The organism is Chelatococcus reniformis (assembly GCF_014640075.1).
GTDB lineage: Bacteria > Pseudomonadota > Alphaproteobacteria > Rhizobiales > Beijerinckiaceae > Camelimonas > Camelimonas reniformis.
The window spans coordinates 276,943-334,613 of record NZ_BMGG01000008.1; the positions used below are offsets into that span (position 1 = coordinate 276,943).

Below are 57,671 nucleotides of genomic sequence, written 5' to 3' on the forward strand. Positions count from 1 at the left end.
GCTGCGTTCCCGCATCGACGAACACCGGGCAGCTCAGCGCCGCGCCCAGCACCGTGCCCGAGCTGGCGAGCAAGCTGGTCGCCTGCGCATGCGCCGCCTCCGGCGACAGCGAGCGCAGCGCCGAGATGTAGGAGCTGCCGCTGCCGCTACCCATCTGCGAGAGATAGCCGAAGAAGGGCGCGAAGAACGCGTCGGAGTTGCCCCAGGCCGTGTTCAGGTGGCCGGCGAGGGAGGCCTCGCTGCTCGCCAGTGCCACGCCGGCCGGCGCGAAGCGCGCGTTGGGCGTCAGCGAGAGCGTCCGGCCGTCGTTGCTCGTCTTCCAGTCGAACAGCAGCGATGACGGCGCGCTCGCCCCCGCGTTGAGCGAGCCGGCGCTCAGCACCGGATAGGTGCCCGGGAGTAGCCGGGTGGCGGTGGGGACGATCGCGCCCGCGACGTCGGCGTTGCCCGTGATGGTCAGCAGGTCCGCCCGGCGCGCCGACAGGGCGTCGATATCCACGCCCAGGATGCCAGAGGACAGCTGCCGATAGTTGCCGGTGAGGGTCGTCGCCCCGACTGCGCCGGCGCCGCCGATGTTGACGAGACCGCGGTTCTCGACGAGCCCCGCCACGACCGCCGGTCCCGCATTGAAGGTCGCCGACGATCCCACGCGCACTTGACCCGGCTGGTTGGCGTAGACGCTTCCAGTAACGCTGGCCTGCTCGTCGATTTGCACCAGTACGGAACCTCCGCCGGTCGCCACGATGGCCGTACCATTGGCGCCCAGCCCCGATGTGATCCGGCCGTACGACGCGACGATGCTGCTGCCGCCGGGACCGTCGATCTGAATGGCGCTCGCGCCCGGTTGATCAGGTGTCGCCTGCGTACCGACACCGCCCGTCACGAGGCTATAGGTGGGATTGGGGTCAAGGCCGCTCTGGATCGTCACCGTGCTGCCCGCGCCGCCACCGGGGCCGGTGCTCTGCGCGAAGATGCCGATGCCCTGGGGACCGCTGGCCGTAACCGTCGAGCCGACCAGGAGACTGACGGCAACAGGGCCGCCGGCGCCACCGGAACCCGTGGACGAGCTGCCGGCGAAGAGCCCGTTGCCGTCGAGCGTCAGCCCGCCGCCGCCGCCGACGCTCTGCGCGAGGATGCCCACGGCGCCTGCGCCGCTGACGTTCACCGCGTCGCTGGAGGCGAGGGAGACGGTCACGGCGCCGCCGTTGCCGGAGCCGGCCTGCGACGGCGTGCCGGTCCAGGTGGTGGAAAGCGAGGGCGAGCCAGTGGTGGGATAGGCCTCGCGAATGACGCCGCCGCCGCCGCCGATCGACTGGGCCACGATGCCGTGCGCCAGGACGCCTGTCGTCGCGACGTTGAGGTTGTAGGCGTTGATGGTGACCGCGCCGCCGGCGCCGCCCGAGGCATCTCCGCCGATTGTCACCACGCGTGTCTCAGCGCTCGGTTGCGCGGTGATGAGGCCGCCGCCGCCGCCGATCGATTGGGCCAGCACGCCAAAGGCGTAGTCGCCCGCCGTCGAGATGTGGAGCTGATTGCCGGTGTCGAGCGGCAGCAGCGTGACCGCCCCGCCGTCGCCGCTGGCATACCGGCCGCCGCCGGCCGAGAGCGTCAGCGTCTGGCCGGGAAACGCGAACTTGCGGGCGAAGAGGCTGCTGCCGGCGCCACCGATGCCGCCGCCGCCGCCGACCGACTGGAGCACGACACCGTCCGCGGCCGTGCCCGTGGTCGCGATGATGTTGTTGGGGCCCCAAGTGCCGTACTGGAACTGCACGGGGCCGCCGTTGCCGCCGACGCCGCCGGCGCCGCCGGTGGACGCGCCGAGCGAGATCGTCCCGGTGGCGCTGTCGGAGCCGTCGGCGCCGATGCCGCCGCCCGCGCCGACGCTCTGAGCGATGACGCCGGCCGCCGCGTAGCCGGCGGTGCTGATTGCCGTGTTGCCCACGAGCACGCTGACATTGACGGCGCCGCCGTTGCCGCCCTGCCCGCCCTGGCCACCTAGGGCGTAATCGAGGTTGACGGTGGTTTCCGGCTCTCCACCCGTGCCGCTCGCCGCAGCGGTGCCCCCCTTACCGCCGCCGCCGCCGATCGAGTGCGCGATGACGCCGTTCGCCCAATCGCCCGACGTCGTAATGCCCTCGGAGAGGTTCACGTTCACGGTGCCGCCCTGGCCGCCGCCGCCGCCGGTGCCCCCCATCGCCAGCGAGAGCGTGGTCTCGAGGGCCACCTTGCCCTTCTCGAGGGTGCTCTTGACGTTGCTGATGCCTTGGCGCGCTTCCAGCGCCTGGATGATCGGATTGTCGGCCGAGGCATCCGCGCCGGACGAGCCGCCGATGCCGCCGCCGCCGCCGATCGATTGCGCCACCACGCCGGTGGCGTCGCCGCCGTGGGTGACGATCGGGGCCGAGACGTTGACATTCACCGTGCCGCCGGCACCGCCGCCGGCGCTCGTGGTGCCGAAACCGATCTTGAGGTCGGGCTCGTAGTTGACGTTGCCGACCGAGAAGGTCTTGCCGACATTCACCGACCCACCCTGCGAGATGCCGCCGCCGCCGCCGATCGACTGGGCCGCGATGCCGATCGAGCCGGAGCCGAAGGTGGTGATGCCGTTCCCAGCGAACATGGAGACCGTCACGTCGCCGCCGGCGCCGCTGCCGCCGCCCGTGGAGCCCAGGCCAATGTTGGCCGAGACGGTGGAGCCGGTGCCGACGGACTGTGTATTGCCGCTGCCGGTGCCGGCGTTGCCGCCGCCGCCGCCGATGGAATGGGCGGTGATGCCGTTCGAGAAATCGCCGTAGGTGAAGATCGAAGTCGCGGCACTGCCGGCTGCATCCTGCTGCGGAGCTCCGTTCACGATGGTGCCGCCGACTGCCACCAGCACCTGACCGCCGTTGTTGCCGCCGCCGCCCGAACCGCCCATCGTGAAGTTGCCGGTGACCCCCATCGACCCGGCCCCGTCCGGCACCGTCTGCCCGTAGCCGACGACCACGGCCGAAGCCGACGAATCGCCGCCGGCGCCGCCGCCGCCGCCGATCGATTGCACCAGCACGCCCGTGGAGCCCTGGCCGCTGGTGGTGATGGAGCCGCCGCTCGACAGGCCGAACTGCGCCGTGCCGCCGACGCCGCCACTGCCGCCCTTGCCGCCGAGGCCGACCGACGCCGCCAAACCGAACTGGTTCCCGTCCGGGTCGTACGGGACGGCGACGGCCACGGACTGCGCCAGGGCCGTGCCGCCGACGCCGCCACCGCCGCCGATCGACTGCACCACGACGCCGAAGCTGTCGACCGGCAGCGCATTGCACTGCACCGTTCCGCAGATGCCGTTGGTCACGGTGCCGCCGTGGACGAGGAAATCATTCTGACCGGTCGAAATCTGCCCGCCGACCACGGTGGCCGAGGCCGTCCCGCCGCTGTTGCCGCTGCCGGCGGAACCGCCGGCGCCCACCGACACCGAGAAGCCCGCCCCCACCGATCCGGCGAGCGCGTTGCCACCGGTGCCGCCCCCGCCGCCGATCGACTGCACCAAGAGGCCCGGCGATTTCGACCCCGCCGTCGTGATCCCCCCTCCGCTGGTCGTGATGGTCGCCGCGCCGCCGCCGCCGCCGCCGCCGCCGGTGCCGCCGAGGGCGACCGAGGCGAAGAGCCCGGTGCTGCTGGCATTGCCGGCATTGCCGCCGCCGCCGCCGATCGACTGCATCGCCACGCCGGTTGCGTAGTTGCCCGTCGTCGACACCGATGACGAGCCGGCGAGCGTCGCCAGGACAGTGCCGCCGCCGCCGCCGGCGCCGCCGCTGCCGCCAACCGAACCGCCGAGCCCGGCGGCGCTGCCGCCGTCGCCGCCGCCGCCGCCGATCGACTGACCCAGGATACCGAAGGCGGAGGCCCCGCTCGTGGTGACGCTGGCAGAGCCGGACAGGTCGATGGTGATGTTGCCCCCCGCGATCTGGAAGGGATCATTGGTGGCACTGCCGCCGACCGTATAGATGCCGCCGCTGGCCACGCCGCCGATACCGCCGCTGCCGCCGATCGATTGCGCCAGGATGCCCTTCGCGCCCACGCCGCTGGTCGCGATGGCGCCTGTCTGCGACACGGAGATCGAGCCGACGCTGCCACCCGAGGCGCCGGTTCCGCCGCTGCTGTGGAAGACGTTGCCCGTATCGCCGCCGCTGCCGCCGGCGCCGGCCAGGGTCTGTGCCAGGATGCCACTCGACTGCGCACCGGCCGTGGTGATCTTGCCGGCGTTGGTCACCGTCAGATTGCCGGTCGTGCCGCCGCTGCCGCCGTTGCCGCCGCTGCCCGAATCCCCGGCGTTGCCGTTGCCGTCGCCGCCGGCGCCGCTCAGGCTCTGCAAGACGATGCCGAACGAGTTGGCACCTTGCGTCGCGATGCTCGAGGCATTGTCCAGCGAAACCGACAGGTTCCCGGCGTTACCGCCATTGCCGCCCGTCCCGCCGCCGGATGCACCAATGCCCACGTCGCCAAAGCCGCCGTTGCCAGCGATCCCGCCCTCCGACCGCGCTAGGATGCCGGCGGAATTCGCGCCCGCAGTTGAGATGGCCGTGGCAAGCAGCTCCAAGCTCACGTCGCCGCCGGCTCCGCCCGTGCCGCCGTTGCCGCCGTAAGCACTGCCGGTCGTGGTTTTGGCGCCGCCGGCATTGCCGCCGTTGCCGCCCTGGCTGGCTATGATGATGCCCGGCGAGTCGCTGCCGGTCGTGTTCACTGTGGCATTCTGGACGACGACGCCTGTCACCTCGACGTAGCCGCCGTTGCCGCCGCCACCTCCGTCCGCCTGGGTGAAGCTCGTCTGAGAGCCACCGGCACCGCCGCCGCCGCCTTGCAGCAGGACGGCCACGCCCGGTGATTCCGTGCCGGCCGTCGATATCGCGGTCTGGCCCCAGGGCATGCCCACCAACGCCCAGGCCGCGGTGGCCGACGTGAGAATACTCCCGCCGTTGCCGCCCGTGTTGTGAGCCGAGGACTGATCCGGGTTGCAATCCTGGCCGTACTGACAGCCGCTGAGCCAGCCGGCGCCGCCCACGCCAGCAATCAAGATGCCGGGCAACTGGTCGCCGACGGTCTTGACGTTGCCACCCTGCATTTGAAGACTGAAACCCTGGACATTGCCGCCGTTGCCGCCGTTCGCATTGTCGCTGCTCGCCGACCCCTGACCGCCGGAGCCGCCGTACCCCGCCATCAGAATGCCGGCGGAGGGAGAGGTGGGCAGGGAGGACGGCGGCGTGCCCGTTACCGTCAGTTCAATACTGCCATCGTAGACCAGGATGACTGCTCCGGCGTCGCCACCATTCCCGCCGCTGGAATTCGTGTTCCAGTGACCTTCCCCGCCCTGGGACTGGGCCTGGATTCCGTACACCCCGAAATTGGTGCTTCCGACATTCTGCCAGGTCCAGTCGACATTGACCGCCTTGTCGTTCGTCACCTGGACCGAGCCACCGAAACCGCCGGAGCCGCCGGGGCCCATGGGGCCGCCATTGGGCCCGGTGGGGTAGCCGCCGTTGCCGGGGCCGCCCGTGCTGCCGGCGCCACCGAGGGACAGAGCCTGGATACCGGCGAAGCCGAGAGGACCGGTCGCCGTCACGTAGATCGCGGCGTTGGTTTGGACGAACAAGCCAGGGCCCAATCCCTGCGACGACCCGGCGCCGCCACCAGCGCCCCCCGATGTTCCGGCTCCGCCTTGATTGCTCGCCCAGATGCCGGCGCCGTTGGTCAACCCTGTTGGATTGAGAGTGATGGTGTTGGAATTGGTAACGGTGAGCGGCGCGCTGTCGGCGCCGGGATTGCCGCTGGCACCGATCGTCTGTTGCCAGATGCCGAAGGTGTAGGGCACCGACTGCGCCGCCGCATGGCCGGGCACGATCAGCCAGGCCGCAGTGCCGAGCAGCAGTGTGCGTAAGGCGGTCGGCCGACCTACCAAGCGAGAATCGAAAACTGGAATCATGGCGAGTCCCCCCGGTCGCATTGCTGCATCATCAAGCACTGACTAGGCAACGGCGAGGTGACGTTTCCCCAATGCGAAACGTTTCGGAAGGCCGCTCATAACGGTCGGGTTGCAGGTTCGAGTCGCGCCGACCACCATGTTGTCAGTTGTCGTGCAGGGCGACCGCGAGCGTCTGTGCACACACTGCCCGGCTGAATTGGGCAGCGAGGGAGGAGCGCGTGAATCGCTACTGGTCAGAGCTTGCTCGGCGCCTGTCGCCCTATGTGCCGGGCGAGCAGCCGCAGATTCCGGGCCTGGTGAAGCTGAACACGAACGAATCCCCATTCGGGCCATCCCCGATGGCGATCGAGGCCGTACGATCGGCTGCCACCGAGACGCTCCGCCTCTATCCGGACCCGCAATCCACGCGCCTGCGAGAGGTGCTCGCCGAGTATCATGGCGTCGCGCTCGAGCAGATCTTCGTCGGCAACGGCTCGGACGAGGTGCTCGCCCACGCCTTCGTAGCGCTGCTGAGGCAGGCCGAGCCCCTCCTCTTTCCGGACGTCACCTACAGCTTCTATCCCGTCTATTGCCAGTTGTTCGGCGTCGAGCACGAGACCGTGCCGCTCGACGACGGGATGCGCGTTCGCATCGACGATTATTTCGACCGAGGCGGCTCCATCATCATCGCCAATCCGAACGCACCGACAGGGATCGCCCTGTCGCGCGCCGACATCGAGCGCCTCGTCGGCGCGCGCGCCGATGCACCGGTCGTGATCGACGAGGCCTATGTCGACTTCGGCGCGGAAACGGCAGTGGGCCTGATCCGCGACCATCCAAATCTTCTGGTGGTCCAGACCATGTCCAAGTCACGCGCCCTCGCGGGTCTTCGCGTCGGCTACGCGATCGGGCATGCAGGGCTCATCCAGGCCCTGACGCGGGTCAAGGACAGCTTCAATTCCTATCCGCTGGGGCGGCCGGCGCAAGCGGGGGCCACCGCCGCCCTCCAGGACGAAACCCATTTCCAGACGACGCGATCGGCCATCATCCACAATCGGGCAGGCCTGACTGCGGCTCTGACCGGGCTTGGCTTCGAGGTCCTGCCGTCCAGCGCCAATTTCGTCTTCGCCCGTCACCCGAACCACACCGGTCACGCTCTGGCGACGGCGCTGCGGCAGCGGGCCGTGCTCGTCCGGCATTTGTCCGGCCCGCGCGTGTCCGACTTCATCCGGATCACCGTGGGCTCGGTACCGGACCTTGACCGTCTGACAGACGCGCTGGCAGCGCTTCTTGCGACGCCCTCCACGCCGTGAGATCTGCCAGGCGGCTGTTCGCAAACGGCCGCCCAAAAAAATTGCGCGCGATTGTCGCCATCGCCCCTCGGCGAACGTCTTGGACGGAGATGCTGGACCGGAGCGGAGGCAGGGCCGTGACACATTCGTACCGCTGGGTGATCGTCGCCGTCGGCGCGCTCATGACCTGCGTCGCCATCGGCGCCATGTTCTCGCTGGCGGTGCACCTGGAGCCGATGGCGGCGGCGACCGGCTGGTCGCGGGCCGGCATATCGAGCGCCATGACGCTCGACTTCCTCATCATGGGGGCGGCCGGATTCGGCTGGGGCATGGCGAGTGATCGCTTCGGCCCGCGGCCGGTGGTGCTGGCCGGTGCGGTCCTGCTCGGCCTCGCCCTCGTCCTCGCCAGCCGGGCGACCTCGCTGATCCAGTTCCAGCTCACCTACGGCATCCTCGTCGGGCTCGCGGCGGGAGCCTTCTTCGCCCCGATGATCGCTGTCGTGACGATGTGGTTCGAAGCCAACCGTGCACTTGCCGTGTCGCTGGTCTCCGCCGGCATGGGAGTTGCCCCGATGACCATCTCGCCGTTCGCGCGCTGGCTGATCACCGCCTACGACTGGCGCACCGCCATGCTCGTCGTCGGCATCGTCGCCTGGGCGCTGCTGGTCCCCGCGGCCCTGCTGGTGCGCCGACCGACGGACGCGGAGCGCGAGGGCGGTGCGGCGGCGGCCGAAGGCATGGCCGATGCGGGCGCCGGGCTGACCGCCGCCCAGGCGCTGCGGTCGCCTCAGTTCATCGTGCTGGGGCTCACTTTCTTCCTCTGCTGCGCGGCGCATTCGGGGCCGATCTTCCACATGGTGAGCTACGCCATTCTCTGCGGCATCCCGGCCATGGCCGCCGTCAGCATCTACAGCGTCGAGGGACTGGCGGGCCTCGGCGGACGGCTGGTGCTGGGCGTGATGGCCGACCGGCTCGGCGTCAAGCCCGTGCTGGTGGGCGGCCTGCTGGTGCAGGCGTTCGCCATCGGCGGCTACCTCGCCGTTGGCCGGCTGGAGGGGTTCTACGCGCTCGCCGTGGTCTTCGGCATGGCGTACGGGGGCGTGATGCCGCTCTATGCGGTGCTGGCACGCGAGTATTTCGGCCAGCGCATCATGGGCACCGTGTTCGGTGCGGCAACGATGATGTCGAGCATCGGCATGGCCTTCGGCCCGCTCGCCGGCGGCTGGGTGTTCGATAGCTTCGGCAGCTACGCTTGGCTCTACGTCGGCTCGGTGATCGTCGCCCTCGGCGCGGTCGCGGTGGCTTTCGCCTTTCCGCCGCAGCCGTCGCGGCAGCAGGCCCGCCTGCAGCCGGCGTAGGGCACCGCACCGGCGGACCGCGCGAGACGAGCGCGCGCCCCATCGGTCACATCCTTGACGATCCCCAAGGGCCAGGTGGATCGCACGGGATGGCCCGCCTCGGGGCTGGCGGATCGGACCGTGCTCGGCAAATATGCAGCCGGACCAGGTGGCCGCGAGTGGCGGGCGCGGCCCTCGTCGGCGCGTTCGGGGGACCGGCAATGACGCTGCGCAGCTTTTCCCAGATCGAAGCACTCGCCGAACAGCAGCACGGCAGGGCCGGCCTCAAGGCCCGGCTGGCCGACCATGCCGGCGTGAGCACGGCCGATCTCGCCCGCGGTGACGACAGGTTCCTCGCCGGCATGGCCAAGGCGGTTTTCTCGGCCGGCTTTTCCTGGGAGGTCATTGACAAGAAATGGCCGGGCTTCGAAGCGGCGTTCGATGGCTTCGACCCGCACCGCGTGGCCTTTTTCGGGGACGACGACGTGGCACGCTTGCTCAAGGATCCGCGGATCGTCCGCAACGGCGCCAAGATCAGGGCGACGATCGCCAATGCCCGCTTCGTCGTCGACACCGCCAGGGCGCACGGCTCGTTCGGCGCCTTCCTGCGACACTGGCCGACGACCGACCAGATCGGCCTGATGGGGCATTTCAAGACGCACGCGGGGCGCCTCGGCGGATCGGCCGCCATGTATTTCCTGCGCTTAACGGCTGGGATGCGTTCATCCTCAGCACCGACGTCGTCAAGGCGCTGATCCGGGAAGGCGTCGTGGACAAGGCGCCCACGTCGAAGGCGCAGATGAGGGCCGTCCAGGAGGCGTTCAACACCTGGACGCGCGAGAGCAAGCACCCGCAACGGGACGTGAGCCGCCTGCTGTCTCTCAGCGTCGGTCCGTCCTGGGCTCGGCAGCGTGCCCGACGCCTCCTGCGCCTGGGTGAGCCACCCAGGCGCGAAGCGCTCTACCCCATGGGGTAGAGGATCTCCTTCGACACTTCGTCGATCCGGCGCAGCACCTCGGCGTCCAGCGTGACGTCGGCTGCGGCCAGGATGTCGTGGAGCTGATCGACGTGCGTGGCGCCGACGATGGTCGAGGCGACGAAGTCGTGCTGCTTGCTCCAGGCCGTGGCGAGGGTCACCGGTGACAGGCCCGCCTCGGCCGCGATGGCGGCGAAACGCTCGGTCGAGGCTAGCGTCTTATCGTTCACGAAGCGCCGCGCCATCGTCGCCTGCCGCCCGCCGAGCTTGAGATAGTTGGCAAAGCGCGCCCCGTCCGGCAGCCGGCCGCCGTTGTACTTGCCGGAGAGCACGCCGCCGCCCAGCGGCGAGAAGGGAATCAGGCTGACGCCTTCCTGGCGGCAGGCCTGGGCCAGTTCGTCCTCGAAGCGGCGGTTGTTCAAGCTGAAATTGTTCTGGATGGTCTCGTAGCGTGCCAGGCCCTCCCGCTCCGAGGCGGCGAGGCTCTTCATCAAGCCCCAGCTGGTCTCGTTGCTGCAGCCGATGACGCGGACCTTGCCGGCGGTCACCAGATCGTCGAGCGCGCGCAGCGCATCCTCGTAGCGCCCGCCGTGATCAGGCCAATGGGTCTGGTACAGATCGATGTAATCCGTCTCGAGCCGCTTCAGGCTGGCCTCGACGGCGCGCATGATGTTGTGGCGGTCGAGCGCGGTCATGCCGGCCCGTTGAGCACCGCGGATCCAGCCATGGCTCGGGCCGCATACCTTGGTCGCCAGGATGATGGCGTCGCGGCGCTTGGTCTTCATCCAGCGGCCGACGATCTCTTCGGTGCGGCCCGCCCACTTTTCATCGGGGGGCACCGGGTAATTCTCCGCCGTATCGTAGAAATTGATGCCGGCGTCGAACGCCTTGTCGAGGATCCGCAGCGATGCGGCCTCGTCGGCCTGGTTGCCGAACGTCATGGTGCCCATGCAAATGTCGGAGACGACAATCGGGCTCCTGCCCAGGCGCTTGCTCTTCATCTGTCGCTACCTTCCCTAACGGCAGGCTGGCTCTCGATGTCCGCACGCCGGGACCATGCAGGACCGACGCATCCTCTTGAATGGCGTGCGGAGAAACCTCGGCAGCCTGCTCCCTCCCGTGGCTGAGCGCATCCGCCCGGCCGGACTATACTCAAGCTCGGGGGTCCGGGTATCGAAAGGTGCGCGGCCGTACAGTGCGGCGGGCGCCGACCCGGGTAGCCTTGGCGCGACGGTAGGGATGCAGGACGGCCGCGGTGAGCATCCACGCGCGGACGCCATGCACGGGAGACCTTGCAACCCCGAACCGTACTCGGCCCGTCGATGCTGGCGGGCCACTCCCCGCTGCTATGAGCCGGGCTCAATGCAGGCATTCCTCGGCGGCGAGGCCGACCGTTGCCGCGAACATCGCACGCGGCTGCGCAGGGCTTCGGGTCGGTCGGGACGGGTGGCCCGATCGCGCGACGGCGTCAGCCCGCCAAGCGGCCGGCGCGCGATTGCCAAAGCCGCTCGGCGATCTCGAAATCGTCGGGCCAGTCGATATCGACGGTCTTGTCCTTGCTGATCTCGTAGAGCAACGGTGCCTCGCCGATGCGGTCCGAACGCAGACGGTAGACCTCGATCGGCGCGATGAAGATCGCGCTGTTGACCTCGTAGAGGGGCCGCAGTGTCTGGGTCCGCGGCCATTTCTCGACAGTGCGGTCGTAGTTGATCGGCCCGTCTTCGTTCCAGAGGAACGTGTTGAGGCGCGTCACGCCCATCAGGCTGTCGCGGCTGGCCGCCGCTCTCGGAGTAGGACAAGAGGTGATTGGCCCGGGGGATCGGCGCCGTAGCCGCCGAGGAGACGTATTCGGGCACCAGGAACAGCAGCTCCACGGGGCCGTCGAGCTCGTCGGATGCGACGAGCTTCACGCTCTGGGGCAGCAGCCCCTTGATGTGATGGGTAAAGGCCGTCTTCGCGGGAACGACGACGAGCGCCGGCGCCTCGAAATGCGTGCCGAGATGCGCACCCAGGGCGCAGCCGACCAGCACCGCGTCCGCATCGCTGCCGGTCGCCACGGCGAAAGGCCGCTCGGAGCAGGTCATGATGCCGCGATACCGCCGCGGCAAATGGACGAAGCCTGGGTCACGCACCGGTTTGGTGATCGCCTTGATCTTGCCGGGCGCGCGCTTGTGAGCCGGGTCGGCGGACAAGATCGCCTGCCAGGCGGCGAGCGCCTCCTCCTGCTCCCCGAGATCCTGCAGCAGCTGGGCCAGCGTTTCGCGCAGCTTCATGTCTTTTGGACGCAGTGTGGCCGCCTCCTTGAGGAGCGTGATCGCCTCCCCGGGGCGCTCGAGGGCCGCGAGCATGCGCGCCGATTTCTGCAGCCGCTCGAAATAGGCCGAGTCGCTGGCAGGCACATTCTTCCAGTACTCGAGCGCCAGCAGCCGATCGCCCTCCAGCTCGGCGATGCGCGCCACCACGATCGACGGCTTGACGTGGTTGCTCCGCAGCGCCAGGGCATCGATCGCCAGTTGCTTGGCGAAGACGATATCGCCCCGGCTGAGCGTGACCCGCGCGAAGCGGAACAGCACGTCGAAATCCTTGGGAGCGAGCTCGTAGGCGCGGCGCAGCGTCACGTCGGCGAGTTCCAGATTGCCTTTGGCTTCGGCCTGGGTCGCCTGCGCGATCAGCTCCTTGAGGCTCATCTTGGCCAGCGCCGCGGCCTGGTCGTCCGGTTGAGCGGCGGGCACGGCGCTGTTGGCCGCCGGCTTGGCCGCAGCCGGCTTGGGCGCCTCGGCTACCGGCTTGGCCGGCGACGCGGCGGCAGCCTTGGCGGTCGCGGTAGGCTTGGCCGGTGTCGCGGGGGAGCCCGCCTTTGCCGCAGCCGCATCCGTCTTGGCCGCGGCAGCTGGAGGCTTGATCGACGGCGATGCGGAGCGCGAGAGCTCGGCGCCGAACTTCGATGCCGTGTAGTCGTTGGCCTTCACGGTTCCGAGAACCTGACCGCCGAACTCACGGGCCACCCTGACGATCAACGTCAACTCGTCGTCGCCGTCGAGGATGGCGGGCGAGAGCTGAAAGCGAAAGCCGTGGCTGCCAGTGCCGATCCCGGCGCGCTGCAGGTCAGAACGGAAGACATTGGCAAACGACGAACCCACCTGCTCGCCGCGGGCCATAATCTCGACCTCGATCGCCGTGTCCGGGCTCGCCCTATCCCAGACCCAGCCGAAAAGAACGCCTGCCCGGACCCCTTCAACCCTGCCGGCGATTGTCCGCGGGGTGCTGGGGAAGGAGAAGACACGCGCATGATTTGCCGGCAACTCATCGTCTGTGGGAAAACGAAGGAGCACGCGATGGGTCTGCCCGTCCCGCAATCGCGAGGGAACGATGGCCTCGAAGCCATGCCGCCCGTCGCCGATCCCGGCCGAGGCCAGGTCGCGGCGCGGGATATCGGCGCTGACCGAGCCGACCTCCACGTCGTCGACGACAATGATCGGCTCGATAATCCGGTCGGGGCTACTGGGATCCCACACCCAACCACGGAGCACGCCGTTGTTGCAGTCTTCCAGTTTACCGATCAGTGTTGCCATCGATTCCACTGCCCTGCACGGAACGAACCCAGCTCGCGCGCCCACTTGTATGCGAGGCACGCGGCACTTCAAGTCGCAGATCGTTTCCAAATGATTGCACGCGCGCCCTCATCCGCCCCCCGGCCGGCCCGGACAGGCCAGCCATTTCGCACCCTCCTCCCGCAGAGGAAGGCGACGAAGCTCTAAGCAAGGCCCGTGACAGTTCAACAAAAGACCCCTGCGTCAAGCCGGAGCGCGGCCGCATCGACGTTTCGATCCGCGCCGAACAACGGTTCGAAATCGTTTCGGCGCATAGCTGCTCACAATTTCGGCAGAAATGAGCAGGGGGCGACGGCCGATGGCGCCGCCCTCGCCACGTCGCAAAGACGCCGACAGACAAAATTGCAATCCCTGAGCGCGTCCCGGGGCAGCAGGGCGATCGATCCGCGGCGTATCGCTGCCGCCCATAACGGGGACCGATCATGCTCGTCCGCGTTGCGCGATGCCGGTGCAACAACACCGCGGGAAATCGTGGAATGCTCACGGTGTCGTATGCGTCTCACCGATACGTAGCCGCCCTGTTTCACCGGGGCGGCGGCGATGTAAATCGATTGTTACAGCTACGCTTGCGTGGTACGAGCATTTTTTGTGCCGCGAGCGATGCCGTCCTTATGTTTGAGCCTGCCGTCGACCTTTTTCAGCCACGCGATATTGAGAAAAGCGTATACTCTGCTGTCGAGCAGAAGAAATCATTCAGCCTAATCCGCTGCGGCGACGGCGAATCCGTTGTCCTCGGCTATCCGCAGTTCGTCCATGAAGCGCGTTTCATGATGTGGATGACCAATTTCTTCGGCACCCACGCGGACGCCCCGCAGCGCTTCGAGCCCCTCCGAACGCAGCTTGAGCGGGCCATCTCCGACGCTGACGTTGTCGGCACGTTCCGGGAGAAGGTGAGTGACATCGAGAAAGCGCGGGAGACCGCGCTGACACTCGGAGCCATCCAGAATCTGACGAACGACCAGAAGCTCGAGCTAAACCAGATCGAGTGGCGGCTGCTGGACCATCTCATCAAGCCGCACCTGCGCAGGCAGAGCTTGCTGACGACGACGAACATCCACATCAAGATGGAAGAGTCCGGCCTGCTCAAGACGCTCGCCGCGGAGGCAGGTCAGTTGAACCTGATCACCGGCAACGATGTCCGCGAGAAGCTCGAGGCGGCCTTTCCAGGCACGCGCATTACACAGCACAGAGTGCCCACCGAATACAAATTCGAGACCTCGCGCGCCGGCTGGAGCGAATCGATGCCCCATTTTCCCGATGTCTTCGATCAACTCATGGTGCAGATCAAAGCCGGGAACTTCGAGGGAGTGACCTTCATCGGCGCCGGCCCCTGCGGAAAAATCTATGCGTCGGCCATCAAGGATGCAGGCGGCATCGCCATCGACATCGGCAGCATCATGGATGTCTGGGCCGGTCGCAACACCCGCAGCTTCATGTTGACCATGCGGCAACGCACCTTGATGCCGGGAACCCGCCCCGATGCGTGAGCAGGCCCGGAATTGTCGCATTGCAGCATGAACATGGACACCCGCCCGGCGAGACTGTAGTCGTCCCGGGCCGATCGACGCTCACCGGCCCGGCCTGCTGGCTCCGGATCGGGGCGGAGGTGCGCGGCCGAAGGGGTGAAGCTGACGCGAGGTGATGCGATGACGGCGGTCTTGGTCGTAGGCGGAGCGGGTTATGTTGGAAGTCACTGCTGCCAGGAGCTGCATGCCAGCGGCTACCGGCCGGTGGTTATCGACAACTTCACGACCGGTCACCGGGACTTCGTCCGCTGGGGCCCCTGCGAGGACGGGGATGTCCGCGATCGCGACTTTCTCCTCGACGTGTTCGATCGCCACAAGCCGGCCGCGGTCATGCACTTCGCCGCCAAGTCCCTTGTCGGGGAGTCGGTCGATCACCCCGAAATCTACTACGACAACAACGTCTCCGGCACGCTCAACCTGCTCAACTGCATGGTCGCCCGTGGCGTGAGCGAACTCGTCTTCTCGTCGACCTGCGCCATCTACGGTGCACACGGGGGGGCAACGATCGACGAGGATTGCGCCAAGGGCCCGTTGAGCCCCTACGGCTTCACCAAGCTCGTCTGCGAGCAGATGATGGACGACTTCAGCCAGGCTTACGGCCTGCGGTCGGTGCGGCTGCGCTACTTCAACGCCTCCGGCGCCGATCCGAAGGCCGAGATCGGCGAACACCATGTGCCCGAGACGCACCTGATCCCGCTCGTTCTCGACGTGGCGCTCGGCCTCAGGGAAGCCATCCGCGTCTTCGGATCGGACTATCCGACACCGGATGGCTCCGCCATCCGCGACTACATTCACGTCTGCGATCTGGCGGACGCCCACGTCAAGGCCGTCGACTATCTCGCCCGGGGCGGCCCCACCATGGCCGTCAACCTTGGCACGGGCACCGGCAGCTCCGTGCTCGACGTGATCGGGCAGACCGAGGCGGCGCTCGACCGCGCCATCCGCATCGAGGCCGCACCGCGGCGCCCGGGCGACGCGACCGCACTGGTCGCCAATCCCGCCCAGGCCCAGGCGCGCCTGGGCTGGCGGCCGACCCGCTCGGCGCTGCCGCAGATCATAGCGGACGCCTGGCGCTGGCATCAGAAGCGCTTCGGAGGCTGACGCGGGCACCCATGGGCGCGGCCGGTTGAAGCAGGCCCGCTCCCTCCGATGGCGTAGCTGATCGGGGGCCGGCGCGACCGTCTCAGCGATACTCGTCGGGAATGGCGTCCCAGCTGTAGGTGCGCGACCAGCTGATGTCCGCGCGCACTTTGACGGCGGGCGCCCCGGCGTAGACGCTGTGGGCATCCAGGTTCTTCGTCGCGACGGAGGAGCCGCCGAGCACCGAGCCTCTGCCGATGCGCGTCCCCTTGCCGACCTTGCTGCCGTTGCCGAGCCAGACGTGCGGCTCGATCACGACCGAGGCGCCGCGATTGACGAGCTCATGGCTGGTCCGATCGAAGATGCCGTGGCCGTCCTCGGTTCGGACCATCACGTTGTTGGAGATCATGCCGTCGTCGCCGACGACGATGTGCACCCCCTCGCCGGAGGCGATGCAGCCTCCCGATTCCCACGTCGTCCCTGCTCCGATCGCGACGAAGCTGTTGCGCCCCTTGGCCTCGATGACGACGTGACGGAGCTTGCAGCCCGCCCCGACGTAGATGACGCAGTTTCGCCCGCGGGCCAGGAACTTCGTGCCGTCCAGGCTGACGTCGGGACCCAGCAGGAGCAGCGCGCCTGGCCCGTAGACGCTCATCGCGGCCGATCGCTCGACGCTGAAGGGCCCGGCCGCAAGGACGGCCCCGCCGTCCCTGACATCCCAGGGATCGATGTATGTCGACGACGCGAGCGCCGGTAGAAAGGCCGCGTCCGGAAACGTGACGAGCGACTCCAGATCCTCGCACGACGCCTGCATCTGGACGTAGGCGCCCCGCGCCACGTGCGCGTCCGGCCTGGGGGAAGCGGTCATGAGTGGGCGTCCAGGCTGAGGCGGACCGGCCAGGTCCCTGCCACATCCGGAGGGCACGCCCATCGCGCGAGGGCCATCCGCCGTGCCATCACCATCCGCCCACCTCCCTGTAGAGGTGCTTGTAGGCGCCGGCCATGTCCCGGACCGTGTAGTGGCTGCCTTCCCCTTCCTGCCAGGCGTGCACCGCGCGCGCGCCCCGGGCGAGCTCGGCCGGGTCGGAGCGCAGGCTCAACAGGAACCGATACACCTCCTCCGGGGCCGAGATGGGCATCAGCCAACCGCCCCGGTGCTGCGCGATGCGCTCGCCCACCGCCCCGAGGTCGAAGCCCAGCACCGGAATGCCCGCAGACCACAGCTCCGTCAGCGTATGGCAGTAGGTTTCCGGCCAGATGGACAGGATGGCGCCGATGTGCGGATTGAGGGCGGCGAATATCTCCGTCGCCCGCTCGCGCTCGTAGGCGCCGTGTAGGGTGATGTTCGCGTCGGCCAACCCCTTGTCGGCGTTGCCGACGATGTGGATGTCGAGCACATTGCCGACATCCAGCTCCTTCACCGCCTTGAGCAACTCGGAGCCCTTGGGCGGCCCGATGTTGCCCGGCACCACGATGCGCAGCGGTTCGTGGCGCGACGGCAGCGGCGCCGTGCGCGCGAAGCCCTGAAAGTCGCGCCCGTGTGGGATCACGGGAAAGGGGCGCTCGGCCAAAGTGGGAAACGCCTGGAGGAGCACCTGCTTGGCGTAGGGCGAGGTGGTCACGAACGCCGCGCACTTGCCGAGCTGGCCGGCGAACATGGCCCGCCACGCATGCACCCAGCGATGCTTCAAGGTGGGCATCGACCTGGGCTTCCACAGGTCGACACGGCAGCGGCCTTCGCCCGCGGTGCAAGTCCCGCCGCAATAGGTCAGATCGTGATCGAGCAGCTTTATGGTCGGGCAGACAAAATAGAAATCGTGGAACGACATGACGACCGGCACGCCAAGCATGGCAGCCGCATCGAACAGTCCCACGCTGTGCCAGCAGAAGTGGCGGATATGGATCATGTCGATACAATAAGCGACAAGCCATTCCGCTACGACGCTGTCGTATTCCTGCGACCTGTGGGAGGTGATTTCGAGCGGCAGGTCGAGATCGAGCGTCTCCAGCAACTCCCGGCCTTGCGGCGAATGCCTCTCGAGTGTGACGGTGACATTGTCGCTCTTGAGCAGGTAGGTGTCGTAGTCGTCGGACACGCCGTTCATCAGGTCGATGTTGGTCTGCGGCGTGCCGCCGGTCTCCTTCGAGATGACGTAGAGGATCGACCGCTTGACCCGCGCCGTGGGCCATTGCGCGTGGAGCAGCGCCGAGCCGACGCGGCTGCGGATCGTGGCGATGTCGACGCCGGTGAAGCATTGCCGGACCAGCTCCGTGTATTCCGGATAGCGCTCGTCGATGATCTCCCGGCCGCTTCGGTAGAGAGGCTGCTTCGCCTCCCCGAAGCTCGCCGACCGCACGTGGTGGATGAAGGTCCGGTCGTCGATGATGTTCTTGAAACCCCTGCGCAGCGCGCGCATGCAGAAGTCGTTTTCCTCGCCATAGCCGATCGGAAAGGCTTCGGCGTCGAACGGGCCGATCGCCTCGATGCAGTCGCGCCGGATGTAGAGGCAGAAGCCGTGACCGGTGGGGACCTCCGGCCAGAGACGGGCGCTCGCTTTGGAGACGAGGCGGCCCAGCTCGTCGAAGGCGCCGCCCGCCAGCCGGTCCTGCGCACCCGGCTGGGGCACCGAGAAGGGGCCGGCATTGTCGGACAGGGGCGTCACCGTCGCCACGTTCCAGTCCGAATAGGCCGCCAGCCTCAGGTTCTCGAGCCAGCGGGGCATCACCGTCGTATCCGAGTTCAACAGGATGACGTCGTCGCCACCGGCGAGCGCGATCCCCTTGTTGACGGTCCGGGTAAAGCCGATGTTCGCCTCGTTCTTATGGATTTCTACGCCATCGGCGGACACATATTCCGATAGAACCGCCGCTACGTCCGCGTCGGGACTTGAATCGTCGATGACGATCCAGCGTACGCCCTCGCGAGGCGTGAATTGCCTCAGCGAGATCAGGCACGCCCTCAGCTCCTCGGCGGCATTGTAGACGGGGATGACGATCGAGACCGTCGGACGCTTGGCGTGAATGGCCGCCAAGGCGGCGTAGACCTTCGACCGCTGCGTCGTGCGCGGGGCGGCCCCCATCGCCTGCTTGGCCGTGGCGATGTCCTGGCCGTTCAACGCCCATTGGATCTTCACCTCGCTGAGCGGACGCACGGGCCAGACCGGGTGCACGCCGAAGCGAAGCGAGAAGCCGCCATAGCCGGCCGCGATGCCCAACCTCTCCAGATCCCCGCGGGGCTCGCCGGCGGTGAGCGTATGAACGGGGGCGCCGTCGACGAGCACGGTCACGTCGATCGGCTCGTCCCAGCCCTGACCGGCCGCCGCCCAGCCCCTGATTGCGCCGGCGGCGACCGTATCGATGTGCCCACGGGCGCGATAGGCGGGCCCCTCATGCGTCGCGGCGGCGATCTCCGTCTGCGTGACCGCGTCGACGAGCGCGAAGCGCAGCGGGAAGGCGAGCTCCGGGTTGGCTCTCAGCGCCACCCCGTAGAACGAGGCGATATCCAGCTCGGCGAGCCACTCCTCGCCTGCCACGATCTCCGTCCACGGGGCGAACTCGTCCAGCGGAATGCCGTTGAGGGTCAGCGCCAGCTCGGGCGCCGGGCGCGCCGACCTGATGGCGATCGAGAGGCGCTGATTGCTCTCCACGCGAAGCGTCGCGGCGGTCCCGGCTGGGCGCGGCGCCGGTGCCGCTGCGTGCGCGAGACCCAAACCGTTGTCGTTCCGCTGCCGAGGCCGGGCCGGCGCGGAGATGTCCCAGGACAGCACCGGCGACCCGATGGCCACGTCACGGCCTCCGGGCAGGAACTGGACAGCCAGGAACAGCTCGCCCGCTCCGTTGAAGCCGGGACAGCGCAGCTGCGTATGAAGCGAGCCGTCCTGGGCGACCTGGGCATCCCTGAGCGGGATGCGCCCCCAAAGGGTGCAGTTGGCCGCGTCGGGGCCTTCGGCGAAGGCCAGCCAATCAACCATGGACGCGAGCCCGGACGAGACCCACACGGGAAAGCGCAGCAGGACCTGCTGCGTCGCGCCGTCCGGAAGATCCCGCAGGGCGGCCCGCAGTTCGGGTATAGGCCACAGAATCTGGACCGGCGCGGTGGCGACCGACGAATTCAGCTCGACGACGTGGAACTCCGCCTCGCGGCCTCGCCGTGACACCACCTGCGGCGCGATGTGCTGGTGATCGGCCTCGCCCCTCAGATAGAGGAAGAAGAGATCCGGAGCCTCGACCACGGTTCGCTGCGCAAACGCCTCCCCCGGTCGTCCGGCCCCGTCAGGCGCGGCCGGCGACATCAACGTCAGTCTCTCGTCTGGCATCCGCGTGGCTTGGCTGTTGCAACGCGGCGATACTGGCCCAGATCGATGGAGGGAGCTACCCTCAATCGGCACGGCGCCGGCGGACGGAGGCGCGGCGCTACGCCCGGGCTACCCCCGGACGAGAGCCGCAGCGCCCCCGGATCGGGCCGGACGCGCTCTCAGGCGGCCGCGCCGATCTTCTCGCGCTTGACGACGATGCCGGCCTTGTCGCGGTCGAAGGTGTCGGCGGTGATGCCCTCGCTGCGCAGCACGTGCTTCTGGACTTTCTGCGTCGGCGTCTTGGGCAACTCGGCCAGCACGCGCACATAGCGCGGCACCATGAAATGCGGCATGCGCGGGATCAGGAAGCGCACCAGCTCCGCCGGGTCCAGATCAGCCCCCTCGGCCAACGACACGGCCACGAGCACCTCGTCCTCGGCGTGTTCGCTCGGCACCGCCACGGCAGCGGCCTCCTTGACGGCCGGATGGGCGCAGACCTCGGTCTCGACCTCGAACGACGAGATGTTCTCGCCGCGCCGGCGAATGGCGTCTTTCATGCGGTCGACGAAGAAGTAGTTGCCCTCCTCGTCCACACGGAAGGCGTCGCCGGTATGGAACCAGCCATTGCGCCACGCCTTGGCTGTCGCCTCCGGGTTGTTGAGATAGCCGTGATTCATGCCCCAGGGCGTGTCGGTGCGCAGGATCAGCTCGCCCACGGTGCCGGCCTCGACCTCGCAGTCGTTCTCGTCCACCACGCGGACGCTGACGCCGGGGCGCGGGCGCCCACACGTGGTCAGCGGCGCCGGGTTGCGCCCGGACACGATCGGGCAGGACGTTTCCGACATGTTGAATACGGTATAGACCTCACAGCCGAAGCGTTCCCAGAACTGCGTCGCATCCTCGCACAGCGGCACCATCATCGCCGAGCGGAGCGTATGGTTGCGATCCTGGGGCGACGGCGGCTGCTTGACGACGAAGCTCGCCATCACGCCCAGCAGCGTGACCGTCGTCGCCTGGGTGGCACGCACGGTGGGCCAGAACTTGTCCGTCGCGAACGACTCGACGATGGCGCACGATCCGCCCCGCACCAGCGGCACGTAGACGGCACCGGTGCCGCCCACGTGGAACAAGGGCAGATTGACGAGATAGCGGTCATCGGGCCCGACGAAGGAGAAGGCGAGGTTTACCGCCTCGTGGATCTGCACGTAGGAGTTCAGCACGCCCTTCGACGGTCCGGTCGTGCCCGAGGTATAGATGACCGCCTGCGTGTCCCAGGGGGCGATAGGCCGGCTTGGCGGCGCCAGCTCTCCCCCCTCCGGCGCCAGGACGGCACCGTCATGCACGGTCAGCCCGGCGACGGGATGAGCCGGGCCACCCAGCACCACGACCTCCTCCAGGCCGCCGCGATCGATGTCCGCGAGCCGTGGCATGAGCTCGGCATGGGCGACGAGCCTGCGGCCTCCGGTATTGGCGAGCACGTGCTCAAGGATGCGGCCGCGGTAGGCCAGGTTGATCGGCACGTAGACGGCGCCCAGATAGTTGATGGCGAACCAGACGCGCAGGCAGTCGGGGCCGTTCGGCAGCCAGCTCAGTACATAGTCACCCTGGCGCACGCCGAGTTGCTGAAGGCCGATCGCCGTCTGCCGGACGCGGGCACGCGTTTCGCCGTACGTCCAGCTGCTGCCATCCTGGAAGACGGCGAAGACCTTGTCCGGTGTCTCGCGCGCCCAGCGGTCGAGCAACAGAGCGATGATGCAATCCTCGGGACGCGGGATGCGCGGATCCCGCGTGCTCACGCCGGCCGTATCGGTCATCTGGTTCTCCCCATCCCATGTCGCAGGCCGGCTGCGGCGCAGCGCATGATGTCTTGTTGGTCTTGCTCGTCGTGAAGCTTGGCCGCGGGCAGCAGCCGGCTCCTGCCCCTGCTCTCGGCGATCGTTTCCAGGCCGCCCTCGGCGCCGGGCCGAAGCGCTCAGGCCTGCGGCACGAACCGCACGCCGCCGAGTTCGAAGCCGCCGTTGGCGACCGGATATCCCTTGGCCGCCGCACGGCTCAGGACGCCGGCGGGATCGACCGTTTCAACGATCAGCGTGCGGATCGTTTCACGGGTGCCGGCGGGTGCCTTGGCGAAGCGGATCTGCGTCATGTCGACGTCGATGTGGCCGCCGTCGGCATCGGCCACGTAGTCCTTCTCGATCAGCCTGGCCCAATGGCGGCCGAGCCCCTCGGCGTCCGGGCTCTCGACCACGATCGCCTTGAGCGACTGGGTCACGTCGGTCTTGATGGCATGCTGCCAGCCGTCACCGCCGGCCGGATAGTAGGACCCTTTGAGATCCTCTTCGCCCGGCGTGCGATCGAACTCGAGCATGGCGGCGCGGCACTGGCGCGGATGCAGCTGCACGCCGACGAAACCGTCGTGGTCGAGCGGATGGGCGATCGGCACGCCCATCGCTTCGGCGTGGGCACCGCGGCGCAGGGGATCGCTGCAATTGAAGATCGCCATGTAGCCACCGACCCCGCCGCTGCGTTCCATGAAGCGGCCGGCGGCGGTGTTGTCTTCGACCGGCGCCACCACCTCGAGAAAGGAGAGGCCGAACGGGAACAGCGCGTTCACGAGGCCGTACTTGCGCACGTGGGGATCCTCGTAGGCGAGCTTCACGCCGAAGATCGCCGGCACATCGGCTTTGACCTTGTCCAGGTCGGTCGCGCACAGCGCAATCTGGCGGAGGCGGAAGTAGTCGGCCATGTCAGCGTCCCCGAAACACGGGCTGCCGCTTCTCGACGAAGGCGGCAGCAGCTTCACGATGATCGTCGGTGGTGGCGGCGCGCGTATGGTTCAGCGCCTCGTTGTCGAAGCAGGCCTCGAGCGGGGCATACTCCGCCATGTTGAGGTTGTGCTTGATGTAACCCAACGTGAGGCGCGGGCCCTTCGCCAGGGCCATGGCGTAAGCACGTGCGGCCGCCTGGAAGCCGCCATCGTCGACGACTCGGGTGACGAGGCCGACGGCGAGCGCCTCGTCGGCGGTCAGGATCGGCGAGGTCAGGTAGAGCTCGCGCGCCTTGGCGCTGCCGAGCAGCTTGGTCAGGAAATAGGTGCCGCCGAAGTCGCCGGACAGCGCCACCTTGGCAAAAGCGGTGGTGAGCTTGGCCGAGCGGTTGGCAATGCGCAGGTCGCAAGCGAGGGCCAGCGATAGCCCCGCCCCCGCGGCCGCTCCTTCGATGGCGGCGATCGTGGGCTTGCGCATCTCGTGGAGCACGCGCGCCGCCTCCATCTTGCGGCGCAGGTCCTCGACCCGGTCGTCCAGCAGCGCGGAGCGCCCCTCGCCCGCCGCCATCGCCTTGACGTCGCCGCCGACGCAGAAGCTGCCGCCCGCGCCGGTAAGCATCACCGCGGCGACCGCGGGATCGGACGCCGCGCGCCTGGTCGCGTCGAGCAGGGCTTCGAGGATTTCGGGGTTGAGCGCATTGCGCCGCTCGGGCCGGTTGAGAGTGAGGGTCAGCAACCCGTCGTCGAGCGTTTCGAGCAGCACCTCAGCCATTGGGGCCGCCCATCGTTTTGGCCCGGTGCGGTCCCATCGGCCGCTCGAGCATTGCCCGCATCGCGTTGTTCATCAGCGCTTTCTCCCGCAGGGCTCGCCGCTCTGTGGAGGCGAGGCCACTTCCCTATCGGAGCAGCTTTTTGACGACGCGAAAACCCTCCCCGGCGGAATGGCGCGATGCGGACGGCTCAATCCAGCGAGCGCACCAGCCCATGGAATCGCCCCGCCCCTCGCTGGACCAGCGCACGTAGTCGCGCGGAGCGGCGCCCTGATCGACGGCGCGCCCGTCCGTCGAGGCCTGAGCAGCGCCGGGCCTTTATAACTTTCTTATAAAGACGGCTCGCCACGTCTCTCGATCCCTTACGGGTTCCCTATCAGCTTCCGAGCGTTCCCGACGCCACGGCCCGCGGCCCTGGCCACGGACGCGTTTCGAGGGTGCTTCGATGCTGGACGTGATTGTTCTTGCGATGGGCTTCGGCCTGTTCGCGGTCGCCGTGGCCTATACGGTCGCGTGCGAACAGCTGTGAGGGCCGGCGCATGAGCTTCGACTATCAGCTCGCCGCCTTGGTCATGGCAGGTCTGCTCGTCTATCTCACCTATGCCTTGCTCCGCCCCGAGCGGTTCTAGATCCGACTGATCACCTAACGAAATCAGCCAGATCTATCTAAATTTCCAGCATGATCTTATCGCAAAGCCGGCCTCATTTTGCGGTTCATGCTCACGCGAGGTCGTACCATGACTGTCAACGGCTGGATTCAGGTCGCGCTCTACTGCGCGATCATCATCGCGCTGGTGAAGCCGCTGGGCTATTACATGACCCGCGTCTTCAATGGCGAGGTCACCTGGCTCAGGCCCGTCGAGCGTGCGCTCTACGCGGCCGCGGGCACCAACGAGCGTGAGGAGCAGCACTGGCTGACCTATGGCCTCGCGCTGCTGCTCTTCAACGGCCTCGGCTTCCTACTGCTGTACGCCCTTCAGCGAGCCCAAGGCGCGTTGCCGCTCAACCCGGCCGGCATGACCGCGGTCGCGCCGGACCTCGCCTTCAACACCGCAATCTCGTTCGTCACCAACACCAATTGGCAGAACTACGGTGGCGAGAGCACGATGAGCTATCTCACGCAGATGGCCGGCCTCACCGTGCAGAACTTCGTGTCGGCCGCCACCGGCATCGCGCTGGCCGTCGCGCTGATCCGCGGCTTCGCGCGTGCTTCGGCCCGCACGGTCGGCAATTTCTGGGTCGATCTGACCCGCGCGACGCTCTACGTGCTGCTGCCGATCTGCGTCGTCCTCGCCCTCGTCCTGGTGTGGCAGGGCATGCCGCAGACCCTCGGACCGTATGTGGACGCCGTCACGCTGGAGGGTGGCAAGCAGACCATCGCCGTCGGCCCGGTCGCCTCGCAGACCGCGATCAAGATGCTCGGCACCAACGGTGGCGGCTTCTTCAATGCCAACGCCGCGCACCCGTTCGAAAACCCCAACGCGCTGACCAACCTCCTCCAGATGGTCGCGATCTTCGCCGTGGGCGCGGGGCTGACCAACGTCTTCGGCCGCATGGTCGGCGACGAGCGTCAGGGGTGGGCGATCTTCGCCGCCATGGGCGTGCTGTTCCTCGCCGGCGTCGCCGTCTGCTACGGCGTGGAGGCCGCCGGCAACCCGGCGCTGCATGCGCTGGGTCTCGACGGCGCCAGCATGGAGGGCAAGGAGGTCCGCTTCGGCACGCTCGCCTCCACGCTCTTTGCCGTGGTCACCACCGCCGCCTCCTGCGGCGCGGTCAACGCCATGCATTCGAGCCTGATGCCGCTCGCCGGCATGATCCCGCTCCTCAACATGCAGCTCGGCGAGCTGATCATCGGCGGCGTCGGCGCCGGCCTCTACGGCATGCTGCTGATGGTCATCATCGCCCTGTTCGTCGCCGGCCTGATGGTGGGCCGCACCCCCGAGTACCTCGGCAAGAAGATCGAGGCCAGGGAAGTGAAGATGACGCTGCTCGGCATCCTCGTGCTGCCGCTGGTGATCCTGGGCTTCACCGCCATCGCCGTGGTGCTGCCGACCGGCACGGCGTCCATGGGCAACCCGGGCCCGCACGGCTATTCGGAAGCTCTCTACGCCTACACGTCGGGCGCCGCCAACAACGGTTCGGCCTTCGGCAGCCTCACCGGCAACACGCTCTGGTATAATCTGACGATCGGCATCGCGATGATGATCGGCCGCTTCTTCGTCATCATCCCGGCGCTGGCCATTGCCGGCTCCATGGCCGCCAAGAAGACCGTGCCGCCCTCCGCCGGCACCTTCCCCACGCACGGCGCCCTGTTCGTCGGCCTGCTCGTCGGCGTGGTGCTGATCATCGGCGGCCTCACCTACTTCCCGTCCCTGGCGCTGGGGCCGATCGTCGAACAGCTGGCGATGATGGCGGGGCAGACCTTCGCCGCGGGGAACTGAGCCATGCGCGCCTCCCGCACCTCGCGTGGCCCAAGACCGGTGGCTGACCTCTCCCGCCGCGCCTATCCGACGCGCCTGCGCGCGTCGGAGGTGATCCTGGGCTCGGCGGCCCTGCTGGTTCTCCTGACCCTCGGCCTTCGCTTGCTCGCCGGATCGGCGGGCTGAGAGCCGCGCAACACCTCTTTGACCGGCCTCATGGCCGTGGAGCGACCAAGATGGCGAAAACGTCCTCGAGCGTCCTTGATCCGAAGATACTCGTGCCGGCGATCGGCTCGTCCTTTGCCAAGCTCGATCCCCGCGTCCAGATCAAGAACCCCGTCATGTTCGTCCTGGAGGTCGTCGCGATCCTGACGACGGTCCTCCTGGCGCGCGACCTCGTGACCGGCGGCGCGAACATCGGCTTCTCTTTCCAGATCATCCTGTGGCTCTGGATCACCCTCCTCTTCGCCAATTTCGCCGAAGCGGTGGCTGAGGGGCGCGGCAAGGCCCAGGCTGACAGCCTGCGCCAGGCTCGGATCGACATCATGGCCAAGCGCCTCCATGATCCGGATCGGCGCGACCTCTTCCAGTCTGTTCCGGCGCTGGATCTCCAGCCCGACGACGTGGTGCTCGTGGAGGCAGGCGACTTCATTCCCTCCGACGGCGAGGTCATCGAGGGCGTCGCCTCCGTCAACGAGGCGGCCATCACCGGCGAGTCCGCCCCGGTGATCCGCGAATCCGGCGGCGACCGCTCGGCGGTCACCGGTGGCACGCAGGTGCTGTCGGACTGGATCAAGGTCCGCATCACCTCGGCCCCGGGCTCCACCTTCCTCGACCGCATGATCGGCCTGATCGAGGGCGCCCAGCGGCAAAAGACGCCCAACGAGATCGCGCTCAACATCCTGCTGGCGGGCCTCACGCTGATCTTCGTCTTCGCCGTGGCCTCGATCCCCAGCTTCGCCGCCTACGCCGGCGGCTCGATCGGCGTCATCGTGCTCGTTGCCCTGTTCGTCACGCTGATCCCCACGACCATCGGGGCGCTGCTGTCCGCCATCGGCATCGCCGGCATGGATCGGCTGGTGCGCTTCAACGTGCTCGCCATGTCCGGCCGCGCCGTCGAAGCGGCGGGCGACGTCGACACGCTGCTGCTCGACAAGACCGGCACGATCACGCTCGGCAACCGTCAGGCCACCGAGTTCCTCCCCGTCGCCGGCGTCGCGGAGCGGGACCTGGCGGACGCGGCCCAGCTCTCCTCGCTCGCCGACGAGACCCCGGAGGGCCGCTCCATCGTCGTGCTCGCCAAGGAAAAATACGGCATCCGCGAGCGCGACATGGCGAGCCTGGATGCGCACTTCGTGCCATTCACGGCCCAGACGCGCATGAGCGGTGTCGACATCGGCGGCTCGTCGATCCGCAAGGGCGCGGTCGAGGCGGTCCTCGCGGCCGTCAGCGCCCAGGTGTCGGCGGCCGTGTCGGCGCCCCTCTCCGCCCCTGCCTCTGGCGGCACCCACGCCGCCGTGGCGGTGCGACCGTCCGCCTCCGCCAACAGCGTCCGCGAGATCCAGGCCATCGCCGAGCGTATCGGCAAGGCCGGCGGCACACCGCTCGCCGTCGCCCGCGACGGCAAGCTGCTCGGCGTCATCCACCTCAAGGATATCGTCAAAGGCGGCATTCGCGAGCGCTTCGCCGAGCTGCGCCGCATGGGCATCCGCACGGTGATGATCACCGGCGACAACCCCATGACCGCGGCCGCCATCGCCGCCGAGGCGGGTGTCGACGACTTCCTCGCCGAGGCGACGCCGGAGAACAAGCTCCAGCTGATCCGCGACGAGCAGGCCAAGGGCAAGCTGGTCGCCATGTGCGGCGACGGCACCAACGATGCCCCGGCCCTGGCCCAGGCCGACGTCGGCGTCGCCATGAACACCGGCACCGTCGCGGCGCGCGAGGCCGGCAACATGGTGGACCTCGACAGCGACCCCACAAAGCTCATCGAGATCGTGGAGATCGGCAAGCAGTTGCTGATGACGCGCGGCTCGCTCACCACCTTCTCCATCGCCAACGACGTGGCGAAATACTTCGCCATCATCCCGGCGATGTTCGCCGCGATCTACCCGCAGCTCGGGCTGCTCAACATCATGGGCCTGAAGACGCCGGAAAGCGCCATCCTGTCGGCCATCATCTTCAACGCCCTGATCATCGTGGCGCTGATCCCGCTGGCGCTGAAGGGCGTGCGCTACCGGGCCATCGGCGCCGGCCCGCTGCTCGCCCGCAACCTCCTGATCTACGGCCTCGGCGGCATCATCGTGCCGTTCATCGGCATCAAGCTCGTCGACATCGTCATCACCGCCGTCGGCCTCGCGTGATTGGACCTGTGACCATGCTCAAACAGCTTCGCCCCGCCCTGGTGATGATCGTCGCCCTGACCTTGATCACCGGCCTCGCCTATCCCTACGCCATCACCAGCATCGCCCAGGCGGTGTTCCCGCGCCAGGCAGGCGGCAGCCTGATCGAGCGCAACGGACAGGTGGTCGGCTCGGCCCTCATCGGCCAGGCCTTCACCGGCGACCGCTACTTCCATGGCCGTCTGTCGGCGACCGTGGCGCCCGACCCGGCCGACCCCTCCAAGTCCGTCGCTGCGCCCTACAACGCGGCGAACTCCGGCGCCTCGAACCTCGCCCCGACCAACAAGGCGTTGATCGACCGCGTCCAGGCCGATGTCCAGATGCTGCGCACGGCGGCGTCGGCCGGCGCCGCGGTGCCCATGGATTTGGTGACCACCTCGGCCTCGGGGCTGGATCCGGACATCACGCCGGAGGCGGCCCTGTTCCAGGTTCCTCGCGTCGCCAAGGCGAGGAGCCTTGGCGAGGGGCAGGTGCGCCGGCTGGTCGAGCAGAACGTGCAAGGCCGTCTGCTCGGCGTGCTCGGCGAGCCACGCATCAACGTGCTGGCCCTGAATCTCGCCCTGGACGATCTCGGCAAGCGCTGACGATCCGGCCCCGCCGGGCGCTCCCGGGGCGCTCCAGTCCGATGCTTTGGAAGCATCCCTCGCCGATCAGGCGACCCACCTGATCGGGAAATACGCTGGCGCCGGCCGGCCGACCGCATCACAATCATTCCATGCCCGACGATCGTCGCAACGCCGACAAGAGACCGTCGCCCGAGGCGCTGCTGGCCGAAGCGCAGCGCCAGGAGACCGGGCGGCTCAAGATCTTCCTCGGCGCGGCGCCGGGTGTCGGCAAGACCTACGAGATGCTGTCGTCCGGGCGCCGCAAGCGGCTCGAGGGAACCGACGTCGTCATCGGGGTGGTCGAGACGCACGGCCGCGCGGAGACGGAGGCGCTGGTCGACGGGTTCGACGTCGTCCCGCGGCGCAAGGAGCACTACCGCGGCCAGGACATCGAGGAGATGGACCTCGACGCGCTACTGGCGCGCCGCCCCGCCCTCGCCCTGGTCGACGAGCTCGCCCACACCAACGCCCCCGGCAGCCGCCATCCCAAGCGCTACCAGGACGTGGAGGAACTGCTGGGGGCCGGCATCGACGTCTACACGACGCTCAATATCCAGCACGTGGAGAGCCTGAACGACGTCGTCGCCCAGATCACCCGCATCCGCGTGCGCGAGACCGTGCCGGACTCGATCATCGACCGTGCCGACGAGATCGAGATCATCGACATCACGCCCGAGGACCTGATGCGCCGGTTGAAGGAGGGCAAGGTCTACGTGCCGGCGACGGCGGAGCGCGCCCTGGGCCACTATTTCTCGCCGGGCAACCTGACCGCGCTGCGCGAACTGGCGCTGCGCCGCACGGCCCAGCGGGTCGACGACCAGCTCCTCAACCACATGCAGGCCAACGCCATTTCCGGCCCCTGGGCGGCCGGAGAGCGCGTGCTGGTCTGCGTCAGCGAGGACGCCAAGTCCGCCGGGCTGGTGCGCTACGCCAAGCGCCTCGCCGACCGCCTGCATGCACCCTGGACGGCGGTCCACATCGAGAGCCGGCGCAGCAGCCAGCTCAGCGAGGACGAGCGCGACCGCATCGCCGACACCCTGCGCCTGGCCGAGAGGCTTGGCGGCGAGGCGCTGATCCTGCCCGGCGGCGGCCGCCGCATCGCCGACGATCTGGTCATCCACGCCCAGGCCCACAACACGACGCAGATCGTCATCGGCAAGTCGACGCGCTCACGCTGGTTCGAGATTTTGCACGGATCGGTGGTCCACGACCTGGTGCGCGACGCCGGCAGCATCAGCGTGCACGTCATCGCCGGCGACGAGCTGACGGCCAATCCGCTGCCGAAGAAGACGGTCAGCACGCGGCCGGCGGCAGGGCGCATCGATCCGGTCCCGTTCGCAGCGGCGCTTGTCGCGATCGCCTTCGCGTTGGGCATCGCCTATCTCATATCGCCTTTGATCGGCTTCGAGGCCGTCGACCTGGTCTTTCTCACGGCGGTGGTCATCGTCGCAATGAAATTCGGCCTTCTTCCCTCGCTCCTGGCCGTAGGATCTGCCTCGCTCCTCTACAATTTCTTTTTCCTTTCTCCCCGCTTTACCTTCACAATCGCCGATCCGACCAACGTCGCATCGTTCCTGTTCTTCACCATCGTCGCGGTGCTCGTCTCCAACCTCGCGGCGCGCGTGCGGGCTCAGGCGGTGACGGCGCAAGCACGCTCGCGCACCACCGAGGCACTCTACAGTTTCAGCCGCAAGCTCGCCGGCGTGACCAACCTCGACGACGTATTGTGGGCGACGGCCTATCAGATGGCATCGATGCTGAAGCTCAGGATCGTGTTCCTGCTGCCCGGCGCCCAGGGCATCGAGGTGCGCGCCGGCTACCCGCCGGAGGACCGGCTCGACGCCGCGGACGTCGCGGCCGCCAAGTGGACCTACGAGAACAATCACCCGGCCGGCCGCGGCGCCGACACGCTGCCGGGCGCCAAGCGGCTGTTCCTGCCGATGCGCACCGGCCGGGGTGTCGTCGGCGTGGTCGGGCTCGACGGCGACCGCCCGGGGCCGCTGCTGACGCACGAGCAGCGCCGGCTCGTCGATGCGCTCGCCGACCAGGCAGCGCTCGCCATCGAGCAGTTCAACCTGATGGCGGACATGCAGAGCGCCAAGCGCGCCGCCGAGGCCGACCGCCTGCGGCAGGCGCTGCTCACGTCGATCTCCCACGACCTGAAGACACCGCTCGCGGCGATCATGGGCGCGGCCGGCACCCTGCGCGAATACCCCGGCCTGTTGAGCGAAGGCGAGAAGGCCGAGCTGGTCGGCACCATCCAGGACGAGTCGGAGCGGCTCAACCGCTTCATTGCCAACATGCTCGACATGACCCGCCTGGAGGCCGGTGCCGTCGCGCCGCGCCACGACCCCGCCGACCTCGGCGAGATCGTCGGCAGCGCCCTCAACCGGGCGGGCCGCATTCTGGGTGCCCACCAGATCGACGTGGAGCTCGCCGCCGGCCTGCCCATGGTGGAAGCCGACCCGGTGCTGCTCGAGCAGGTGCTGTTCAACCTGCTCGACAATGCGGCGAAGTATGCGCCGGCCGGATCGACGGTCCGCATCCAGGGCTGGCACGACACCGGGCGACGGACGGTCGACCTGCAGGTGCTGGACGAGGGCGAGGGCATCCCGCCGGACGACCTGGAGCGCATCTTCGACAAGTTCCACCGTGTCACCAAGGGCGACCGGGTGCGCGCCGGCACCGGGCTCGGCCTCGCCATCGCCCGCGGCTTCGTCGAGGCGCTCGGCGGCCACATCACCGCGGCGAACCGCAGCGATCGCTCCGGCGCCGTCTTCACCATCACGCTGCCCGTTCCGGCCCAGGCGCCGACACCGGCCGCGGCGGAGGAGAACGCATGAGTGCGAGCCCAGTCCGTATTCTCGTCGTCGACGACGAGCCGCCGATCCGCAAGCTGCTCCGCACCGGGCTCGGCACCCAGGGCTACGAAGTGGTCGAAGCCGGGACCGGGCGCCACGCGGAGGAGGCGATGACGAGCACGCCGCCGGACCTCGTCATCCTCGATCTCGGCCTGCCGGACGTGGCCGGCAGCACCCTGCTCAAGCAGTGGCGCGAACGCGGCATCGCGACGCCGGTGATGGTCCTATCGAGCCGCACGGACGAGGCGGGCATCGTCGAGGCGCTGGAGCTCGGCGCCGACGACTACGTCACCAAGCCGTTCGGCACCAAGGAACTGGTCGCCCGCATCCGCGTGGCGCTGCGCCACAGCTTCCAGCAGCACGGCGAGAAGCCGGTGTTCAAGGTCTGCGACCTCACCGTCGACCTGGTCCGACGGCTGGTGCACAGCCGCGCGGAGGAGGTGAAGCTCACGCCGCGCGAGTACGACATCCTGCGGGTGTTCGTGCAGCACGCCGGCAAGGTGCTGACCCACCAGTTCCTGATCCGCCAGGTCTGGGGCGGCTCCGCCGACGTTCAGAACCTGCGCGTGCACGTGCGCCAGCTCCGCCAGAAGATCGAAGCCGACCCGGAGCAGCCGCAGCTGATCCTGACCGAGACCGGCGTGGGCTATCGCCTGCGAGCGCCGGAGTGAGCCGGCGCGGGTGCCGCCGCCCCGCACCGCGTCAAGCCCGGCCATGACGCCGCGGGGTTTACCTCAACCGTGGGCCGGCTGCTCCTGCTCGTCCTCCTCGGCCGCCCGTGGGTCGAGCGCGGCGGTCCAGGGGGCGAGCACGGCCGGGGTGACGCCCTCGTGCACGAGCTGGCGCAGAGCGACCCGGACGGCGGCGCGAGCGAACTTGCTGTCGGGCACCTCGAAGCCGTCCGGCGGCTCCCCGGCACCCACGGCGGCGGTCAGCCGCCGCTTCACGTCCACCAGTTCCGGCAGGCCGTGCGCCGCGAGGATGGCCTGGAAAGCCACGTGAGCGGCGCCTTGGAACGGCCGCGGTTGCCCCATCCCGTCCTTGAGCGGGCTGGGCGGAAAGGCGTGGGCGAAGGGCACCCAGCCGGCGGGAATGGGCGTCGTCGCCGCATGGGTGCGGCCGGCCCGCAGCAATTGCGGCAGGAGATGGGTGTGTGGCCCCTCGGGGCTGACGCCGCCCGGCGGCGGGATCGGCTGGAACACCTCCAGCCGTCCGAGCCGGCTGAGGAACACCCGGTTCGGCCCGGCGGCGACGATCGCCCCCATCACCGGGTTGCCGGGCTCGAACACCGGCCGGCCCACGCCGCCGCGCAGGATCTCGATGAGGTGCTGATCGGCGGTGCGCACGCACATGTCGACCTGCACCGTACCGAGCCCGAGGTCGAACAGCACCGCGCCGCGGTCCTCGTCCCGCAGCGGCTCCTCGTCCGGACCGAGCTCGGCCAACGCCGTATTCCGGCACATGGCGCAGGCGCCATCGGGCAGGCACAGGGCCACCGCCTGGCTCCAGCTCGCTCCATCGCGGTTCGGTGTCTCGTAGGCGATGAGGCGAAGGTCGCCGCCAGCCGTCAGGCGCACGCCGCCACGCGCCGTGACGGCACCGGCGGCCTGCGGGCCGTCGCTTCGCGTGACCGGCTCCTCCGGGTCGCGCATGAATTCGCCGATGGCGCCGAAGGTGCCGAGGCTCCACTGCGTCTCCGCGTTCCCGAGCCAGGTGCGGACCTGATCGAACGGCACAGCCTGCGTCATCTTTCCTCCCGAATATGAGCATGGCCGTGGCAGCCGACGGCGACCGGCTCCCACGGCAACAGGTAGGTCTCGCCGGCCCGCTCACCGCGCGCCAGCGTCACGCCGTAGGCCTCGGCCACGTTGGCGTCGGCGAGCACCGCCTCGGCGGGTCCATCGGCCAGCACGCGCCCGCCGCTGAGCAGCACCAGGCGGCCGCAGAAGCGCGCCGCCAGGGTGAGGTCGTGCAACACCACGACGACGCCGGCGCCGCGCCGGGCCGTGGCGCGCAGCAGCGCCATGACCTGGAGCTGGTGCAGCGGATCGAGCGCGGCGATCGGCTCGTCGGCGAGCAGAATGTCACCTTCGACGGCCAGGGCGCGGGCCAACAGCACGCGCATGCGCTCGCCGCCGGAGAGGGTGCCGACGACGCGTTCACGGAACGGCTTCACCTCGGCAGCGCCCATGGCGCGCCCCACGGCGGCCCTGTCGGCGGCCGAGAGGCCGGCGAACGGCCTGCGGTAGGGCAAGCGGCCCAGCGCCACCACCGCCGCGACGCTGAGCGGCCACAGCGCTTCGCCGTCCTGGGCGAGAAAGGCCACGCGTCGGGCGAGCTCGCGTTCGCCGATGGCGCGAGACGGGCGGCCGTCGTAGAGCACCGCCCCCTCGCCCGGCGCCTGCACGCCGGCGAGAACCCGCAGCAGCGTACTCTTGCCGGCGCCGTTGGCACCGATCAGGCCGACCATCTCGCCCGGGCCCACCGCGAGAGCGACACCGCGCAGCACCTGCGCATCGCCGAACCGGACGTGAATGTCGCGGGCGTCGATGCGCATCAGGCGAGCCGCCGCAGCCGGTAGATCAGCCAGAACAGGAACGGCGCCCCGACGATCGCGGTCACGACGCCGAGCTTGAGCTCGGGTCGGATCGGCAGCAGCCGCACGGCGGCATCCGCGGCGAGCGTCAGCACGGCGCCGCCGAAGCCGCTGACCAGCAGCAGCCGGCCGGGGCGGTGGCCGACCAGCGGCCGCAGCAGGTGCGGCACGACGAGGCCGACGAAGCCGATGGCACCGCTGACCGCGACGGCGCTGCCGACGGCGAGCGCCGCCCCGGAGATCAGCTGGAGGCGCAGCCGCTCCAGGTTGAACCCGAGGCTCCGGGCCGTGTCCTCGCCGAGCGTCAGGCCGTCGAGCGCCGGGCCCGAAAGGATGAGCAGGGCCCAGCCGAGACCCATCAGCGGCAAGGTGAGCCAGACGTGCGCCAGGCTGCGGTCGGCGAGCGAGCCCATCAGCCAGAAGATGATTTCCGTCGCCGCATATGGGTTGGGCGAGAGGTTGAGCGCGAGCGACGTCAACGCGCCGGCGAAGCTGTTGATGGCGACGCCGGCCAGCACCAGCGTCATGGTGCCGGCACCGCGGCCGACCAGGCCGTAGAGCACGACGGTGGCGAGCGCCGCGCCCGCGATGCCGCCGAGCGGCAGCGCCAGCGCGACGAGGCCGGCCAGCCCCGAATAGAAGACGACGACGGCGCCGAGCGCGGCGGCGCCGGAGATGCCGACGACGCCGGGCTCGGCCAGGGGGTTGCGCAGCAGGCCCTGCATGGCCGCCCCGGTGATGCCCAGGCTGAAGCCGACGAGGGCGCCCAGCAGGGCGCGCGGCAGCCGCAGCTCCAGCAGCACCAGCGCCGCCAGCGTATCGCGCCCGGCAACGAGATCGGCGAAAGCCGCCGGCACATCGAGCGGCGCGTAGCCGGCGAGCAGGGACGCGGCCATGCAGCCGATCGTCGCCACGGCGAGAATCGCGACCAGCGCCGCATAGCGCCCCCCCTCGGACCAATCCCAACGGCGCGCGGCCACGCTCGACGCCACGACGCTCACGACGCCGGGCGTCCGGGGGGCGAAACGCGCAGGTCTCGCGTCGCCGCAGCCAGTTGTTCGATCGCGTCGACGACGGCGGGGCCAGCGCAGGTCCACAGGCGCGACGGCAGCGAGACGACGCGGAGGCGGCCGGCGAGCTTCTTCACGACGGGATGCTGAAGCACCTCGCTCGCCAGCGCCGGCCCGCTGCCGGGTCCGCCGTCGATGATCAGCACGTCGGCCCCTTCCAGCACCAGCGTCTCGAGCGGCACCTGGGCATAGTTCACGTAGCCCAGCTCGGCGGCGAGATTGACGAGGCCGGCTTTGCTGATGACGTCGTCGACGAGCGAACCCTTGGCGGCGGTGAAGCCGTTGGGCCGCAGCACGATGGCCCGCGGCTTGCGGCCCCCCGGCGCCACGGCGAGGCTGCCGAGCCGCCGGTCCATGTCCACGATCAAGGCCTCGCCCCGCGCCGTTTCTCCCAAGAGCTGCGCCGCCCGGCGGATGGTGTCGCGCACCTCGGCAAGCGAGCGCGGCACGGCGATGTCGGCGACGTTGAGACCGACGCGCCGGAGCATGGCGACCGAAGCGCGCGAGGTGTAGACGCCGGCAAGCACGAGGTCCGGACGATAGGACAGTACCTCCTCGGCCAAGCCGTGATTGGCGGGATGCCCCTTTGCCTCGTCCGCCATATTGGCGTTCCTGGGGTCCTGAGACAGCCAGGTGACCGAGGCGATGCGCTCCTTCTCGGCGAGCCGAAGCAACAGTTCGTCTGTACACATGTTGACGGAAACGATGCGCTTGGGTCGCGGCGCCTCGGGCGCCCGCTCCTGACTGCGCGCCGCCGACGCCCCGAGGCAAACGGCGCCTGCGAGCGCGATGGTGCCTAGGGCATTTCTGAGCGAAGTGGACGCCGGTTCGCGTGAAAAAAATGCGACAAAACAGATAAGCAGATCATTTCCGCGATTCAGGGAAACGCGGAAATGCTCCAGCAGATGCGACACGTCGGCGGGCCCCCTTTGCCCGCCGCGCGACGGAAAGGGTCGGCGCCTCACCACGTGAACTTGGCGCCGCCGTAGGCGGCGAAGCCCCGCCCGAGGAAGCCCGTCGGGTCCTCGTAGTGACGGTCGAGCAGGTTGTCGATGCGGGCGAAGACCATGATGGCGTCGCTGTACTGGTAGTTCGCGGCCAAGTTCACCGTAGCGTAGCCAGGTGCCTTCAGCCGCGGGATGGAAAAGTCGCGGTTGCCGTCGACCCACGAACCGAGCGCCACCGCGGTCGCAGACAGGGTGAGCTTGTCGATCGGCAGCCAGGTCAGCGTGGTGCTCACCTTGTTCTTGGGCCGTCGCAGCAGCTCCTGGTTGGCATCCTCGTCCTTGGCCACCGTGAAAGTATAGTCCATGCGCGCCGACAGCGTATCGGAAAAGGCGATCGCCAGGAACGATTCGACGCCATAGGTCTTGGCGCGCCCGATGTTGGTGTAGCTGGTGAAATCGGCGTTTGTGGTGATCAGGTTGGTGATCTTGTTGTGAAAGTAGGTGGCGCCGAAGCGCACCCGGTCGTGCCACAGCGGCTGCTCGAAGCCGGCGTCCCAGCCGATGCTCTCCTCCGGCCTCAGATTGGGGTTGCCGTAGAAGTCGAAGGCGGGAAAGTTCTGGTACAGCTCGCTCAAGGAGGGCGCCTTGAAGCCGGTGCCGACGCTACCCTTGAGCTTGGTCTCCGAACCGGGGACGATCACCGCCGGCGCGACGCGCCAGGTGGTATGGCCGCCGAACTGCTGGTTGTCGTCGTAGCGAATGTTGGAGACGATGAAGACGCGGTCCGAGAAGTTCGACTGCAGCTCGACGAAACCGGCGCGGTTGCGGTTCTCGGCCGTGAGATCGCTCGTCGCCAAGCGGTCGGTCTTGTGCTCGAGCCCCATGACCAGCGTCTGGCCCTGCATCAGCGCCAGCTCGCCGCGCCAATCGAATTTCAGGCGCTCGCCGCGGCTGTCGCTCGGATCGACGGGGCCGGCGATGGTCGGCGGCTCCTGGTTGCGGCTCCAGGCGTTGGTGTAGTTGAGGCCGAAGACGTTGCGGAAGCGGCCGTCGAGCAGGGTCCAGACGGCCTCGGCGCGGCCGTAGTAGTTGTTGTTGTCCTGCAGCGAGCGGAAGGCATTGGGCTGGGAGGGAAAGCCGCTGTCCGTCGTGAAGAGCAGCCGCGAATCGGTGTAGCGGCTGATCAGGTTGAGCTCCAGATTGTCGGTCACCGCGATGCCGACCCGGCCCGATGCGGTCCAATTGTCATAGAAGTTGGGATTGATGCGCTGACCCGGCGGGACCAGGTTCCCCGGTGTCACGGGCACGCCCTCGGCCCGGTAATGGGCGACGTTGAAGGCGTAGTTGATCCGCTCATTGCCGCCGCTGAGCGAGCCGGCCTGGTTGAAGGTGCCGAATGAGCCGGCCTCGGCCAGCACCGAGGCCCTCGGCGGGCCGTCGCCCTTCTTGGTGATCAGCGAGATCACGCCGCCGATCGCGTCGGCGCCGTAGAGACCGCTCTGCGGCCCGCGGAGCACCTCGATGCGCGCGAGATCGTAGGTCAGGAGCTGGCCGAAATCGAACGCGCCGTTGGACACGGCCGGGTTGTTAGCCTCGATCCCGTCGATGAGCACCTTGACATGGTTGGAGTTGGTGCCGCGGATGAACACGGAGGTCTGGCCGCCGGGCCCGCCTGTCGAGACGACATTGAGGCCGGGAACGACGGTCAGCGCGTCGGGCAGCGTGCGCTGCTGGCGCTCTTCGATCTCCTGCTCGGTGATCACGGTGACCGAGTTGGGGATCAGCCGCGCGTCGGTCGGAATGCCCGTGGCGCTGACCACGATGTCATCCAGGACCACCGGAGCGGTGTCCGGCGCAACCGACCCCGCGCCACCGGCCTGCTGAGCGATGGCCCGATCGGGCCAAGCCGCGACACAACCGAGCGCGAGCGCGGCAATGGCAAGGGCGCGGCGGCTGATGGCAAGGGCGGGCGTGCCCGCGCGGATGCCACGGGAAAGCGCGCTGCTCCCGGCAGCGGACGACAGATGGAGAATCAAGCGAGCCTCGGGCGGTCACGTCAGTGGCACGTCACCGCGAACGAGGCCTCGCCGCGCAGCGTTGCGCGGTTCGACCGCCACCAGGAATCCCCGCCCGATGGGCCCGCGTGTGACCACGGATGACGGCAGGTCTCCTGGCTCACGGGTCAGTGCCGCTGCGCCGCCTTCCCAGGACCCGAGATCCCAGTGGCATTGGTGCGCAAGGCTCGCCGCTTACAGTTGCGGGGGCAGCCGCAGCATCGGGTTGCCCCTCACTGCGTTCCCTTTTGATCCCCGAAGGGAACCGTCGGCGCGACCGTAGACCGGCTGCGGATCCGCCGTCAATCGGTCTCGCCGGGGCGACGGGCTCACACGGGAATGCGCGCGAACGATACGGCGTCGCCGCGGGTGCGCACTGCTGATGGTGATGCGCTGCGTGCGCGGGCTCCCGATTTCCCAACCGCATTGCACAGGGAACGGAACCGCTGAGACCAAGCCTGTCCGGCCTCTTCCGCGCCGGCGGCCTCCGCTCGGCTCGGGCCGCTACACGCGACCATCGACCGCGTACCGAACCGGCGAAGGTCCTATCGTCCGATAGTCACTTCCATGCAAATGTGATTACCAGCCATGGCTGGGGCACGGCATGCTTCTCAATCCGTTCGATGATCAGCCCTTCAGGGTGCGCATCAAGGCGGCGACCACCTTCGCGCTGCTCATCGCTGCCAATCTGGGTGCCTGGATCTGGGCGTGGATCGCCTTTTCAGACAGTCCCACGCTCATGGGCACGGCTTTCCTGGCCTACATGTTCGGCCTGCGCCACGCCTTCGATGCCGATCATATCGCGGCCATCGACAACGTGGTGCGCAAGCTGATGCAGGAGGGCAAGTCGCCCTATGCCGTCGGCTTCTTCTTCTCGCTCGGGCACTCGACGATCGTCGTCCTCGCCTCGATCGTCATCGCCACCACCGCGGCGGCCATGCAGAGCCGGTTCGAGGCCTTCCACGACATCGGCGGCCTCATCGGCACGACGGTCTCGGCCCTGTTCCTGCTCGCCATCGCCATTGCCAACCTGTTCGTGCTGGTGGGGGTGTGGGGCGCCTTCGTGCGGGCCCGGCGCGGCGAGCCGATCGTCGACGAGGACCTCGACGCGCTGCTTGCCGGCCGCGGCCTGCTAGCGCGCTTGTTCCGCCGCACCTTCAAGGTAGTCTCGCGATCCTGGCACATGTATCCGATCGGCTTTCTGTTCGGCCTCGGCTTCGACACGGCCACCGAGATCGGGCTGCTCGGGATATCCGCCGCCCAGGCGACGCAGGGCCTGTCCTTCTGGACGATCATGGTATTCCCGGCGCTGTTCACCGCCGGCATGTCGCTGATGGACACTGCCGACAGCGTGCTGATGACCGGCGCCTACGGATGGGCGTTGGACAAGCCGGTGCGCAAGCTCTGGTACAATCTGACCATCACCGCGGCGTCGGTGGTCGTCGCCATCTTCATCGGCGGCGTCGAGGGGCTCGGCCTCATCGCCGACAAGCTCGGCCTCGAGGGAGGATTCTGGAGCTACATCGGCGCCCTCAACGACAATCTGGCCCATTTCGGCTACGCCGTCGTCGGCATCTTCCTGCTGAGCTGGGTCATCTCGATCGCGATCTACCGCGCCAAAGGCTATGACCGGCTGCAATTCCAGCGTGGGTAGCTGAACGGGGCGGCGCTCGCGCCGCCCCCACTCAAAAGTCGATCGAGAACCTGAGCGACCCGATGTGGCGTGTGGCGTGGCTGGAGAAGTCGCCGTTGTATTCGGCGCGCAGGTTGATGCCGTTGGTCAGGCTGGTGAGTTGGAGGCCGGCGCCGACGCGGCCGTAGATGTCGTCCATCGGCAGGCTGACGGTGAAGCCGTCGGCGCCGATCGGTGCCGCGCTGAGGCGGGCCTTGCTCGACCAGGCATCGAGGCTGGAGAAGGTGACGCCGGCCCGGGCGAAGGCCCGCAGCCCGTAGTCGCCGCCCAGCGCGAGGTTGGTGCCGATCTCCAGGGTCGGGCTGGCCAGCACCGCCCACTCGGAGCGGCCAGCGACCTGCCGGTCGAACAGGCCGGCGCCGATCTCGTTGTAGGACCCGGCGTTGGTGTAGACGAGGTCGGCGTCGACGAAGGGTCTCACATAGAACCCGCCCAGGTCCCAGGTGTAGGCGGCGCGCAGGCGGCCGCCCAAGCCGTAGAGGTTCTGCGTGCCGAAGGCGACGCCGCCGATGCCGGCGAAGCTGGCGATGCGGGTGCTGTCGAAGCTGCCGTAGTTGCCGGAGACGGCGGCGGCGAACAGCCAGTTGCCGATCTCGTACTTCAGGCTGAGGCCGGCCGAGCCGGTCTGGCCGTCGATCTTGACGCGGCTGCCGGTGGCATCGGCGATGCGGCTGTCCTCATAGGCGGCCGCGAAGCCCAGGAACCAGTTGGGGGCGATCCGCTTCTGGCCGCCCAGGGCATAGGTGTAGACCGTGTCGTTGTAGCCGCCGGCGCCGTCGAAGCGGCCCTGGTTGAAGCGCTGGCCGCCGGCCTGGCCCCACAGGCACTCGCCCTCGCGCAGCGAGGCGGTGCCGGTCTGGAACACCGGGCAGCTCATGGCCCGGTCGAGGCGCTGCTGGGTCAGCGCCACGTTCTCGGCGGCGGGGGCGTTGATGGTCTCCGAGCGCAGCGCGCCGAGCACGCCGGTGTAGGAGCCGAGGTTGGCCGAGGCCAACGCCGCGAACATCGGTCCGAAGGCCCCGCCGCCGGCGTTCCAGATCTGCTGGAGGTGGCCGGCGACCTGGCCGTCGCCGCCCCCCAAGCCGAATTCGGGCCGGTTGAAGGTGGCATCGACCGCCAGCGTGTAGGAATTGCCCTCCCGGGCCACATTGAAGTCGAAGACGTTGCGGCTGATGCCGGTGAGGGTGCCGGAGGCGATGCCGCCGACGTCGAGGAAGGCCAGGCGGCGCGGCAGCAGGTTGCCGGTGCGCACGTCGACGCGGCCGTCGAGCTCGGCATTGCCGGCGACGCTCAGATGGTCGATGCGGCCGGCGCCGAAGTCGGCATCGAGGCGCAGCGTACCGTCGCGGCTCTGGGCGAAGTTGCCGGTGATGCGGGTGGTGCCGACGGTGTCGCGGCCGCCGATGACGACGGTGCCGGTGTTGACGACGTTGGCCTCCACCAGGCGGGCGTTCAGCGTGTTGTTGGAGTAGTTGTAGACGGTGCCGGCGGCGTTGCTGTCGGTGTTGTTGAGCAGCACGTCGCCGTCGATGGTGCCGTAGTTGTAGACGTCGAGCACGCTGCCGGCGGCGGTGGAGCGATCGCCCACGTAGCGGACGGCGGCGCCGCCGTTGCCGCTGACATAGCCCGACGACTGCACCGTGAGCGCGTTCTTGCGGCCGGCGGAGACGAGCACGCCGGCACCGCTGCCGTCGCTCGCGCCCTTCACCGTTCCGGCGACGTCGATCTGCACCTGGCCGTTGCCGCTGGGCCCTTGGCTCTGGGCAAAGATGCCGACGCCTCCGGACCCGAGCGCATAGACGGTGCCGCTCTGGTTCACCGTGACGGTACCGCCCGATTTCGTGGTCCCGGTGCCGGCGTTCCCGGTCGATCCGGCGAAGGCGCCGCCGGCGTCCCCGCCGAAGCCGCCGCCGCCGCCAATGGACTGGGCGAACACGCCGATCGCGTTGGTGCCGGACACCTGGACCGCGCCGTTGACGTTCACGCCCACGGCCCCGCCGTTGCCAGTGCCGTTCGAGGCGCCCATGCCGCTCGGGCGGGTCAACGTCAGCGCGCCGCTCGTGTCGGCGGCGATGCCGCCGCCGCCGCCGACCGACTGGGCGACGATGCCATGCGCGCCGGCGCCCGCCGTGACGATCATCGAACTGGCGTTGGTGTTGACGTCCACCTGGCCGCCATCGCCGCTGCTGGAAGCCCCACCCAGCTGCGTGATCGTGGATGTCGAGCCGTTGACCGCGGCGAAGCCGCCGCCACCGCCCACGCTTTGCGCGAGGATGCCGAACGCTCCCTTCCCGGTCGTGCCGAGAGTGAGGATGGGGCTGTCGACGAGGACCTTGCCACCGGCCCCGCTCGCACCGGCGCCGCCAAGCTTCAGCTCGAGCGTGGGTGTGTACGGCACGATGCCGGTATTGCCGACGAGGGACGACCCGGCGCCGGCGACGCCGCCGCCGCCGCCGACCGATTGCAGGACGATGGCGTGCGCGGCATCGCCTGCCGTCCGCACGGCGATGGCGCTGCCGCCGGACGACTGCCGCAACGTCACCGCCCCGCCGCTGCCGGCCCCTCCGCCGCTGCCGGCCAGACCGGCGCCGAGGAAAAGCAGGCCGTTGGGATTGACCGAGCCGTCGGCGCCGAAGCCGCCGCCGCCACCGACCGATTGCCCGAAGAGGCCGAAGGACTGGAAGCCGTTGCCCGCAGCGGTCGGGCTGGACTGACCGGTCGAGATCGAAGCGCCACCGTCCAGGTTGAGATTAACCTCCTTGCCATTGCCGCCGACGCCGCCCCCGCCGCTGATGCCTAGGGCCACGGTGGATTTGACCTTCAGTTCCTTGATGACCGAGGAGACCGTGTTCCCCTTGCCCTGCGCCACGGCCACACCACCGCGGCCGCCGCCGCCGCCGATCGATTGCGCGAAGATGCCCGGCGAGTAGTCACCGGCGGTGGTGATCGATCCGCCGTGTTGCACGGTCACGATACCCGCGTCGCCGCCCGTGCCCCCCGTACCGCCCAGCGCCAGGCTGAGCGTGAAATCGGCCGTCAGAGACGGGATGGTGGTGCCGGGCAGGCCGTCGGCGGCGAGCTTGGCACTGGGCACCTCGTCGTCGGGCAGCGTCGGATTGGCGATCGTGGCGTCGCCCGACGCCACCGCATCGCTGCCGGGCGAGCCGCCCACCCCGCCGCCACCGCCGATCGACTGGGCGACGATGCCGGGCGCATCGGCCCCGGCGGTGGCGATACGACCCTGGTTGGCGACGGAGACGTCGCCTCCTTTATTGCCGGATCCGCCGGCGGCGCCCACGCCTACGGAGATGCCGTAGGATGCCGACAGACTGTCATTGATCTTATACTTCTGCTTGTCGAAGCCACTGACATTGACCGTACTTCCGGTCGAATTGCCGCCGCCGCCGCCAATCGATTGCACGAGCACGCCGGCGGCACCCGAGCCGGAGGTGCTGATGTCGCTGCTCGCCAGCAGGTCGGCGGACGCGGAGCCGCCGATGCCGCCGTCGCCACCCGTGGCACCGATGGCAAAACCCATCTTGATCGAGCTGACCTTCGACGCATAGGTCGCCTCGGTGGAGCCAAGCCCGGCATTGCCGCCGCCGCCGCCGATCGACTGCACCAGGACGCCGTTGGCGTAGTCGCCCGTTGTCGCGATGCCGACCTTGTCGCTCTCGGCCGCACTGGCGACACCGGCGGTCAGCGATGCTTCGCCGCCCTTGCCACCATCGCCGCCCGTCCGCCCGATGGCGACGGTCAGGTTGTATTGCAGCGTGCCCTGCTGCAGCTTGCCGAACTGAGATGCAGTGCCGATCGTGCCCGCTAGCGCCGACGCGTCGCCGCCCTGGCCGCCGCCGCCGCCGATCGATTGCACCTCGACGCCGTGCGAACCGGCGCCCGCGGTCTGAATCTGCGTCTGAGGACCCAGTTCGAGGCGGGCCAGTTGACCGTCGCCGCCCCCGCCCGCGGCGCCGCCCAGCGCGAAGCTTGCAACGATCGTCTGGGACTTTTGCGAGACGACCTCCTTGGGCGATGGCAGGGCAACCGCGAAGGCCCGCGCCGAGGCCCCGCCCCCCGAGCCGCCGCCGCCGCCGATCGACTGCACCTGGATGCCCATGGCATCGACGACCGGAACGGCACCGTCCGGAATGCCGCCGACGTCCGGATTGCCCGTCCGGATGCTCGTCTGCCGGGTGGTGACGGTGGCATTGCCGCCGTTGCCGCCGCTGCCTCCCGCCCCCCCGACCGCTGCGGCCACGCTCGCGCTGATGCCGCCCACGATCGTGTAGGCGCCGCCACCGGTGCCGCCGCCGTCCCCGATGCTCTGGGCAACGATGCCGCTGGCGCCGGTGCCGACGGTCTGGATCGTGGCGTTGGCGGCGTCGACGCTCACCAGCCCGCCGCCACCGCCGTTGCCAGCCGTGCCGCCGACCGAAACACCGACGGCGACGCTCGTCGAATAGGCGTTGCCGCCATTGCCGCCGCCGCCGCCGATCGATTGCGCGACGATGCCGTGGCTAAGGCTGCCGTGGGTCGCAACGCTGCCGCCCGCATCGACGTTGATGACGCCGCCCGTGCCGCCGCCCGTGCCCTCGCCGCCGTCGCCGGCGATGACCCCGCTGCCGCTGCCACCGTCGCCACCGCCGCCGCCGATCGACTGGGCCATGATGCCCGCGGAGGTCGCGCCCCACGTGGTGATCGACCCCGTGTTGGCGAGGGAGATCTCACCGCCGTTGTTGGAACTCGTCGACTCCACTCCCTCCGGCGAATTGCCGCCGTCGCCGCCGGCCGAATAGAAGAACGAGCCGCTGCTGCTGCCGCCGGCGCCGCCGCCGCCGCCGAGCGACTGCGCCAGGATGCCCTGGGCGCCGTCGCCGCGCGTGGTGATGGCGCCGCTGTTGCCCAGTGTCATCTTGCCGATCGAGCCCGACGCGCCGCCGTCGCCGGAATGAGCGGAAATGACGCCCGTCGCATTGCCGCCCTTGCCGCCGTATCCGGCCGCCGCCTGCACCAGGATGCCGCGCGCCGACGCGCCGCTCGTCTCGATGGTGGCAGCGGACGAAACCTCGATTTCGCCGGTATTGCCGCCTACGCCGCCATTGCCGCCCTGACTGGAGAAATCGATGCCGCCCGCCGACTGCTTGGCATTGCCGCCGAGCCCGCCGGCGCTCTTGACGAGCAGCCCATAGGCTGCCGTTCCGGCGGTCCGCAGGGTCACGCCATCGGCGACATCGACGGTGATCTTGCCGGTCGAGCCGCCTTTGCCGCCGTCGCGGCTCTCCGCCCGCCCGGAGCTGGCGTTGGTGGAACCGCCGTCGCCGCCGTCGCCGCCGGCGGCCGCCACGGAGAGGGCCGGCGAGCTGTCGCCGGAGGTTTCGATCAGCGTGCCGCTGCCGGTGCCGGTCTTGCCCGAACCCAGGGTCAGCGCGACGGCCTGCGTGCCGCCGCCGTCGCCGCCGAATCCCGAATAGCCTCCCGCGAAGTAGCTGGCGGCTTTGCCGCCGTCGCCGCCAGCTCCGCCCTGAGACAGCAGCGCTATGCCCGGCGAAGCGGCGCCGCTGGTGGAGACGCGGACCGCACCCTGCGCATCGAGCTTGACGGCGCCTCCGGTGCCGCCCGCACCCCCGTTGCCGGCGTCGATATCGACGCCTCCCTCCGATGACGCGCCCAGCCCGCCGGTGCCGCCGAGGCTGGTGAGGTCGATGCCCGGCGCCTGAGCCCCGGCGGTCGAAACTGCGCTGCCGATGTCGGTGACCGGGATATCGAGGGTGAGTTGGCCGGGGCTGCCGCCGCTGGCGCCGTTGCTGCGCTCCTCACGGTTGTTCGTGTCGCCGCGCCCGCCGGCACCGCCCTCCTGGCGCAGTTGCAGGCCGGCGATCCCGGTGCCGCCGCCAATGAGCTCGCTGGCCTTCAGGGTCGCGTCGAGTGTTCCCGTCGCCCCGCCGCTTGCGCCGCTTGGGTCATCCACGCTCGATCCACCATTGCCGCCCTTCTGGGAGGCCCGCACGACTGCCCCCGATGTCGTCGCGGAACCGCCTCGGACCTCGACCTTCGCACCGTCGAGCGTCAGGTCGATCTGCCCGGCATCTCCGCCCGCCCCTGGATCGACATCGTTGAAGACTTCATCGACGCCGTTGGCGCCGGCGCCCCCGGCCGTGTTGACGTAGACCCCGTAGAGCCCGCCGGCCGCTGTCGTCAGCCGGTCGTCGAGAAGAAGCGAGCCCCCGATCGTGGCCGTGACGGGCGCGCTGCTGGTCCCGATTCCGTTGCTGCCGGTCGCGCCGGAGGCGGTGAGGCTCAACGGCGCGTAGATGGCGGATGCGTTTGCGCTCGCCGACGCGGTGAGATTGAGAACACCGTAGTTGGTGAATTCGTATCCAGAGCCGCTGCCGGTATTGACGCTGATTGCGTACGTCCCTGTCGACACGTCAAAGCGGCCGTAGTTGTCCACGCTCGTGCGGGTCGACGACGCATTGAGCGACGCGGCTGACGTGTAGTTTCCAGCGGGAATTGTGCACGTCTGGCCGGAGCCACTGGAGACGCAGCTGAACGTCGTGGCCCGAGCCGACATGCCGATCGGACCGGCCATGAGCGCGGCCAGCGACGCGGAGGACAACAGGCTGGCGCGTCCGATGCCGATGGCCATCGGCCGGGCCTTGCGGCTCGCTGGAATGCTCGTCATCGCGTCGTGCCCCCAAGGCTCGCCGGGGCACCGAGCTGCTCCACGACAGCTCCCCCCGGTCCCCCGCGCGGTGGGCGGTAGCAACGCAGCTTCGCCCGGGTCAACGCGAAGTCGATGAACCGGCGCCAGGGCTCGACGGAATGGCTAGTTTGCCGGCAACTTTTGTGGCCGAGCCACAGCTTGAGGTCGAGCTGCGGCGGGATTCCCGACGGACGCCTACACCACCGGGGGGCTGAGCCGGGCGAAGCCCTCCTGGCGGCGGTACGGAAAATAGGGATAGGGTGCGGTGACGCTGCTCGCCGCATCCAGCGCTGCCATATGCTCGGGGCCCAGGCTCCATCCGACCGCCCCGAGGTTTTGGCGCAGTTGCTCCTCGTTGCGGGCGCCGATGATGACGGAAGCGACCGTCGGACGCTGGAGGAGCCAGTTGATCGCGACCTGCGGCACGCTGTGGCCGGTGTCCGCCGCCACCTGCTCGAGCGCATCGACCACGCGGAAGAGGGGCTCGTCCTCGATCGGCGGACCGAAATCGGCCGTCTGGTGCAGGCGGCTGCCCGCTGGCAGCGGCGCGCCGCGGCGGATGCTGCCGGTGAGCCGGCCCCAGCCGAGCGGGCTCCAGACTAGCGCGCCGACACCCTGGTCGAGCCCCAGCGGCATCAGCTCCCATTCGTAGTCGCGGCCGAGCAGGGAGTAGTAGACCTGGTGCGCGGCGTAGCGCGGCCAGCCGTGCGTCTGCGCGACGGCTAGTGACTTCATCAGCTGCCAGCCGGAGAAATTGGAGACGCCGACGTAGCGGAGTTTTCCGGCCCGCACCAACCCATCGAGGGTGACGAGCACCTCCTCGACGGGCGTGCCGGCATCGAAGGCGTGCAGCTGGAGCAGATCGATATAGTCGGTGCCGAGCCGCCGCAGCGCGTCCTCGACGGCGCGCACCAGCCGCAGGCGCGAGGAGCCGGCGTCGTTCGGCCCGTCGCCCATGGGCAGGCTGGTCTTGGTCGAGATCAGCACATCGGCGCGGCGGCCCTTGATCGCGGCGCCCAGCACCTCCTCGGATGCGCCGTTCGAATAGACATCGGCGGTGTCGAACAGCGTAACGCCGGCATCGAGGCAGATGTCGACCAGCCGCCGTGCCTCGGTGGCATCGGTGGTACCCCAGGCGCCGAAGAGCGGACCCGTGCCGCCGAAGGTGCCGGTGCCGAAGCTGAGCGCCGGCACCTTGAGGCCGGAGGCGCCGAGACGTCGATAGTCCATTGCAATACTCCTTGGCAGAGAGACGGGGCGCGACGAGCGAGACGCCTCAGCACTCGCCGCCGACGGTGGCGAGGGCCGGATGGGGGCGGCGCGTCTCGAGCCACACGGCGAGCGCGACGGTGAGCACGGCGGCGAGCGGAAACACCGCGGCGACGAGCGGCGCCCAGGCGAGCCCCGGACCGTGGTCGATCACCATGCCGCCGACCCAGGCGCCGAGCGCGTTGCCGAGGTTGAAGGCGGCGATGTTGAAGCTCGACGCGAGGCTCTGGCCTGCCCCGTCGGCCTTCTCCAGCACCCACATCTGCAGCGGCGCGACGGTGGCGAAGCCGGCCGCGCCGAGCAGGCCGATGAAGGCGACGGCGGCGACCTTCTGGTGCAGCGCGAAGGTCATCAGCCCGAGTACGGCGGCCAGGACCGCCAGCGTGCCGAAGATGGTGGCGACGAGGTTGCGGTCGGCCAGCCGTCCGCCGATGAGGTTGCCGACGATGAGGCCGCCGCCGAAGATCAGCAGGATGGGCGAGACGGCGCCCTCGGCGAAGCCGGTGATGCGCGTGAGCGCCGGCGCGATATAGGTGAACACCACGAACACGCCGGCGAAGCCGAGCACCGTGCTGGTGAGGCCGAGCAGCACGGGCCGGCGCGCGATGGCCCGGACGTCGTCACGCCAGTCCTGCGCCTCGACCGGCGCGGTATCGCGCGGCACCAGCCAGGCGATGACGGCGAGCGCGACGACGCCGACCGCGGCGACCGCCCAGAAGGTAGCGCGCCAGCCGAATTCTTGGCCGAGCCATGTGCCGAACGGCACGCCCAGGATGTTGGCGACGGTCAGCCCGGTGAACATGACCGCGATGGCCGAGGCCTTTCGGTCGGGCGCAACGAGGCCCGTGGCCACGACCGAGCCGACGCCGAAGAAGGTGCCGTGGGCGAGCGCCGTCAATACGCGGGCGCCCATCAGCAGGCCGTAGCTCGGCGCCAGCGCGCAGGCGGCGTTGCCCAGGGTGAAGATCGCCATCAGGGCGAGCAGGATGGTCTTGCGCGGCCAGCGGCTGGTCGCCGCAGTCAGCACCGGCGCGCCGGCGACGACGCCGAGCGCATAGCCGGAGATCAACAACCCGGCCGTGGCGATCGAGACCCCCAGATCGGTGCTGACCTCGAGCAGCAGCCCCATGATGACGAATTCGGTGACGCCGATGCCGAAGGCACCGGCGGTCAACGCGTAGAGAGCGATCGGCATGATGGTGCACCCTTGCCCCGTGAAATCTGGGGCGACAGGTAGACGGCCGACCGGCAGTGAATTAGATCTTCAAGCGGAATATCACTTGTGAATTGAAATCATCATGTCGCGCGTCGATTTCAACCGTTCCGGCGAGATGGAGGTGTTCGTGCGGATCGTGGAGCTGGGCGGCTTCTCGGCCGCCGCCCGCGCCTGCCGCATGACGCCCTCCGCTGTCAGCAAGCTGATGGGACGGCTGGAGCGCCGCCTCGGCACGCGCCTCGTCGGCCGCTCGACGCGCATGCTCCAGCTGACGCCGGAGGGCACCGCCTTCTACGAGCGAGCCACACGCATTCTTGCCGATTTGGACGAGGCCGAACGCGTGGCCGCTTCGGGGGAGGTGGCGACGGGCCGTGTCCGCCTCAACACCAGTGCCTCCTTCGACACCCACATCCTGGCGCCGTTGGTGCCCGAGTTCCTGGCGCTCTATCCTGGCATCACGCTCAACGTGGTGCTGACCGACGCGGTGGTCGATCTGCTTCAGGAGCGCACCGACGTCGCCGTACGCGCCGGACCGCTGAAGAGTTCGAGCCTGGTGGCACGTAAGCTCGGCGCCACGCCCATGACCATCGTCGCGTCGCCGCTCTACCTGGAGCGGCACGGCACGCCGCAGACGCCCAGCGATCTCGACCATCACACGCGGCTGGGCTTTTGCTACACGCGCGCCATCGAGGGCTGGCCGCTGCGCGACGGCAACGGCGTCATCGCCTGGCCGGTGGGGGCGCGCCTGCAGGCGAGCGATGGCGAGGCGCTGCGCCGGCTCGCCATCGCTGGCGCGGGGCTCGCCCGGCTCGCCGCCTTCACCGTGCGCGACGACATCCGCGCCGGCCGGCTCACGCCCGTGCTGGAGGCCTACAACCCGGGCGATCTGGAGGAGGTGCACGCCGTCTATGTCGGCCAGGGCGGCCCGCTGCCCGCCCGCGTGCGCGCGCTGCTCGACTTCCTGGCCGAACGGGCGCGGGTGGGCTGACTTGCTCCGCGCTACCCGTGCAGCGCCCGGCGCCAGGCGGCGGGCGGCTCGCCGACGATGCGGCGAAACACCCGGGTCAGGTGCGCCTGGTCGGCGAAGCCGGCGGCGACGGCGATTTCCGTCAACGGCAGATCTGCCGCGCTCAGCATTTCCTGCACGCGCCGGATGCGCGCCTTCATGTGCCATTGATGCGGCGCCTGGCCGGTGGAGGCCTTGAAGGCATGGCTGAAGTAGGACTGCGACAGCCCCGTCAGCGTCGCCAGCTCCTCGAGGCGGATGGTGCGCTGCCAGTTGTCCTCGATGAATGCGGTCACCCGCCGCAACTGCCAGGCGGCGAGCGGCGGACGCCGGCGCGGCTTGTCGCGCCCCAGCCGCAGCAGGTCGACGACCAGCGCCACGGTCAGCGCATCGCCGTAAAGGTCGTCGCCCGGCCGCGGCCGCGTGCAGGCGGTCGCGATCAGGTTGGCGAGGCCCAGCAGACGCTCATCCACGAACATCAGCCGCGGCCGGGCCAGCCGCCCGTCGTCCAGATCCTCGCCCAGCCGCTCGCTCAGGACCGCGATGTCGAAATGCAGATCGAGGTGGCGCAGGCGCAACGGCCGGTCGATGCGCGACCAGAGCGGCAGCCCGGCCGGCACGAAGCTCATGTGCTGGGGCGCGCCGCACGGCGGCAGCTCGGCCCCGCGCCGGCTGAGGCACATGTTGAAGGAGCCGCCCTCCCAATCGAGGACGACGAACAGCCGTGCATCGGGCGAGACGTATTCGCCGCGGGCCCCCGCCGCACAAGCGACGTTCCACACGTCCGCCGCTACACCGTTCCATGACCGGCAGCGCAATTCGTCGAGCACCGCAATGCCCTCGATCCGGCTGCTCATGCGTGGCTGAAACGACATCCCGCCTCATTCCGTGGGCGCGTCGCGCGAGGTCCGGCCGGCGCCTCGCCATAGACGGCTCCGCTCACGCCGCGACCAGCCCCCTTGAGGAGACAGCAGACCAAAAACGTTCAAAGCGCGACAAGAATACACAATCCAGACCATTAGCAGATTGCTATGAGCCATCGCAATCTGTGCTCTCGCTCGGCATAGCTGTTTTTGTTTTGAAGAATTCTAATCAACAGCGTGCCCGCCTAAAAGTTCTTGAGGACTGCCATGATCCAGGCAAGACAATTGTGCATTGTTCTTGGCAGCAGCCTTCCCCTTGTCTATGTCGTGCCGATGAGCGCCCTCGCGCAGCAAGCTGGCGCGACCCCAGCCGTCCGCCTCGAGGAGATCGTCGTGCAATCCGACGGTGCGACCCCGACCGCCGGTGCAACGGCGGCCGGCGCGCAGGCGGCGGACGCCGACACCGGCTGGACGCGGATGAGACACCAGCCGCAGACCCCCACGGGCCCGGTCGCCGGCTATGTCGCCACCCAGACTTTGACCGGATCGAAGTCCGCCACCCCGATCCTGGAGGTTCCCCAGTCCGTTTCGGTCGTCACCGCCGACCAGATGGAGGACAGGGCGGTCGTCAATGTCGGCCAGGCGCTCGACTATTCGGCCGGCGTGGTCTCCCAGCCGTTCGGCACCGACCCGCGCTTCAATTCCCCCATCATTCGCGGCTTCGACGCCGCCAACGCACAATACCTCAACAGCCTGAAGCTGATCCGCACCAATGGCTTCATCTCGGTCGAGCCGTACGGGCTGGAGCGCATCGAGGTGTTGCGCGGCCCGGCCTCGGTGCTCTACGGCCAGGGCAACCCGGGCGGCCTCATCAACCTGGTGAGCAAGCGCCCGGTGTGGACGCCCTTCGGCGAGGTCAACGCCGAGGCGGCCACCTTCGGCCGCTACACGGGCAGCTTCGACTTCGGCGGTCCGACCTACCCGGGCTCCGACGTGGCCTACCGCCTGACCGGCCTGGTGCGCAACGGTGGCAGCCAGCAGGATTTCGTCGACGACGACCGCTACTACTTCGCCCCGTCGCTGACCTGGCGGCCCTCCGCGGCCACGTCCCTCACCATCCTGGCCAACATCCAGTACGACAAGTCCTATTCGCCGATCGGCGTGCCGCCTGAGTATTCGCTCAATGCGCTGAAGGGTTTCCGCATCCCCCGCAGCCTCTACCTCGGCGAGCCGTCGTTTGACGCCTCCAGCCGCACGCTGGCCAGCGTCGGCTACGAGTTCGCCCACACCTTCGACAGCGGCTGGACCTTCCGCCAGAATGCCCGCTACCTGAAGCTCGACTGGAATTATCACAACCTCTACTTTACCGCCCTCGACCCGGCGAACCCGCTGATCGCCAATCGTGGATCATCGTACAACCGCGAGAACATCAATACGCTCACCATCGACAATCAGCTGCAGAAGGAATTCGATACGGGGCCCTTCAAGCACACGCTGCTGATGGGGCTGGACGTGCGCAACCACCGCATCGACAACTCGACCGCCTTCGGCAACGCGCCGTCGATCTCGATCCTGGCGCCGCTCTACGGCATGGCGATCCCGACCGACATCACCTATCTGGCCAACGAGCGCGGCACGCTCAACCAGGCCGGCCTCTACGCGCAGGACCAGATCAAGTACGGCCGCTGGCTGCTGACGCTCGGGCTGCGACACGACTGGGCCGACGCCAATTCCACCACCTATTCCAGCTTCGGCGACACCCGCCAGGATCAGGCCGACAAGGCGCTCACCGGTCGCGCCGGCCTGACCTATCTGTTCGACAACGGCCTGGCGCCCTACGTCAGCTACTCGACCTCCTTCGACCCGGTGCTCGGGAGCCTTCCCACGGCGCTGGGCGGCGGCGCCTTCAAGCCCTCCAAGGGCGAGCAGTACGAGGCGGGCATCAAATACCAGCCACTGGGCTCCCAGATCCTGCTGACCGCCGCCATCTACGACCTGCGCCAGACCAACGTGACCTCGAGCGAGCTCATCGGCGGCATCAGCTACACGACCCAGGCCGGCGAGGTGCACGTGAAGGGTGCCGAGCTGTCGGCGGTGGCGACCCTGAGCGACGGGCTGAAGGCCATCGCCAACTACACCTACACCGACGCCGAGATCACCGCCGGCGACAACATCGGCAACCGGCCCGCCAACGTGCCGATGCACGCGGCCAACGCCTGGCTCGACTATACGCTGCAAGGCGGCCCGCTCGCCGGGCTGGGCTTCGGCGGCGGCGTGCGGTTCGTCGGCAACCGCTACAACCTCAACACCAACACCCTGCGCATCCCGTCCAACACCCTGTTCGACGCCGCGGTCCACTACGAGCGCGGCAACTTCAAGGCCTCGCTCAACGTCAACAACATCGCCGACGAACGCTACGTCGCGACCTGCGGCTTCTTCGGCTGCTTCTACGGCGACGGCCGCACCGTCACGGCGCGGCTGACCTATCGGTGGTGAGCCGATGAGCGCGGGCGCGCGGTGACGGCGGCTTTCGACGTAACGCGGCGGGCCCTGCTCGCGGCGCCGTTGAGCGGCCTGGCGCTCGCGGCGGCACGCGCCGGCACGCCGCGCATCGCCGCCATCGACTGGGCGGCCCTGGAGACACTGCTGGCGATCGGCGTTGCCCCCGTCGCGGCCGCCGAGTTGATCCTCTATCGCGCGGTCGTGGTGGAGCCTGCGCTGCCGCCCGGCGTGGCCGACCTCGGCCTGCGCGGCTCGCCCAACTACGAGGCGCTGTGGGCAGCCCGGCCCGACCTGATCCTCAGCTCCGACTTCTACGTGTGGGCGGAACCCAAGCTGCGCCTTATCGCGCCGGTGGAACGACTGTCGGTCTACGTGCGCGGCCGCGCCCCCTACGGGGCCGCCGAGGAGATGACGCGCACGATCGGCCGTTTGGCGGAGCGGCCGGCGGCGGCCGAGGCGCTGATCGCCGGGACGCGGGACGAGCTCGAGCGGCTGCGCGGACGCCTGGCCGGCCTCGCCGAGCGCCGGCTGATTCCCGTCAACTTCGGCGATCCGCGTCACTTCCGGGTGTTCGGCACCGACAGCATGTTCGGTGAGGTGCTGGCGCGCCTCGGCCTCGACAACGCCTGGGGGGCCGGCACCAGCTATTCGGCCTCGGCGCCGATCGGGCTGGAGGCGCTGGCCGGCATCGGCGACGCCTGGATCGTCGTCGTGCCGCCGATCCCGCCCGACACCCGCAGGGCGCTGGCGCAGAGCGTCTTCTGGGCGGCGTTGCCGAACGTGCGCGCCGGGCGCGTCCTGGTGCTCGAGCCGATCAACCCCTTCGGCGCCTTGCCGGCGGCGCTTCGCTTCGGCCGGCTCGTGGCGGCGGGCCTCACCGCCCCCGGCGGAGGGCGCGGGCTTGGCTGAGCTGACGTTGGCTGCGCGGCGGCCGGCCGGCCCGGCCCTGCTGTGGGGGGTGCTCGCCACGACGGCCGCTGCGCTGTTTGCGGCGCGCCTGGCGCTGCCGCCCGCAGTGTCCGCCGATGCCGCCACGGCGGACGGCCTGCGCCACATTCTCCTGTGGCACAGCACCTTGCCGCGCGCGGCAACGGCGCTCCTGGCAGGCGCCGCGCTCGGCCTCGCCGGGGCGCTGCTGCAACGGGTGCTGCGCAACCCGATCGCCGATCCGTCGACGCTCGGCATCGCCTCCGGCGCGCAGCTGGCGTTGACGCTCGCCCTCGTCCTGGCGCCCGCCGCCCTCGGCGTAGCGCGCGAGGCGGTGGCCTTCGCGGGCGGCCTGGCGGCGGCGGCGATCGTGCTCTGTCTCGCCTGGTCGCGCGGCCTCGCGCCCGTCACGGTGGCCATCGCCGGCATGACGCTGGCGCTGATGGCGTCGGCCCTGGGGGCCGCCATCGCGCTGGCTCACGGCGAATACGTGCTCTCGCTGTTCGTCTGGGGCGCCGGCTCCCTGCACCAGCAGAGCTGGGCGCCCGCCAGGAGCCTGGCGCTCAACCTGGCCGCCGGCGGCCTCGCCGCGGCGCTGCTGTCGCGCCCGCTGCTGTTGCTCGGCCTCGACGACGCCAGCGCCCGCAGCCTCGGTGTCGGCCTGCTGACGAGCCGCCTCGCCGTTATCGCAGTCGCTGTCTGGCTCGCCGCCAGCGTCACCGCCGAGGTCGGCATCATCGGCTTCATCGGCCTCGCCGCGCCGGCGCTGGCGAGCGCGAGCGGCGTGACGTCGCCGCGCCGGCTGCTGCTCGTGGCGCCGCCGCTGGGCGCCCTGCTGCTGTGGCTGACCGACGGGCTGGTGCAGATGACGGCGAGCCGCGGCAGCGACGCCATCCCGACGGGGGCCGCCGCCGGCCTGATCGGCGGCCCGCTGCTGCTGTGGCTGCTGCCGCGGCTCGCACTGGGCGAGCGCGCACCGCCCCAGCTCGCGCCCCATCCCATACGCCGCCTGACCCGCCCCCGGCACGCGCTGGCCGGCCTTGCGGCGGCTGGCCTGGCGATCGCCGCCATCACCCTGGTGCTGGGCCGTGCGCCCGACGGCTGGAGCCTCGCACATGGCGACCTGCTGGCGGCCCTGCTGCCGTTCCGCGGCCCGCGCATGCTGGCGGCGGCCGCGGCCGGTGCGCTGCTCGGCGCCGCCGGCGCGCTGATGCAACGGCTGACCGGCAACCCGCTCGCCGGACCGGAGGTGCTCGGCGTCAACGCCGGCGCCGGCGTCGGTCTCTGCGCCACCTTGATGCTCCTGGCGGCGCCGGGGCCGGAGGCGATGATGGCCGGCACGACGCTCGGCGCGCTCGCCGCCATCGCCGTCATCCTGGCCATCGCCGCGCGAACCGGCTTCGGGCCGGAGCGCCTTCTGCTCGCCGGCATCGCCGTCGGGGCCTTCTGCCTGGCGCTGCTGACCGCCGTGCTGGCGAGCGGCGACCGCAACGCCTTCACGTTGCTGGCATGGATGGCGGGCTCCACCGACCGAATCACCCTCTCCCAGGCCCTCGTCACCGCCGGCGCCGCCCTCGTCCTGATCGCGCCGCTGCCGCTGCTCGGCCGCTGGCTCGACCTGCTGCCGCTTGGCACCGCCGCCTCCCACGGCCTTGGCCTGCCGGTCGCGGGCAGCCGGTTCGTCCTGGCCCTCGCCGCCGCGCTGATGGCGGCGCTCGCCTCGCTCATGGTCGGCCCCTTGAGCCTCGTGGGCCTGGTCGGGCCGCATCTGGCGCGCCTGCTGGGCTTCGCCCGCGGCGGGCCGCAGGTTGTCGCGGCCGCGCTCATCGGCGCCGTGCTGCTCCTCGGCGTCGACTGGCTTGGCCGCACCATCGCTTTCCCCTACCAGATCCCGACCGGCCTGCTCGCGTCCCTGGTCGGCGGCCCCTACCTCCTCTGGCTCCTGCGGCGCGGCGGGAGCACATCAGCGTGAGATCCATGTCGGAGCAGCCCGGTCCCTCCCCGGTCCTCGAGGCCCAGGCGGTCATCCCCCTCGCCGATCCGGCCGCCCTGCTGCGCAAGATCTGCGACATCTTCGCCGAGCACGGCATGGTGACGGTGGCGGACGGCACGGCGACGATCGCAAGCCCGCTCGGCCGCGCCGAGCTCGCCGTCGAGGGCGGCCGCCTCATCGCGCGGGCGGTGTGCGCGGATGAGGCGGGACTATCCCTGATCAAGGGAGCGCTGGCCGAGCACATCGTCACGCTGGCGGGCGAGGAGAAGCCCATCTTCAGCTGGTCCGGGCACCAGCCCGCTGGCCCCGATCTGCCCTACCTCCGCGAGATGATCGTGCGCGGCGCCTCGCAGGTGACGCCCCGCATGCGCCGCGTCGTGCTCGCCGGCGATGCCGCGCATTTCGCCCAGGGCGGGCTGCACGTGCGCGTGCTGATCGCGCCGCCCGGCCGCGCGCCGGTCTATCCGCACGCCGGTGCCGACGGCCGCATCGTCTGGCCCGCCGGCGAGGACGCGCTCGCCCCGCGGGTCTATACGGTGCGCAGCGTCGACGTCGATCGCGGCGAGATCGCCATCGACGTAGTGCTGCATGAGGGCAGCGCGCCCGGCTCCGATTGGGCGATGCGCGCCGCGGTGGGCGAGCGCGTCGGCCTGCTCGGTCCCGGCGGCGCGGGGCTCGCCATCGCCGAGCGCTACATCATCGCCGGTGACGAGACGGCCCTGCCGGCCATCGCCCGCATGCTGGAGGCCCTGCCCACGGAGGCGAAGGCGGTGGTGCGCATCGAGGTCGCCGACGCCGCCGAGGAGCAGCCGCTGCCGACGTCCGCCGACGTGGACCTCGCCTGGCTGCACCGTGGCGGCGCGGCGGCGGGCACCACCGCGTTGCTGGACGAAGCCGTGCGCGCCATTCCGTGGCGCGATGCGAGCACCTCCGTCTTCGCTTGGGCGGGCGCCGAGCA

General features: G+C 69.4%; 36 protein-coding genes and 1 riboswitch (1 of these 37 running past the window's edge). Of the genes, 19 read left to right on the plus strand and 17 right to left on the minus strand.

Annotation, left to right across the window (positions count from 1 at the left end; genetic code table 11):
- A partial coding sequence (locus IEW34_RS22100; RefSeq protein ID WP_188611377.1) for a beta strand repeat-containing protein occupies positions 1-5,929 on the minus strand: 5,929 nt, incomplete at its 3' end.
- A gap of 242 nt (positions 5,930-6,171) precedes the next feature.
- Between IEW34_RS22100 and hisC the strand changes: the two genes are divergently transcribed.
- The 4 genes from hisC (at position 6,172) to IEW34_RS22120 (ending at position 9,537) form a co-directional block, all read left to right on the plus strand.
- Positions 6,172-7,245, plus strand: a complete 1,074-nt coding sequence (gene hisC / locus IEW34_RS22105; RefSeq protein ID WP_188611378.1) for a histidinol-phosphate transaminase — start codon at positions 6,172-6,174, stop codon at positions 7,243-7,245.
- A gap of 116 nt (positions 7,246-7,361) precedes the next feature.
- Positions 7,362-8,582: an MFS transporter gene (locus IEW34_RS22110; protein WP_188611379.1), complete on the plus strand. Its 1,221-nt coding sequence runs from the start codon at positions 7,362-7,364 to the stop codon at positions 8,580-8,582.
- Between the two features lie 200 nt (positions 8,583-8,782).
- Positions 8,783-9,316 carry a DNA-3-methyladenine glycosylase I gene (locus IEW34_RS22115; RefSeq protein WP_188611380.1) on the plus strand — a complete coding sequence of 178 codons (534 nt, stop codon included), beginning with the start codon at positions 8,783-8,785 and terminating at the stop codon, positions 9,314-9,316.
- A gap of 14 nt (positions 9,317-9,330) precedes the next feature.
- Positions 9,331-9,537, plus strand: a complete 207-nt coding sequence (locus IEW34_RS22120; protein WP_188611381.1) for a hypothetical protein — start codon at positions 9,331-9,333, stop codon at positions 9,535-9,537.
- On the opposite strand, the gene IEW34_RS22125 is transcribed toward IEW34_RS22120, so the two are convergent.
- Both IEW34_RS22125 and IEW34_RS22130 read right to left on the minus strand, forming a co-directional pair.
- Positions 9,522-10,538: an aldo/keto reductase gene (locus IEW34_RS22125; RefSeq protein ID WP_188611382.1), complete on the minus strand. Its 1,017-nt coding sequence runs from the start codon at positions 10,536-10,538 to the stop codon at positions 9,522-9,524. The two genes, IEW34_RS22120 and IEW34_RS22125, sit on opposite strands and share 16 nt — an antisense overlap.
- Before the next feature lie 345 nt (positions 10,539-10,883).
- Positions 10,884-13,109, minus strand: a complete 2,226-nt coding sequence (locus IEW34_RS22130) for a tetratricopeptide repeat protein (protein ID WP_188611383.1) — start codon at positions 13,107-13,109, stop codon at positions 10,884-10,886.
- A 515-nt stretch (positions 13,110-13,624) separates the two neighbouring features.
- On the opposite strand from IEW34_RS22130, the gene IEW34_RS22135 reads away from it, so the two are divergent.
- A complete protein-coding gene (locus tag IEW34_RS22135) occupies positions 13,625-14,635 on the plus strand; it encodes a GT-D fold domain-containing protein (RefSeq protein ID WP_188611384.1) in 1,011 nt (336 codons plus the stop codon).
- Between the two features lie 159 nt (positions 14,636-14,794).
- The gene (galE, locus tag IEW34_RS22140) at positions 14,795-15,775 is read left to right on the plus strand and encodes a UDP-glucose 4-epimerase GalE (RefSeq protein WP_188611385.1); all 981 of its coding nucleotides are present in this window, start codon (positions 14,795-14,797) and stop codon (positions 15,773-15,775) included.
- Between the two features lie 82 nt (positions 15,776-15,857).
- Here galE and IEW34_RS22145 read toward each other — a convergent pair whose 3' ends face one another.
- The 5 genes from IEW34_RS22145 to IEW34_RS22165 form a co-directional block, all read right to left on the minus strand.
- On the minus strand, positions 15,858-16,622 hold the full coding sequence (locus IEW34_RS22145) for an acyltransferase (protein WP_188611386.1): 765 nt from the start codon (positions 16,620-16,622) through the stop codon (positions 15,858-15,860).
- A gap of 88 nt (positions 16,623-16,710) precedes the next feature.
- On the minus strand, positions 16,711-19,986 hold the full coding sequence (locus IEW34_RS22150; RefSeq protein ID WP_210324559.1) for a glycosyltransferase: 3,276 nt from the start codon (positions 19,984-19,986) through the stop codon (positions 16,711-16,713).
- Between the two features lie 242 nt (positions 19,987-20,228).
- Positions 20,229-21,863 (minus strand): AMP-binding protein, encoded by a 1,635-nt coding sequence (locus IEW34_RS22155; protein ID WP_188611388.1) that lies wholly within the window; start codon positions 21,861-21,863, stop codon positions 20,229-20,231.
- Positions 21,864-22,021: 158 nt separating this feature from the next.
- Complete coding sequence (locus IEW34_RS22160; RefSeq protein ID WP_188611389.1) at positions 22,022-22,795, minus strand: VOC family protein; 774 nt, start codon at positions 22,793-22,795, stop codon at positions 22,022-22,024.
- A gap of 1 nt (position 22,796) precedes the next feature.
- Entirely contained in the window at positions 22,797-23,588 is a 792-nt protein-coding gene (locus IEW34_RS22165; protein ID WP_188611390.1) for an enoyl-CoA hydratase-related protein, read from the minus strand.
- A gap of 537 nt (positions 23,589-24,125) precedes the next feature.
- Here IEW34_RS22165 and IEW34_RS22170 point away from each other — a divergent pair.
- From IEW34_RS22170 to IEW34_RS22195, 7 genes are all read left to right on the plus strand, one after another.
- The gene (locus IEW34_RS22170) at positions 24,126-24,215 is read left to right on the plus strand and encodes a K(+)-transporting ATPase subunit F (protein ID WP_188611391.1); all 90 of its coding nucleotides are present in this window, start codon (positions 24,126-24,128) and stop codon (positions 24,213-24,215) included.
- Between the two features lie 108 nt (positions 24,216-24,323).
- A complete protein-coding gene (gene kdpA, locus IEW34_RS22175) occupies positions 24,324-26,027 on the plus strand; it encodes a potassium-transporting ATPase subunit KdpA (protein ID WP_188611392.1) in 1,704 nt (567 codons plus the stop codon).
- Positions 26,028-26,030: 3 nt separating this feature from the next.
- The gene (locus IEW34_RS30350; protein ID WP_210324560.1) at positions 26,031-26,192 is read left to right on the plus strand and encodes a hypothetical protein; all 162 of its coding nucleotides are present in this window, start codon (positions 26,031-26,033) and stop codon (positions 26,190-26,192) included.
- Positions 26,193-26,242: 50 nt separating this feature from the next.
- Positions 26,243-28,369, plus strand: coding sequence for a potassium-transporting ATPase subunit KdpB (kdpB, locus tag IEW34_RS22180; protein WP_188611393.1), 2,127 nt, complete (start codon positions 26,243-26,245; stop codon positions 28,367-28,369).
- Positions 28,370-28,383: 14 nt separating this feature from the next.
- On the plus strand, positions 28,384-28,992 hold the full coding sequence (locus IEW34_RS22185) for a K(+)-transporting ATPase subunit C (RefSeq protein ID WP_188611394.1): 609 nt from the start codon (positions 28,384-28,386) through the stop codon (positions 28,990-28,992).
- Positions 28,993-29,123: 131 nt separating this feature from the next.
- The gene (locus tag IEW34_RS22190) at positions 29,124-31,856 is read left to right on the plus strand and encodes an ATP-binding protein (protein ID WP_188611395.1); all 2,733 of its coding nucleotides are present in this window, start codon (positions 29,124-29,126) and stop codon (positions 31,854-31,856) included.
- Complete coding sequence (locus tag IEW34_RS22195) at positions 31,853-32,545, plus strand: response regulator transcription factor (RefSeq protein ID WP_188611396.1); 693 nt, start codon at positions 31,853-31,855, stop codon at positions 32,543-32,545. The genes IEW34_RS22190 and IEW34_RS22195 overlap by 4 nt, the downstream gene beginning before the upstream one ends.
- A gap of 63 nt (positions 32,546-32,608) precedes the next feature.
- Here IEW34_RS22195 and IEW34_RS22200 read toward each other — a convergent pair whose 3' ends face one another.
- The 5 genes from IEW34_RS22200 to IEW34_RS22220 form a co-directional block, all read right to left on the minus strand.
- Entirely contained in the window at positions 32,609-33,622 is a 1,014-nt protein-coding gene (locus IEW34_RS22200; RefSeq protein ID WP_188611397.1) for a DUF6925 family protein, read from the minus strand.
- Positions 33,619-34,431: an ABC transporter ATP-binding protein gene (locus tag IEW34_RS22205; RefSeq protein ID WP_188611398.1), complete on the minus strand. Its 813-nt coding sequence runs from the start codon at positions 34,429-34,431 to the stop codon at positions 33,619-33,621. Before IEW34_RS22205 ends, IEW34_RS22200 begins: the two co-directional genes overlap by 4 nt.
- A complete protein-coding gene (locus IEW34_RS22210) occupies positions 34,431-35,366 on the minus strand; it encodes a FecCD family ABC transporter permease (protein WP_188611524.1) in 936 nt (311 codons plus the stop codon). The genes IEW34_RS22205 and IEW34_RS22210 overlap by 1 nt, the downstream gene beginning before the upstream one ends.
- A 101-nt stretch (positions 35,367-35,467) precedes the next feature.
- Complete coding sequence (locus tag IEW34_RS22215) at positions 35,468-36,508, minus strand: ABC transporter substrate-binding protein (RefSeq protein WP_308424391.1); 1,041 nt, start codon at positions 36,506-36,508, stop codon at positions 35,468-35,470.
- Entirely contained in the window at positions 36,502-38,523 is a 2,022-nt protein-coding gene (locus tag IEW34_RS22220) for a TonB-dependent receptor plug domain-containing protein (protein WP_188611400.1), read from the minus strand. The genes IEW34_RS22215 and IEW34_RS22220 overlap by 7 nt, the downstream gene beginning before the upstream one ends.
- Before the next feature lie 107 nt (positions 38,524-38,630).
- Positions 38,631-38,825, minus strand: a riboswitch (cobalamin riboswitch).
- 320 nt (positions 38,826-39,145) lie between these two features.
- On the opposite strand from IEW34_RS22220, the gene IEW34_RS22225 reads away from it, so the two are divergent.
- Positions 39,146-40,195 carry a HoxN/HupN/NixA family nickel/cobalt transporter gene (locus IEW34_RS22225; RefSeq protein ID WP_188611401.1) on the plus strand — a complete coding sequence of 350 codons (1,050 nt, stop codon included), beginning with the start codon at positions 39,146-39,148 and terminating at the stop codon, positions 40,193-40,195.
- A 31-nt stretch (positions 40,196-40,226) separates the two neighbouring features.
- On the opposite strand, the gene IEW34_RS22230 is transcribed toward IEW34_RS22225, so the two are convergent.
- The 3 genes from IEW34_RS22230 to IEW34_RS22240 all read right to left on the minus strand — a co-directional run bounded on the left by IEW34_RS22230 (position 40,227) and on the right by IEW34_RS22240 (position 49,401).
- Positions 40,227-46,916 (minus strand): autotransporter outer membrane beta-barrel domain-containing protein, encoded by a 6,690-nt coding sequence (locus tag IEW34_RS22230; RefSeq protein WP_188611402.1) that lies wholly within the window; start codon positions 46,914-46,916, stop codon positions 40,227-40,229.
- Between the two features lie 216 nt (positions 46,917-47,132).
- The gene (locus IEW34_RS22235; RefSeq protein WP_188611403.1) at positions 47,133-48,167 is read right to left on the minus strand and encodes an aldo/keto reductase; all 1,035 of its coding nucleotides are present in this window, start codon (positions 48,165-48,167) and stop codon (positions 47,133-47,135) included.
- Positions 48,168-48,213: 46 nt separating this feature from the next.
- Positions 48,214-49,401: an MFS transporter gene (locus IEW34_RS22240; RefSeq protein ID WP_188611404.1), complete on the minus strand. Its 1,188-nt coding sequence runs from the start codon at positions 49,399-49,401 to the stop codon at positions 48,214-48,216.
- A gap of 103 nt (positions 49,402-49,504) precedes the next feature.
- Here IEW34_RS22240 and IEW34_RS22245 point away from each other — a divergent pair, with 103 nt between their 5' ends.
- The gene (locus IEW34_RS22245; protein ID WP_188611405.1) at positions 49,505-50,410 is read left to right on the plus strand and encodes a LysR family transcriptional regulator; all 906 of its coding nucleotides are present in this window, start codon (positions 49,505-49,507) and stop codon (positions 50,408-50,410) included.
- Between the two features lie 11 nt (positions 50,411-50,421).
- On the opposite strand, the gene IEW34_RS22250 is transcribed toward IEW34_RS22245, so the two are convergent.
- The gene (locus IEW34_RS22250) at positions 50,422-51,303 is read right to left on the minus strand and encodes a helix-turn-helix domain-containing protein (RefSeq protein WP_188611406.1); all 882 of its coding nucleotides are present in this window, start codon (positions 51,301-51,303) and stop codon (positions 50,422-50,424) included.
- Between the two features lie 381 nt (positions 51,304-51,684).
- Between IEW34_RS22250 and IEW34_RS22255 the strand changes: the two genes are divergently transcribed.
- The 4 genes in view from IEW34_RS22255 to IEW34_RS22270 are tightly spaced (at most 21 nt apart) and all read left to right on the plus strand, a layout consistent with a single transcriptional unit that may run on beyond the window.
- Entirely contained in the window at positions 51,685-53,787 is a 2,103-nt protein-coding gene (locus IEW34_RS22255) for a TonB-dependent siderophore receptor (protein ID WP_244642138.1), read from the plus strand.
- 21 nt (positions 53,788-53,808) lie between these two features.
- Positions 53,809-54,702, plus strand: a complete 894-nt coding sequence (locus IEW34_RS22260) for an iron-siderophore ABC transporter substrate-binding protein (RefSeq protein ID WP_188611407.1) — start codon at positions 53,809-53,811, stop codon at positions 54,700-54,702.
- On the plus strand, positions 54,695-56,692 hold the full coding sequence (fhuB, locus tag IEW34_RS22265; protein WP_188611408.1) for a Fe(3+)-hydroxamate ABC transporter permease FhuB: 1,998 nt from the start codon (positions 54,695-54,697) through the stop codon (positions 56,690-56,692). The genes IEW34_RS22260 and fhuB overlap by 8 nt, the downstream gene beginning before the upstream one ends.
- A 5-nt stretch (positions 56,693-56,697) precedes the next feature.
- Positions 56,698-57,671, plus strand: the 5' portion of a protein-coding gene (locus IEW34_RS22270; protein ID WP_188611526.1) for a siderophore-interacting protein. 118 nt of this gene lie beyond the right edge of the window; only the first 974 of its 1,092 coding nucleotides appear in the window; it begins with the start codon at positions 56,698-56,700; its stop codon lies beyond the right edge, outside the window.

Bases quoted from the DNA above. Each gene is read 5' to 3' on its own strand.
- IEW34_RS22115 (WP_188611380.1), top strand. From the start codon at position 8,783: ATGACGCTGCGCAGCTTTTCCCAGATCGAAGCACTCGCCGAACAGCAG.
- IEW34_RS22125 (WP_188611382.1), bottom strand. From the start codon at position 10,538: ATGAAGAGCAAGCGCCTGGGCAGGAGCCCGATTGTCGTCTCCGACATT.
- IEW34_RS22130 (WP_188611383.1), bottom strand. From the start codon at position 13,109: ATGGCAACACTGATCGGTAAACTGGAAGACTGCAACAACGGCGTGCTC.
- IEW34_RS22135 (WP_188611384.1), top strand. From the start codon at position 13,625: ATGCTCACGGTGTCGTATGCGTCTCACCGATACGTAGCCGCCCTGTTT.
- galE (WP_188611385.1), top strand. From the start codon at position 14,795: ATGACGGCGGTCTTGGTCGTAGGCGGAGCGGGTTATGTTGGAAGTCAC.
- IEW34_RS22145 (WP_188611386.1), bottom strand. From the start codon at position 16,622: ATGACCGCTTCCCCCAGGCCGGACGCGCACGTGGCGCGGGGCGCCTAC.
- IEW34_RS22155 (WP_188611388.1), bottom strand. From the start codon at position 21,863: ATGACCGATACGGCCGGCGTGAGCACGCGGGATCCGCGCATCCCGCGT.
- IEW34_RS22160 (WP_188611389.1), bottom strand. From the start codon at position 22,795: ATGGCCGACTACTTCCGCCTCCGCCAGATTGCGCTGTGCGCGACCGAC.
- IEW34_RS22165 (WP_188611390.1), bottom strand. From the start codon at position 23,588: ATGGCTGAGGTGCTGCTCGAAACGCTCGACGACGGGTTGCTGACCCTC.
- IEW34_RS22170 (WP_188611391.1), top strand. From the start codon at position 24,126: ATGAGCTTCGACTATCAGCTCGCCGCCTTGGTCATGGCAGGTCTGCTC.
- kdpA (WP_188611392.1), top strand. From the start codon at position 24,324: ATGACTGTCAACGGCTGGATTCAGGTCGCGCTCTACTGCGCGATCATC.
- IEW34_RS30350 (WP_210324560.1), top strand. From the start codon at position 26,031: ATGCGCGCCTCCCGCACCTCGCGTGGCCCAAGACCGGTGGCTGACCTC.
- kdpB (WP_188611393.1), top strand. From the start codon at position 26,243: ATGGCGAAAACGTCCTCGAGCGTCCTTGATCCGAAGATACTCGTGCCG.
- IEW34_RS22185 (WP_188611394.1), top strand. From the start codon at position 28,384: ATGCTCAAACAGCTTCGCCCCGCCCTGGTGATGATCGTCGCCCTGACC.
- IEW34_RS22190 (WP_188611395.1), top strand. From the start codon at position 29,124: ATGCCCGACGATCGTCGCAACGCCGACAAGAGACCGTCGCCCGAGGCG.
- IEW34_RS22195 (WP_188611396.1), top strand. From the start codon at position 31,853: ATGAGTGCGAGCCCAGTCCGTATTCTCGTCGTCGACGACGAGCCGCCG.
- IEW34_RS22200 (WP_188611397.1), bottom strand. From the start codon at position 33,622: ATGACGCAGGCTGTGCCGTTCGATCAGGTCCGCACCTGGCTCGGGAAC.
- IEW34_RS22205 (WP_188611398.1), bottom strand. From the start codon at position 34,431: ATGCGCATCGACGCCCGCGACATTCACGTCCGGTTCGGCGATGCGCAG.
- IEW34_RS22210 (WP_188611524.1), bottom strand. From the start codon at position 35,366: ATGGCCGCGTCCCTGCTCGCCGGCTACGCGCCGCTCGATGTGCCGGCG.
- IEW34_RS22225 (WP_188611401.1), top strand. From the start codon at position 39,146: ATGCTTCTCAATCCGTTCGATGATCAGCCCTTCAGGGTGCGCATCAAG.
- IEW34_RS22230 (WP_188611402.1), bottom strand. From the start codon at position 46,916: ATGACGAGCATTCCAGCGAGCCGCAAGGCCCGGCCGATGGCCATCGGC.
- IEW34_RS22235 (WP_188611403.1), bottom strand. From the start codon at position 48,167: ATGGACTATCGACGTCTCGGCGCCTCCGGCCTCAAGGTGCCGGCGCTC.
- IEW34_RS22240 (WP_188611404.1), bottom strand. From the start codon at position 49,401: ATGCCGATCGCTCTCTACGCGTTGACCGCCGGTGCCTTCGGCATCGGC.
- IEW34_RS22245 (WP_188611405.1), top strand. From the start codon at position 49,505: ATGTCGCGCGTCGATTTCAACCGTTCCGGCGAGATGGAGGTGTTCGTG.
- IEW34_RS22250 (WP_188611406.1), bottom strand. From the start codon at position 51,303: ATGTCGTTTCAGCCACGCATGAGCAGCCGGATCGAGGGCATTGCGGTG.